The sequence below is a fragment of the Leclercia sp. 29361 genome (assembly GCF_011290365.1).
Taxonomy (GTDB): domain Bacteria; phylum Pseudomonadota; class Gammaproteobacteria; order Enterobacterales; family Enterobacteriaceae; genus Enterobacter; species Enterobacter tamurae.
The window spans coordinates 921,124-978,794 of record NZ_CP049786.1 but is presented as its reverse complement, the minus strand read 5'-3'; the positions used below and the strand labels follow the sequence as shown (position 1 = coordinate 978,794).

Genomic DNA, 57,671 nt, shown 5'->3' with positions numbered 1-57,671 from the left:
AAGCGAAGAAACAGAACGGTGACGGTTTCGGTACGGCGCTGACCTATGATTTCGGCGGCAGCGACTTCGCCATCAGCGGCGCCTACACCAACTCTGACCGCACCAATGCCCAGAACCTGCTGGCACGTGGTGAAGGTGAAAAAGCCGAAGCCTGGGGCACCGGTCTGAAATATGACGCCAACAACATTTACCTGGCGACCATGTATACCGAAACGCGCAATATGACGCCAATCTCCGGTGGCTTCGCCAATAAAGCACAGAACTTCGAAGCGGTTGCACAATATCAATTTGACTTTGGTCTGCGCCCTTCCCTGGGTTATGTCCAGTCTAAAGGCAAGGATATTGAAGGCATCGGTGATGAAGATATCGTGAAATATATCGACGTCGGCGCGACCTACTATTTCAACAAAAATATGTCCGCGTTTGTTGATTATAAAATCAACCAGATTGATGACGACAATAAACTGGGCGTGAGCAGCGATGATATCGTTGCCCTGGGTATGACCTACCAGTTCTGATTTAGCGAAATAAAAAACCCGGCGCTGGATGGCCGGGTTTTTTTATTGTCTGCTTTTTACGTCGGACGTTAAGCGGTCAGCTTCACCGGTTCGTTGGTGAAATCATCCGCAGGCTCGAGTTTCAGATCGAACGTCGCCAGCAGCGCGCGAGCTTTCTCGTGGAATTCACGCAGGGTGTGCTCCAGGCGCTGAACCACTTCAGGATCCTTAATCGCCGTCGCCTGCCAGTGACCGTCTTTATCGAACAGGCCAAACTGGTAGTTATAGGTGAAGCGTGACGCTTCGGCTTCCATTTCCATCCACCATCCCCAGAATTCGCGCTTTTCCGGCGATGGCTTTACGTTAACGCAAACGGCCAGACAGTCGAAAAAAAAGCGAGTCTCTTCGCACTGCTCTTCGCGGATGTAGGGGCCAAGAGCCATAAATTTCTTGATCATTCTACTTTTGGGATGTCCACTCGGTAACGTCATTGCGATCTCCTTTTATGAAGCCACTGTTGTACCAAAACACCAAAAATTAGCAATCTCTTAACTCAATCTCTGATGGATCCAGCGCGCTATCTGTTGCAGTGCCTTGTCAAAATTCTGATACACAGGATTGAACGGCACCTCCAGCAGCTTGCCATCGACAGATGACGAGGTGATTAAGCGGGACTCCTCTTCCGGGCTGAAGGGATCGTTTTTCCAGAAGCCAGAGAGCATCGGCGTCGGGCAACGACGACCCAGTAAGCCCTGGGTTTTCAGGGAGTAGCGATTGAGTTCCACGCGCAGCGCCTCGTCGGAGGCATCGTGCATGCCGAGGCTACTGGCCAGCACGTCGAGGTACATTTCCGGCACGCTGCCCTGCCGCGCAGGTTCGCTTAGCAGCGCATGCACCACCGGCCCCAGACAGGCCACCGCTTTCAGGCGTGAGGATTCCAGATAGGCCAGACGCACGGCGACGTTAGCGCCAAAGCGGAAGCCAAACGCCGCCACCCGGGTATGATCCACCCACGGATTCTGCTCCAGCGCCTTGAGGGCATGCTGGTGGAGCAAACTGGAATCCTGGGTCAGTTTCCACTTGGACGAGAAGCCGATTGACGGCATGTCGAGGGTCAGCATCGCCAGCCCTTTCGGGGCTAAGTAGCGCTCATACAGGCTGTAGTAATCGGTTTGCAGCGAGTCGAGGCCGCCGCACATCATCACCGTCGGGAAGGGGCCGTCGCCTGCGGGCATATGCAGGAAGCCGGTCACCGCCGGGCCGCCAGGGATGGTAAAGGTGAGTTCGCGCATCTGACCCGGCAGATGCTGGGCCGCTTCCTGGTAGGCGCGGTTCGCCAGCGCCTGCGCCTGCTCGGCCAGTTCGTCGCCTTTCAGGTGCGGGTAAGCCGCAATGCTGTAGAGATTACAGGCATGCAGCCAGTGCTTGCCGCTTAACAGGGGGTCCTCTTCCTGGCTCGCCTTTTGCTGCCAGATCATCGCCTGGGTTGCCCATTCGTAAATCCAGTTGCCACCGCGATAGCCCACCACCGTGTCGTACAGATCTTCGTCGGTACGTTCGGCCTGACTCATCACGATACGCGCCTGCACATCCAGAATTTCACGGGGATCGATGCCGCGCCAGATCCACATCAGACGGTTAACCATGCGATACCAGTGCGGGATGTTTTTGCCATCCAGCGCCGATTGCACTGACGGTTGTACGCCACTGTTGAAGCGACGAACCAGCGTCGAGGTTTCCGGATGTTTGAATTTGGGCTTGAAGAGAATTTCGCTGAGATTCGCCTGGGACATTGCGCGCTGCCTCTTAAGATACGTCAGAGGGCATCATTGTAACGCGACAAGGGCGAAAAAAATAACGCCCGGCATCACCGGGCGTTAAAAATGTATGGATTAGCGGCCTGAAATAGGTGGGACGAATACTACGCCCATATCCCATGGCTGTTCGATCCAGGTATCCTGCGGGATATCAATCACATAATCGTCAACCAGCGGCTGACCGGCTGGCTTAGCGAAGATGGTAACGAAATGGGCTTTTGGATACATTTCGCGAATGGCGACTGCTGTACCGCCGGTATCAACCAGATCGTCAATCACGATGAAACCTTCACCATCGCCTTCAGCGCGTTTCAGCACTTTCAGCTCACGCTGGTTGTCGTGGTCGTAGCTGGAGATGCACACGGTATCGACATGGCGAATACCCAGCTCACGTGCCAGCAATGCCCCCGGTACCAGGCCACCGCGGCTAACCGCGATGATGCCTTTCCACTGCTCAGATGGCATCAGGCGTGCAGCCAGTTTACGTGCATGAATCTGCAACATGTCCCAGGTGACGATGTATTTTTCGCTCATGTGAATTGTCCCAGCCTGTTTATATACGGCTTAAAAAGTGTTCGAGGGGGAAAATGGTTGCGCGAGATTATAGAGATCTGAAGCACTAAAAACCAGTGCTAAGCGGCCCGGCCCGGAGTTTTTACTTGCTAACCCCTACCAGCCGACAGAGAAAGTGGTATTCTCGAACCCACCTCGCAAGTCTGACTTGTGGTAACTCTAAACCTGCTAACCCCGTGACCTGCAACATTGTCTGCAGGCCATCGACAAGGAGACTTACTGTGTCTGAACTGTCTCAGTTATCGCCACAACCGCTGTGGGATATTTTTGCCAAAATCTGCTCCATTCCTCACCCGTCTTATCACGAAGAACAGCTTGCCGAACACATCATGGGCTGGGCGAAGGAAAAAGGGCTGCACGCCGAACGCGACCAGGTTGGCAACATTCTGATCCGTAAACCTGCCACCGCCGGGATGGAAAACCGTAAACCGGTTGTGCTCCAGGCGCACCTGGACATGGTTCCACAGAAGAACAACGACACCGTTCACGATTTCACCAAAGATCCGATTCAGCCGTACATCGACGGCGAGTGGATCAAAGCCCGCGGCACCACTCTGGGTGCCGATAACGGTATCGGTATGGCCTCTGCGCTGGCGGTACTGGCAGACGATCGCGTTGAGCATGGTCCGCTGGAAGTGCTGCTGACCATGACCGAAGAAGCCGGGATGGATGGCGCCTTTGGTCTGCAGGCGAACTGGCTGCAGGCGGATATCCTGATCAATACCGATTCCGAAGAGGAAGGCGAAATCTACATGGGTTGCGCGGGCGGTATCGACTTTATCTCCACCCTGCCGCTGACCCGTGAAGCGATCCCGACAGGCTTCCAGACCTTCAAGCTGACGCTGAAAGGGCTGAAAGGCGGCCACTCCGGCGGTGACATTCACTTAGGGTTAGGCAATGCCAACAAGCTGCTGGCCCGCTTCCTGGCCGGTCATGCTGCCGAATTGGATCTGCGTCTGGTGGATTTCAACGGCGGTACGCTGCGTAACGCGATCCCGCGTGAAGCCTTCGCCACCGTGGCCGTTGCCGCAGACAAAGCCGATGCGCTGAAAAAGCTCTCCACCGTCTATCTGGATATCCTGAAAAACGAGCTGGAAGCGAAAGAGAAGAACCTGACGGTGGTGCTGGAAGCAGTTACGACGGATAAAGCTGCGCTGACTGAGCAGTCACGCGACCGCTTTGTTCAGCTGCTGAACGCTACGCCAAACGGCGTGATCCGCAACTCTGACGTGGCGAAAGGCGTGGTAGAAACCTCCCTGAACGTCGGCGTGGTGACCATGGCTGACGACAGCGCAGAGATTATCTGCCTGATCCGCTCCCTGATCGACAGCGGGAAAGAGTACGTGGTGAGCATGCTGGAATCTCTGGGCAAACTGTCTGGCGCGCAAACCGCCGCCAAAGGCAGCTATCCGGGCTGGCAGCCAGATGCGAGTTCACCGGTGATGGCGCTGGTGCGTGAAACCTATCAGCGTCTGTTTAACAGCACGCCGAACATTCAGGTGATCCACGCGGGTCTGGAGTGTGGTCTGTTCAAGAAACCGTACCCGGATATGGATATGGTTTCCATCGGGCCGACCATTACCGGTCCTCACTCTCCGGATGAGCAGGTGCATATCGAAAGCGTGGGCCATTACTGGACCCTGCTGACCGAACTGCTGAAAGCGATCCCGGCGAAGTAATCCCCTCACCCCAGCCCTCTCCCACAGGGAGAGGGAGAAATACCCAGGCCCGGTAAGCGTCAGCGCCACCGGGCTTTTTTACAGCCCCAGCACCAACTGCCGCTCCAGCTGCGGATCCAGCAGCGTGACATGCAACCCCACCAGCCGTACTCCCCGCCCTGCCCGACGCTCTTCCCAGGTTTTCTTCGCGGTGGCAATCAAATCCTCTTTGTTCAGCCGCGGCCAGACGTGCTCCTGGGTGGTTTGCTGAAAATCGTTGAACTTGAGTTTTACCCCCTGGCGGGCAATCAGCAGATCCGGTTTAACCTTCGCCAGCCGCCGCTCCAGCTCAGGATAGAGCTGCCCGACGATAATGGCTTCGCAGTCTGCCCAGTCGTGAATATCCTCCGCCAGGGTGCGTTCCACGCCCACCGATTTACGCAGCCGCTCGCTGTTAACATTGCGCTCATCAATGCCCTGGCTCCGCTCCCACAGCACCCGGCCAAACTTACCGAAGCGCTTTAACAGCATCCCGAGATCGCTGTTCTGCACATCTTCACAGGTGCGCAGCCCCATGTTCTCCAGCTTTGCTGCAGAGACTTTCCCTACGCCGGGGATCTTACCCAGCGGCAGCGTTTTGATAAACGCCGGCACTTCGTCAGGGGTGATCACATACTGGCCGTTGGGCTTATTGAGATCCGAGGCGATTTTGGCGAGGAATTTAACCGGCGCGACGCCCGCCGAGGCGGTGAGCTGCAGTTCATCAAAAATCGTCTGACGGATCTCCTGGGCCATCAACGTGGCGGAGCCGTGACAGTGAAGGCTGTCGGTGACATCCAGATAGGCTTCGTCCAGCGACAGGGGTTCGATCAGGGAGGTGTAGCGGGAGAAGATCTCACGAATATGGTGGGACGCTTCTTTGTAGGCCTCGAAACGGCCAGGTAATAAGGTGAGGTGCGGGCAGAGTTTTAACGCCATCGCGGTCGGCATGGCGCTGCGCACGCCAAACTTACGTGCCGGGTAGTTCGCGGTGCTGATCACTCCGCGCTGCACACGACTACCGCCAATGGCAATGGGGATATCCCGTAGCGCCGGATTATCCCGCATTTCCACCGCAGCAAAAAAACAGTCCATATCGACATGGATTATTTTGCGCATCATCATCACCACACCTGTAATTATGCACAGTATAACAAAGTGCAAAAAATGCGTCAGCAGATTTACCGTCGCACTTCTGTCATTAAATCATGGTACAAGGATAAGCCATTGGGCATTTACAACTCATTGAATTACATGATTTAAAATGGAAAATTATTCATGAAAAAGATGATTATCGCTTCACTTCTGCTAACGACCTCCGCCTGGGCCAGCCCACAAATTATCGCTCACCGCGGGGGAACCGCCGATGCGCCGGAGAATACGCTTCCGGCCATTCAGCTTGCGCTGGAAAACCGCGCTCAGGCGATCTGGGTCACCGTGCAGCTCAGCCGTGACGGCGTGCCCGTTCTCTATCGCCCGAGCGATCTCAGCGCGTTAACCGCAGCAAAGGGCAACGTCTCTCAGTACACCCAGGCCGAGCTGGCGACCTTTGATGCCGGTGCAAAATGGAAAGAAAAGGTCGCCGGAACCACCATTCCGACCCTGAAAGCGGTACTGGAACGCTGGCCTGACGTCCACTTTTACATCGATATTAAATCCCCCGACGCCGATCCGGCTGAGATGGGCAAACAGCTACTTGGCGTGCTGAAAGAGACCAACAGCCTGGCGCGTGTTCGCGTCTATTCCACAGAGGATCGCTATCTGGATGCTCTGCCTGCAGAGGTGCCGCGCTTTGTCACCCGGAGTGAAACCCGCACCCGGCTGGCGAATATCTCCCTGAACCACGTTTGCCAGACCCCGGCAAAGAAAATGGATGCGTACTGGTACGGGCTGGAGCTGAATCGCAAGGTGGAAGTGGTGGAGAAATTCACACTGGGGGATGGTATCTCCCCGGCTACCCTGACGTGGGATAAGGAGGCGATGGACTGTTTCCGCTCACAGGGGAATGCCCATGTGATTCTGCTTGGTGTTAACTCTGCAGAGGATTATCAGAAAGCCCAAACGTTGGGGGCCGACGGGGTGATGGTGGATTCTCCGGCCCAGGCCAGAGCGTGGGTTAAGTAAAAAAAACAGGCCGCTGTTGCGGCCTGTTTCGTTCAGAGGATTCGGTTTTGCTGGCGCTGTGCTTCGCGTTCCATGCGCTTTTTACGCGCGTCGCACGGCTCCGGGCAGTCGCAGACTTTCTCCATCCCCAGCGAAGAGATGCCGCCGCAGCTGCCCTGAATGCTTTTACGCTTAATCAGCCAGCCGAGCGACATGCCAAATATCACCAGCACAAAGATCGCAAAGGTCAGCAGGAAGGTCACCATCATCAGCCTCCAAAATCATCCAGCATGATGTTCTCATCTTCCACGCCGAGATCCTGCAGCATTTTGATCACCGCGGCGTTCATCATTGGCGGCCCGCACATGTAGAACTCGCAGTCTTCCGGAGCAGCGTGGTGTTTGAGGTAGTTTTCATACAGCACGTTATGAATGAACCCGGTGTAGCCGGTCCAGTTATCTTCCGGCAGCGGATCGGACAGCGCAATGTGGAAGCTGAAGTTCGGGTTATCCCGCGCCAGCTGTTCAAACTCCTCCTGATAAAACATCTCCCGCAGCGAGCGGGCGCCGTACCAGAAGCTGATCTTACGTTTGCTACCCAGACGCTTAAGCTGATCAAAGATGTGCGAGCGCATCGGCGCCATCCCGGCCCCCCCGCCGATGAATACCATTTCGGCATCGGTCTCTTTGGCAAAGAACTCACCAAACGGACCGGAGATAGTCACCTTATCGCCCGCTTTCAGCGACCAGATATAGGACGACATGATCCCCGGCGGTGCATCCGGTACGCCTGGCGGCGGCGTGGCGATACGCACGTTGAGCATGATGATGCCCTTCTCATCCGGGTAGTTGGCCATGGAGTAGGCGCGCAGCGTCGGCTCCTTAACCTCAGAGACAAAGCGGAACAGGTTGAATTTATCCCAGTCGCCGCGGTACTTGTCAGGCACGTCAAAGTCCTTGTACGCGACAGTATGCTCCGGGCATTCAATCTGGATGTAGCCACCCGCGCGGAACGGCACATCTTCGCCATCGGGTACGCGTAGCTTCAGCTCTTTAATGAAGGTGGCTTTGTTATCGTTGGAGATAACCTCACACTGCCACTTTTTCACGCCGAAGATCTCCTCCGGCAGCTCAATCTTCATGTTCTGACGCACCGCCACCTGGCAGGCCAGACGACAACCCTCTTTCGCCTCACGCTTGCTGATGTGCGACAGTTCGGTCGGCAGGATATCGCCGCCACCCTCTTTGACCGTGACCCGGCATTGCCCGCAGGAGCCACCGCCGCCGCAGGCAGAAGAGATAAAAATGCCATTGCCGGAGAGCGTGTTCAGCAGCTTGTCACCCGCAGGGGTGCGGATCTGCTTATCCGCCTCATCGTTAATCTCGATGATCACATCGCCGGAGTTCACCAGCTTTGACCGCGCCACCAGGATCAGCCCCGAGAGCACCAGCACGATCAGCGTAAACATCACCACGCCAAGAATAATTTCCATACAGTTTGCCCTTACAGCTGCACACCGGAGAAGGACATAAAGCCCAGCGCCATCAGACCGGTGGTGATAAAGGTGATCCCTAAGCCGCGCAACCCGGCCGGCACGTTGGCATACTTCATTTTTTCACGCAGGCCCGCCATCGTCACGATAGCCAGCATCCAGCCAATGCCGGAGCCGAAGCCGTAGACCACCGACTCGCTAAAGTTGTAATCACGTTGCACCATGAACGACACGCCGCCAAAAATGGCGCAGTTCACGGCAATCAGCGGCAGGAAGATGCCCAGCGCGGTATAGAGTGACGGGAAGTATTTATCGAGGATCATCTCGAGGATCTGCACCAGTGCCGCGATCACCCCAATGAAGGTGATGAAGTTGAGGAAGCTCAGATCAACGCCGTCTACCAGCGCGCCATCGCGCAGCACCAGGTTAAAAACCAGATTGTTGATCGGCACCGACAGCCCCAGCACCACCGTAACGGCAACGCCCAGGCCGAAGGCGGTCGACACCTTTTTGGACACGGCGAGGAACGTACACATGCCGAGGAAAAACGCGAGCGCCATGTTTTCAACAAACACCGCCCGCACAAACAAACTCAGGTAATGAGCCATTGTCGGTTACTCCTTTTCCTGCTGCTCGGGGCGCCAGGTTCTCACCGCCCAGATCAGCAAACCGATAATGAAGAACGCGCTGGGGGCCAGCAGGAACAGGCCGTTCGGCAGATACCAGCCGCCGTTTTGCACGGTATCGAGCACGGTGATGCCAAACAGCTTGCCGCTGCCGATCAGCTCGCGCAGGAAACCTACCGTCAGCAGGATCACGCCGTAGCCGAGACCGTTGCCGATGCCATCCATAAAGCTCGCCAGCGGCGGCATCTTCATGGCGTAGGCTTCTGCCCGCCCCATCACGATGCAGTTGGTGATGATCAGGCCGACAAACACCGACAGCTGTTTTGAGGTTTCGTAGGCAAAGGCCCGCAGCAGCTGATCCACCACGATCACCAGCGAGGCGATGATCGCCATCTGCACGATAATGCGCACGCTGTTGGGGATGTGGTGGCGGATCATCGAGATGAACATGCTGGAAAACGCCGTCACCAGGGTTACCGCCAGGGTCATCACCACCGCGGTTTCTAGCTTGGTGGTCACCGCCAGCGCCGAACAGACACCCAGGACCTGCAGGGTAATCGGGTTGTTGGCGATCAGCGGCCCGATAAGAACCCGTTTAACTTCTTTCAGTTCGCCCGCATCAGCCATTGTTCAGCTCTCCTTCACGTACCTTTTTAAGAAAGGGTCCAAAGCCCAGCTCACCCATCCAGAAATCAAAGCTGTGCTGAACACCGTTTGAAGTCAGCGTGGCACCAGAGAGGCCATCGACAGCGTACTCATCCCCCGGACGTGCGGCCCCTTTCATCACTTTCAGCGCCGGTTGACCGTTATCATCCAGCACCTTTTTGCCGACAAACTGCGCCCGCCAGGCCGGATTCTCTACTTCGCCACCCAGCCCCGGGGTTTCGCCCTGGTCGTAATAAGTGATGCCTTTAACGGTTCGGCCATCGGTATTGAGGGCGACGAAGGCATACATCATCGACCACAATCCGTTGCCGTACACCGGCAGAACCAGCTCCTGGACGCGTTGTTGCTCATCCCGCACCAGGTAGATCTCCGCCGTGTTGCTGCGACGCTTGATGCCAGCCGGATCCTGACTGGCCTCCAGCACGGTGCTGCGCTGTGGATCTTTCAGCGCCTGCGCCTGGTTGTAGCTGGACGGATCGCTCTCCAGCAGCTCGCCGGTATTGAGATCTACCAGACGCGGGGTGATGCGTTCGGCAAAGGTCTGCGCCACATCTTCGGCGCTCATTTCGCCCTGCATCAGGCCGGCCACCGCCAGAATGTTACGTTGCTTATCGAGGGCGCGTTGTTCCTGCTGACGGGACTTAAGCCCTACCGCAGAGCCCGCCACCACGATGGAGCAGACCAGGCACAACACGATGACCACCATCAGCGTCTTGCCGATGCTGTCATTATTTTTTATCTCAGCCACGCGCCTTCCTCCGTTTGATGTTGGCCCGCACTACCAGGTAATCGAACAGCGGCGCGAACAGGTTGGCGAACAGGATCGCCAGCATCATCCCTTCCGGGTAGGCCGGGTTCACGACGCGGATCAGTACACACATCACACCGATCAGCGCCCCGTACCACCATTTGCCTTTATCGGTAAAGGAGGCTGACACCGGGTCGGTGGCCATAAACATCATGCCGAAGGCGAAACCGCCCAGTACCAGATGCCAGTACCACGGCATGGCGAACATCGGGTTAGTCGTCGAGCCGATCAGGTTAAACAGCGTTGCGGTGAGGATCATGCCGAGCATGACGCCAGCCACGATGCGCCAGGAGGCGACGCGGCCAAACAGAATGATGGCACCACCAATCAGGATCATCAGCGTGGAGACTTCGCCTATCGAGCCCGGAATGGTGCCGATAAAGGCATCGAACCAGCTGACCGGCTGCCCGGTGGCGTTGTTGACCAGCGCCTCGCCGCCGTGGGCGGCCCACTGCGATAACGGCGTCGCACCGGAGAAACCATCCGCCGCCGTCCAGACCAGATCGCCGGAGATTTGCGCCGGATAGGCAAAGAACAGGAACGCACGTCCGGCAAGGGCCGGGTTGAGGAAGTTACGCCCGGTACCGCCGAAGATCTCCTTCGCCATCACCACGCCAAAGCTGATGCCCATCGCCGCCTGCCACAGCGGCAGCGTCGGTGGGACAATCAGGGCAAACAGAATGGAGGTGACAAAGAAGCCTTCGTTGATCTCGTGCTTACGGATAATCGCGAACAGCACTTCCCAGAAGCCGCCGACCAGGAAGACCGTCAGGTAGATGGGCAGGAAATAGACCGCCCCCAGGGTCATCATACTGATCCAACCGGCATCAGGGGTAAAGCTGACCCCCAGCATCTGCGCCACCCGGTAGTGCCAGTCCCCCGCGATAATCTGCGGCAGCTGCTGGGCATCATAAAGATGCGTCAGCGCCGGGATAGTCTGCAGGCCGACGTTGTACATGCCCCAGAACATCGCCGGGAACACCGCGAACCAGACGAGGATCATCATGCGCTTGAGGTCGATGGCATCACGCACGTGCGCGGCCCCTTTGGTGACCTGGCCAGGCGTATAGAACAGCGTCGCGGTCGCTTCAAACAGCGGGTAGTACTTTTCCAGCTTGCCGCCGTGGGTAAAGTGCGGCTCCAGCTTCTCAATGAGATGTTTCAGGCCCATCAGTTATCCTTCCTGCTCAATGCGGGTTAATACCTCGCGCAATACGGGTCCGTATTCGTATTTACCGGGGCAAACGTAGGTGCACAGGGCCAGATCTTCTTCATCCAGCTCGAGGCAGCCCAGCGCCTGGGCACTGTCGGTATCCCCCGCCAGCAGATCGCGCAGCAGCAGGGTCGGCAGGATGTCGAGCGGCATTACGCGCTCGTAGTTGCCGATGGGCACCATCGCCCGCTCACCGCCGTTGGTATCGGTGGAGAAGTTGAACAGCTTGTTGCGCAGGAAGTGGCCGAGCGTGGTGCGGGTGACGGAGAACTTCTCTCTGCCGGGCATCACCCAGCCGAACAGCTCTTTCTCGCGCCCCTCTTTCACCACGCTGACCTGTAGATGAAAGCGCCCGAGATACGCGTGGGTGCCTGTGGCATGCCTGCCGCTCAGGACTGAACCCGAAATATGACGGTTTTCGCCGTCCAGGGTTTCGTCCGCCAGCAGGTCATTAAGATCTGCCCCCAGGCAGGTGCGCACCAGACGTGGGTTGCGCATCTGCGGGCCGCCGAGGGCGATAACCCGCTCGGTACAAAGCTCGCCGGTGGTGAACAGCTTGCCGATGGCGATCACCTCCTGGTAGTTGAGATGCCAGACCTGTTTGGTCAGGCTGACGGCTTCCAGGAAATGGATATGCGTCCCTGGCAAGCCTGCCGGATGCGGCCCGGCGAAGGCGTTGAACGTCACCTTCCCTTGCGGGTGCCCGCCCAGCTTGCCGCCGCCCGCCTGGCAGACATGTACTTTGCCGTCCGTCAGGCGCGTCAGGAGGGTCAGTCCGGCATCAAATGCCTGACGCTGGGCCAGGATAATCGGCTGCGGGTCGGCGCTGAGCGGATTGGTGTCGATGGCGGTGACGAAAATGGCGGCAGGCACGGTGCCAGGCACCGGGGTTTTGCTGAATGGACGGGTACGCAGCGCCGTCCACAGCCCTGATTCCAGTAGTTGCGCCTGCACCGACTGGCGTGAAAGCGTGGGCAGGTCAGCAGTATCGTGACGGGTAAACTCGCGCTGCCGATCGCCCTCCAGCCGGATCACCACCGATTGCAGTACCCGACGCTCGCCACGATGAATGGCCACTACCGTTCCGCTGGCGGGTGCGGTGAAGAGGACGCCGGGATTTTTTTTATCCTCGAATAGCGCCTGGCCCTTCATGACGCTGTCGCCCTCCTGCACCAGCATGGTGGGACGCATCCCCAGGTAGTCGTCCCCGAGGATCGCTACATGGCGGGGAGCCGCACAGGGCGAAATCTGCTGTACGGGAATGCCGGAAATCGGCAAATCAAGTCCTTTTCTTATTCTGATCATAGTGTTAGTTGATATCCATGAATAACCGTTCTCCCCAGAGGGGCGGACGAGTCAGAAGTCGTTGCACAGGATAAGGAAGGCGGCGAGAACTCGCCTGTGTGAACATCAGGATCGCGGATGATCCTGAAAAAGCGCCCTTTCTTACCCTTCGGTCATAAGACGGGCGCAGTGTACCATTTTCACCTATCAGGAGGCAGAGATAACGCAGCGGCAGGCGCTAAAATGCGACCGATTACGCAAAGTTCTCAATGCCAGCGCGACCGATCCAGGTTATAAGGGAAAACTATTTTGTAAACCGTCGAGCTGGCGCTTGCGAAAAAATGCAGTGGTGCTAATGTGAGCACGCCCGATACAGACAAATCTGATTTCGGCTCTCTTTTGCCGTCCTGGCAAGTTGGTTATGTTTTATCAAGGAACATGTAGTATGCGTAAAATCGCATTGTTCATTGCGATGCTTCTTATTCCGTGCGTTTCGTTTGCCGGGCTGCTCAGCAGCAACAGCTCCACGACGCCAGTGAGCAAAGAATACAAGCAGCAGTTGATGGGCTCTCCGGTCTATATCCAGATCTTCAAGGAAGAGCGTACGTTAGACCTGTTTGTGAAGATGGGTGAGACGTATCAGCTGCTCGACAGCTATAAAATCTGTAACTACTCCGGCGGCCTTGGCCCGAAACAGCGTCAGGGCGATTTTAAAAGCCCGGAGGGGTTCTACAGCGTTCAGCGTAACCAGCTAAAACCCGACAGCCGCTTCTATAAAGCCATCAACATCGGCTTTCCGAATGCCTATGACCGTGCGCATGGCTATGATGGTAAATACCTGATGATCCACGGGGCATGTGTTTCCGTTGGCTGCTACGCCATGACCGACAGCGGGATTGATGAGATCTTCCAGTTTGTGACCGGTGCGCTGGTGTTTGGCCAGTCTGCCGTGCAGGTGAGCATCTATCCGTTCCGGATGACCGATGCCAATATGGCGCGTCACAAAACGTCCTACTACGCGGAGTTCTGGAAACAGCTGAAACCGGGTTATGACTACTTCCAGCAGACCCGTAAGCCGCCGACAGTTTCGGTGGTGGATGGACGTTACGTGGTCAGCAAGCCGCTGAGCCACGAAGTCGTCCAGCCACAGCTGGCGTCAAACTACACGCTCCCCGAGACAAAATAAGATCCACTCGCCTGGCATAATTTTTTGCCAGGCTTCGTTGCCCGTCAGCGGCTGCGTTGCAATCACAGTGACCACATCGTTCGGTGTGGTCTCTTTCTGAAAGTCAATTTCCACATCCTGATCCAGCAGCTTTGCCACGCCAAACGGCGCCCGGCGGGTGATCCAGAACAGATTCGTGGAGCAGAACGCCATCACGTAGCGCCCGTCAGACAATAGCATGTTAAACACGCCCTTCTCACGTAGCTCGGACGCCAGCGACGCAATGTATTTAAACACTGCGGTCATGTTGCTCGGGGTGCGTGGATAGCGCTCGGTCAGCTTATGCAGCAGCCAGCAGAAGGCTTTTTCACTGTCGGTTTCCCCCACCGGACGGAAGTTGCCGGTCTCCAGTGACTTATAGCCGCTCAGCTGGCCGTTATGGGCGTAGGTCCAGTTGCGACCCCACAGCTCGCGGGTAAACGGATGGGTATTTTCCAGCGCGACTTCGCCGCGGTTGGCCTGGCGAATATGGGCCACCACCGAGCGGGATTTAATCGGATAATCCTGCACCAGTCTGGCAATCGGGGAGTTAAAGCTGGGTTGTGGATCCTTGAACGTGCGACAGCCTTTCCCTTCGTAGAAGGTGATACCCCAGCCGTCTTTATGCGGCCCGGTTCCTCCACCGCGCTGCACCAGCCCGGTAAAACTGAAGCAGATATCGGTCGGCACATTGGCGCTCATCCCGAGCAGTTCGCACATACATCACCTCCACAACTGCGGGGGCGATATGCCCCCAGCGAAGTCTTACTTAACCATCTCTTTTTCGATTAACTGAATCAGGATATGGATCACTTTGATGTGAATTTCCTGAATACGGTCAGCGTAACCGAAGTGAGGCACGCGAATTTCGATATCCGCCGTACCCGCCATTTTTCCGCCGTCTTTACCGGTCAGGGTAATGACTTTCATCCCCTTCTCGCGTGCCGCTTCAATCGCTTTGATCACATTACCGGAGTTGCCGGAGGTGGAAATCCCCAGCAGGACATCTCCTTCACGACCCACCGCTTCAACATAGCGGGAGAAGATGTGATCGTAACCGAAGTCGTTGCCCACGCAGGAGATATGGCTGACGTCAGAGATGGCGATCGCCGGATAGCCCGGACGGTTTTCACGATAACGACCGGTCAGCTCCTCGGCAAAGTGCATGGCATCACAATGTGAACCGCCATTGCCGCAGGAGAGCACTTTACCGCCCTCTTTGAAGCTGTCGGCCAGCAGGACCGCCGCGCGCTGAATAGCGTGAATATTGGCTTCATCTTTCAGAAAGTTAGCCAGCGTTTCCGCCGCTTCGTTCAGTTCGTTACGAATAAGATCCTGGTACATGAGGATAATCCTTCAGTATTGATGAAATAACAGAGCAAGTTTACCGGATAGCGGTAAAAGCGAGAAGCTAAAGCCGCATGAATCGGCGGGCGTTTTGCTTATTTGTGCCGCGTAAAACATGAACAATGTGAACCAGGTTGTAATTATTTTGTGAATGCATTGCTAAAAGAAATAACATCCACTACAACCATATCATCACAAGTGGTCAGACCTCCTACAAGACAGGGAGCATTTCTTTATGATGATTTTAAGTATTCTTTTATCCGTTATGCTGATCGGGGTGTTGTTCTATCACCGGGTCAGCTTGCTTTTGAGCAGCCTCATCTTACTGGCCTGGACCGCTGCGCTCGGCGTCGCTGGCATCTGGAATATCTGGGTGCTGGTGCCGGTGGCGATCATGCTGGTGCCGTTCAACATCCCTTCCATGCGTAAGTCGATGATTTCCGCTCCGGTATTCCGTGGCTTCCGCAAAGTCATGCCGCCGATGTCGCGTACCGAAAAAGAAGCTATCGATGCGGGCACCACCTGGTGGGAAGGCGATCTGTTCCAGGGCAATCCTGACTGGAAAAAGCTGCACAACTACCCGCAGCCGCGCCTTACTGCGGAAGAGCAGGCGTTCATTGATGGTCCGGTTGAAGAAGCCTGCCGGATGGCGAACGACTTCCAGATCACCCATGAGATGGCCGATCTGCCACCGGAACTGTGGGCATTTTTAAAAGAGCATCGCTTCTTCGCGATGATCATCAAGAAAGAGTACGGCGGGCTGGAGTTCTCTGCTTACGCTCAGGCTCGCGTGCTGCAAAAACTGTCCGGCGTCTCCGGGATCCTGGCGATCACCGTCGGCGTGCCTAACTCCTTAGGCCCGGGAGAACTGCTGCAACATTACGGTACTGAAGAGCAGAAAGATCACTACCTGCCGCGTCTGGCACGCGGTCTGGAAATCCCATGCTTCGCACTGACCAGCCCGGAAGCGGGTTCCGATGCCGGTGCCATCCCGGATACCGGTGTGGTCTGCATGGGCGACTGGCAGGGTGAACAGGTGCTGGGTATGCGCCTGACCTGGAACAAACGCTACATTACGCTGGCGCCAATCGCCACCGTGCTGGGGCTGGCCTTTAAACTCTCCGACCCGAATAAGCTGTTAGGCGGTGAAGAGGATCTGGGCATTACCTGTGCGCTGATCCCTACCTCTACCCCAGGCGTGGAAATTGGTCGTCGTCACTTCCCGCTGAACGTGCCGTTCCAGAACGGTCCGACCCGCGGTCAGGATATCTTTGTCCCAATTGATTACATCATCGGCGGCCCGAAAATGGCCGGTCAGGGCTGGCGTATGCTGGTGGAATGTCTGTCAGTTGGCCGCGGCATTACCCTGCCGTCGAACTCAACCGGCGGTCTGAAATCGGTGGCGATGGGGATTGGTGCTTACGCTCACATCCGCCGTCAGTTCAAAGTCTCTATCGGTAAAATGGAAGGGATTGAGGAGCCGCTGGCGCGTATCGCAGGCAACGCCTACGTAATGGATGCAGCCGCCTCCTTAATTACCTACGGCATTATGCTGGGTGAAAAACCGGCCGTGCTGTCCGCCATCGTGAAGTATCACTGTACCCACCGTGCACAGCAGTCGATCATTGACGCGATGGATATCGCTGGCGGGAAAGGCATTATGCTCGGCGAAGGTAACTTCCTGGCACGCGGCTATCAGGGCGCACCTATTGCTATTACCGTGGAAGGGGCCAACATCCTGACCCGCAGCATGATGATCTTCGGTCAGGGCGCAATCCGCTGCCATCCATACGTACTGGAAGAGATGGCGGCCGCACAGAACAATGACGTGGATGCTTTCGACAAGCTGCTGTTTAAACACATCGGCCACGTCGGCAGCAACCAAATGCGCAGCTTCTGGCTGGGTCTGACCCGCGGCCTGACCAGCGCCACGCCAACCGGCGATGCCACCCGTCGTTACTACCAGCATCTGAACCGTCTGAGTGCCAACCTTGCGCTGCTCTCCGACGTGTCGATGGCGGTGCTGGGCGGCAGTCTGAAGCGCCGGGAACGTATCTCCGCCCGTCTGGGTGATGTGCTGAGCCAGATCTTCCTCGCCTCTGCGGTACTGAAACGCTACGACGATGAAGGCCGTCATGAAGCGGATCTGCCGCTGGTGCACTGGGGCGTGCAGGATGCGCTGTATCAGGCTGAACAGGCTATTGACGATCTGCTGGTGAACTTCCCGAACCGCATTGTCGCCGGTGCCCTGCGCGTGGTCATCTTCCCGACCGGTCGTCACTATCTGGCGCCGTCCGATAAGCTGGATCATAAAGTGGCGAAGATCCTGCAGGTGCCGAGCGCAACCCGCTCCCGTATCGGCCGCGGTCAGTATCTGACCCCGAGCGAGCATAACCCGGTGGGTCTGCTGGAAGAGGCGCTGCTGGATGTGATGGCTGCCGATCCGATTCATCAGAAGATCTGCAAACAGCTCGGTAAAAACCTGCCATTCACCCGCCTGGATGAGCTGGCGAAACAGGCCCTCGCCGGGGGCATCATCAGTCAGGACGACGCTGCCCTGCTGATCAAAGCGGAAGAGAGCCGTCTGCGCAGTATTAACGTCGATGATTTCGACGCCGATGAGCTGGCAACACAGCCGGTAAAGCTGACAGAGATCGTGCGTAAACCGGAAGCCGCATAACCCATTGCAGTGCTAAACAACCCCGCCTGGTGCGGGGTTTTTTATTGCCGCCCGTTTCTCTGATTGTCGTGCTACAGTGTCAAAATGTGGTTCTTCGAGGAGTCTTACTGTGCCTGGTTTGAAGATTACGCTTTTGCAACAACCGCTGGTGTGGATGGATGGCCCCGCCAACCTGCGTCATTTTGATCGTCAGCTGGAGGGGATCGCCGGACGCGACATCATTATCCTGCCTGAAATGTTCACCACCGGGTTTGCCATGGAAGCGGCAAAACAGTCCCTGCCGCAAGAGGATGTAGTGGCCTGGATGCAGGCCAGGGCGCAGCAAACTCAGGCATTAATCGCCGGGAGCGCCGCGTTGCAGACCGAACGTGGGCCGGTTAACCGTTTTCTGCTGGTTGAGCCCGAGGGCAAGGTGCATTTCTACGATAAGCGCCACCTGTTCCGCATGGCGGATGAGCACCAGCATTATGAAGCGGGTAATGAGCGGCTGGTGTTTGAGTGGCGCGGCTGGCGCATTCTGCCGTTAGTCTGTTACGACCTGCGCTTCCCGGTATGGTCGCGTAACCGTAACGATTATGACCTGGCGTTGTATGTCGCTAACTGGCCTGCCCCGCGCTCGCTGCACTGGCAGGCGCTGCTGACCGCACGGGCAATCGAGAACCAGGCCTATGTCGCGGGCTGCAACCGGGTGGGTACTGACGGCAATGGGCATCACTATCGCGGCGACAGCCGGGTGATAAACCCGCAGGGGGAGATAATCGCCACCGCAGAGCCGCATCATGCCACACGCATTGACGCCGAGCTGTCCTTGACGGCATTGAGAGACTATCGGGAGAAGTTTCCTGCATGGCAGGATGCGGATCCGTTTAGCATTAACTAAACATCTGCCGGGTAGCATCAAAGCGTGTTGCCCGGCCAAATCTGCAGCGCAATAAAACGAGAAAGGCCTGAATCATTGCTGATTCAGGCCTTCTGAATAGTGGCGGAACGGACGGGACTCGAACCCGCGACCCCCTGCGTGACAGGCAGGTATTCTAACCGACTGAACTACCGCTCCGCTGTGTTCCCTTGGGAACGAGGCAGATATTACGGTTTGCCTCCGATCCCGTCAATGCTTTTTCTCTGCTTTTGAATCGTTTGCTGCAAAAACGATCCAAACGGTTATTTTACCAGCATTTCTGTCGCAATTAACCGCGCCAGAGGCAGCTACCGCCCTTCTTCTGCACCAGATCCAGGCGTGATTCATGTTCCAGTAACTCTTGATCGCTGGCAAGAATGACGCGCAATGCGCTGGCCTGACGAACAATGCGCTGAATTTCGTTCTCTCCGGACTGCTGCTGGGAATCATTTTCGGCGTTGAAGGCCAGCGCTGTCTGGCCCCCCGTCATGATCAGATAGACATCGGCCAGGATTTGGGCATCGAGTAATGCCCCATGCAGCGTTCGTTTGCTGTTATCTATTTCATAGCGCGAGCACAACGCATCGAGGCTATTACGCTTGCCGGGGAACATCCTCCTCGCCATCGCCAGACTGTCGGTGACTTTACAGAAGGTATCGGTCTTCGGCAGGCCGCGGTTGAGCTTGCTGAATTCATAGTCCATAAAGCCGATATCAAACGAGGCGTTATGAATGACCAACTCGCCGCCTTTGATGTAGTCGATGAACTCATCGGCGACGTCGGCAAAGGTGGGTTTATCCAGCAAGAATTCATCTGCAATACCGTGAACGCCAAAGGCTTCCGGGTCCACCAGCCGGTCTGGCTTCAGGTAAACGTGAAAGTTATTGCCGGTAAGACGGCGGTTGATCACCTCTACCGCACCGATCTCGATAATCTTGTGCCCTTCATAGTGAGCACCGATCTGGTTCATACCGGTGGTTTCGGTATCGAGGACGATGATCCTGTCGGCATTATGTGTGTCTGCAATACTCATTCTGAAAACCTGCTCTGTTCAACGGCGACATTGTAAACAACCTGGCAAGGCCTTCAAAGGCTAATTCGCATCGACTCTATTTTGCAGTGCTGATGGCGACCATTTATGTCAGACTTACCGTTTTGATTACAGGATGTCTGCCAGGATGCGTAAACAGGTAGAGATTTACACCGACGGATCGTGCCTCGGCAACCCGGGACCGGGGGGCTACGGTGCAATTTTGCGTTATCGCGAACACGAAAAAACCTTTAATGAAGGCTATCGCCTGACCACCAACAACCGTATGGAGTTGATGGCGGCGATTGTGGCCCTCGAGGCGCTAAAAGAGCACTGCGATATCGTGCTGAGCACCGACAGCCAGTATGTGCGCCAGGGGATCACGCAGTGGATCCATAACTGGAAAAAACGGGGCTGGAAAACGGCCGACAAAAAACCGGTGAAGAATGTTGATCTCTGGCAGCGTCTGGATGCGGCACTCAGCCAGCATAAAATCCAGTGGGAGTGGGTGAAAGGCCACGCCGGGCATCCTGAAAACGAACGCTGTGACGAACTGGCCCGCGCAGCGGCGATGAATCCGCAGCATGACGATGTAGGGTATAAACCGGAAGCCTGATCAGGGCTTACGGTATTGTCGTGTCGCACCCACGGCGGCACGCAGCGGCGTTTTCGCTTTGCTCTGTTTCATGGGGTTAAGCGTCAGAGGGATGGTGCGCTTGCGCGCCACAATCAGCTGCATACAGCCCAGTGCCGGGAAATGGGTGCTGAGCATCTTCCCGCCCTGCCGCGTCCAGGGTAAAACCTGAAAACCGCTATGGTGCATCACCTCAAAGTTGAGCAGCGACAGCCAGTCGAGCTGACGCATCAGGGTGAACATCCGGCTGTTGTACGGCGGGGTGTGGCGCAGAACCGGCACCAGCTTACGCAGTCCCATCAGACTCATCGGGTTAAACCCGCTGATCACCAGCCAGCCATCATCAATCAGCACCCGATCAGCTTCCCGCAGCAAACGGTGTGGATCCTCGCACCAAGGCAACGAATGCGCCAGCAGGCAGGCATCCACAGATTTTTCAGCAAACGGCAAATGTAACGGGTCCGCCTTCACCTGAACGGGCTCGCCCCCCAGCGAAACATTAACCTGATGTGAGATCCCGCAACTTTCGGTGTTGATTTCCGCGCTCAGATTGCCAATCTTAAGCAGGTGAAAACCATACATTTTCGCAAACCAGGGCTTAAGCTGCTGCTCAAGCGCTTCGCGATAATATTCGCCCCAGGGCAATTCCGCCCAATGTGCTGGTGCTGAGACAATCTGAGGTATCCTTGCCGGTTTCATCAAAACACCCGCCACGCTATGAGAGGTAATGTATGAATCTTATCAGTATTCCTGCTTTTCAGGACAATTACATCTGGGTTTTAACCAATGATGAAGGTCGCTGCATCATCGTCGATCCTGGCGAAGCAGAGCCGGTGCTGAAGGCCATTGAGCAAAACCAGTGGCAGCCGGAAGCGATTCTTCTGACCCATCATCACCATGACCACGTGGGCGGCGTGGCAGCAATCTGTGCAAAATTTCCGCATCTTGTGGTCTATGGCCCCGCTGAGACACAAGATAAAGGCGCTACCCGCGTAGTCGAAGATGGAGAAAAGATCCTCATTCTTGCGTCGGAGTTTTCCGTAATTGCCACACCGGGTCACACTTTAGGACATATCTCGTACTTCAGTTTTCCTTATCTTTTTTGTGGCGATACCATGTTTTCCGGCGGCTGCGGAAGACTGTTTGAAGGCACGCCAGCCCAGATGTACCAGTCCTTCCAGAAAATTAACGTCCTTCCCGCCGACACTCTCATTTGTTGCGCGCATGAATACACTTTAGCGAATATGAAGTTTGCAATGCACGTTTTGCCCGAGGATACGGCGATTCAGGATTATTACCGCAAAGTTAATGAGTTACGTGCAAAAAAACAAAAAACACTCCCCGGAATTCTGAAAAATGAACGTAAAATTAATTTATTTCTCAGAACTGATGACGTTGATTTAATTAATAAAATTAATGAAGAAACAAATATGCAACAACCTGAAGAGATTTTCGCATGGTTAAGGGCTAAGAAAGATAACTTCTCATAATTGTGTGTTGCCTTTTCAAATATTCGTCGTTATCATCGCTCGTCTTTTAAGCAACTATTGACACACACATGAAGGCAAAAGCGATATTACTCGCCTCTGTCCTGCTTGTGGGTTGCCAGGCGTCTCAGAACACTGGCAACGTACAACAGCACGCACAGAGCCTTTCTGCAGCTGGTCAAGGGGAAGCAGGGAAGTTTACAAGTCAATCGCGATGGGCAGACGATGGGACGTCTTTCGCACAGGATCAAGACTTGTGGGTCTCTATTGGCGACGAGCTAAAGATGGGAATTCCGGAAAACAGCCGGATTCGCGAACAGAAACAGAAGTATTTAAGCAATAAGAGCTATCTCCACGATGTAACTTTACGGGCAGAGCCGTATATGTACTGGATAGCAGGGCAAGTTAAGAAACGTAACATGCCTATGGAACTGGTACTACTACCCATAGTGGAGAGCGCTTTTGACCCACATGCAACGTCTGGCGCCAAGGCCGCAGGTCTTTGGCAGATCATTCCGAGCACAGGGCGAAATTATGGTTTAAAACAGACCCGCAACTACGATGCGCGTCGTGATGTGGTCGCTTCGACGACTGCAGCACTCGACATGATGCAACGTCTGAACAAGATGTTCGACGGTGACTGGCTGCTGACTGTCGCTGCGTATAACAGCGGTGAGGGTCGTGTACTGAAGGCAATGAAAGCGAATAAAGCACGGGGTAAACCTACCGACTTTTGGTCGCTTCCACTGCCACGGGAAACCAAATTATACGTACCAAAAATGCTGGCTTTGAGTGAAATTTTCAAAAACAGCCAACAGTACGGCGTGAAGCTGCCGACCTCGGACGAGAGTCGCGCGCTGGCGAGAGTGCGTATCAACAATCCTGTTGAACTGAGACAGGTTGCGGATATGGCAGGTATCTCGGTCACCAAACTGAAAGCCTTTAACGCAGGTGTAAAGGGCTCTACGTTGGGTAACAGCGGGCCGAAGTACGTTCTGGTGCCGCAGAAACACGCTGAACAGTTACGGGTATCGCTGGCGGCGGGTGAAATTGCTGCGGTTCAGTCTACGCTGATCGCGGATAATTCACCGGTTAACAGCCGTAGCTATCAGGTACGTACAGGCGATACGCTTTCAGGTATTGCATCACGTCTTGGCGTGAGCACCAACGATCTGCAGCAGTGGAACAAGCTGCGCGGCTCCAGCCTGAAAGTGGGTCAGAACCTGACGATTGGCGCGGGTACCAGCGCGCAGCGTCTCGCCAATAACAGCGATAGCATTACCTATCGCGTGCAAAAAGGCGATTCGCTCTCCAGTATTGCGAAGCGTCACGGCGTGAACATCAAAGATGTGATGCGCTGGAACAGCGATACTGACAATCTGCAGCCTGGCGATCGGATAACGTTGTTTGTGAAAAACAACGCGACACCGGATTCCTGATTTCAGAGACCTGATGTAAAAAAGGCACCGATTCCCCCGGTGCCTTTTTTGTTTTATCCCGCTTTCCGGGCTTCAGCGAAGAGCGTATCGCTGGTGAATGAGCCCTCCTCCTGCAGCTCAAAATAGGCTTTTACCTCCGCGGAAGCGCTATCCTGATAGAGACGAATTGCCTGGCTCAATGCCTCTGGCGTGCGCATACGGGCAATCCATGAAGAGAACTCCAGGGTCAGCCTGTCGGTCTGCAACGCCCGCGTAATCAGCCCGGCGTCAGTGAACATCGATAACCATTCGCCGCTGGAGTAATTACGGACATGGGAGGTATCACGCAGGGCTTCAACCGTCTGCAACCAGATATCCCGAACAGGATGGCCGGGCGACATGATATCCATGATGATGACCACACCGCCCGGTTTCAGCACCCGCTTAACTTCGCGTAACGCCTGGCCGACATCATGCCAGTGGTGCGCCGAGTAGCGGCTGATGACGATATCAAAAGAGTGGTCGGTGAAGGGTAAGGATTCGGCATAACCCTGGCGGGTCGCAATATTCCCCAGCCCCTTCTCACTGGCAGCCGCAGTGACCACCTCCAGCATCTGGCTGGATAAGTCATATGCCGTCACATGAGCGACCTGCTGTGCCGCCACAAAGCTGGCATGGCCCGCTCCGCAGCCTAAATCCAGCACGCTGGCATCGGGAAAGCCAGCCAGACGCTCAGCCAGGCGCTGCAGATCGCGCCCGGACGCGTGAACCGTGCTGGTGAGATAGGCCTTCGCCTGGGAGCCAAACTGTTTTTCTACGTTGTCATGATGGGACTGTGTTGTCATTTTTTGCTGTCCTTTGGTTAATGAAAAATAAAGGGCAGCACCCGCACAGGCCTGCCCCACGGCAGACCTGACATACCTCTATCTCTCAGGCTTGCCGGGACTGAATTCGACGAGTAGCGGATTGTGATCGGATGCGCGCGTCACCAGCACTGAAGCTTCACTGACGTTCAGACCACGATAGAAGACAAAATCGAGCGGGCGACCAAACGCCTTGCGACGTTGGTCATCAGTAAAGCGCACTTCGCGCAGCGACATCTCACGCGCGAAGCGATAAAGCGCATTCATCCGCGGGCGGCTCCAGGCATTGAAATCACCGGCCATTACCACCGGACCGCTGTGATGCGCGATCTGATCCCCGATGGGCAGCAACTGTTTGCTGTAGACATCAACGCCGAGGCTGAAATTGACCGCATGGATATTCACCACCATCAGCAGACGGGTATCCGGCAGTGGGTAGACGGTGACCAGGGCAGATTTTGCCAGGCGCAGGAGCGGTTCTCGTTCCCGCAGCGGGCAGCAATAAACAGGGTGGGCGGCAGAGAGTGTCATCACGCCTGACGGATGCTGAGGCAGGACAAATGCCGGTACCTGGTCAGCCGCAAGATAGTTAGTGGTCGCAAACCTGACCAGCTCTGGTGTGGTTTGCGCCTCCTGCAACAGCACCAGGTGCGCATCTTTACCAAAGTTTTGCAGAACGGATAACCATTCGGCGCGCTGCTGTTTGAAGATATTCCACACCAGCACCCGGATTTTTTCATCACTGCTTAAAGGTGCGCCCGCGGGCAACGCCTGGCCAATGCTCGCAAACGACCCCGGAGGCAAAATTCTCTCCGCAGGTTGTCCGGCAACATAACGCATGGCATAGGTATTTTTTCGCACGATGTGAAACGACCTCTATAGACAGAACCCGTCCAGAAACAGGAGCGGGTTCTAATGTTATAGGGTTTTAAGCTCACACTTTCAACGCAATTACTGATAAACCGCTGTTTGGTTTTGTTAGCAAGTGCTTACACCAACTTATTCCAGCACAACACGAGGGGTCTTATCCAGGCGACCGCTCAGGCCAATCAGCATAAATGCTGCGAGTACAATTACCGCCCCAATCCATGGCGTTTGTGCCAGACCAAAGTGCTCTACGGTCTGCCCGCCAATAATAGACCCCAGCGCAATGCCCACGTTGAAAGCAGCGATGTTCAAACCAGAGGCAACATCTACGGCATTAGGGGTATAGAGCTCGGCTTTCTGTACCACGTAGACCTGCAGGCCCGGTACGTTACCGAAGGCGAAGATCCCCATCACCAGTACCGTCGCCAGCGCGGCATATTGCATCGAGGCGGTAAACTGGAAGACCAGCAGCAAGACAACCAGTGCGGCAAAGATAATTTTCAGTGCCGGAACGGCGCCGTGCTTATCTGCCAGCTTGCCGCCCCAGATGTTGCCGATCGCCACCGACACCCCATAGCCGAGCAGGATCCAACTGACTGCGCTTGGTGAGAATCCGGCCAGATCCTGCATCATGGGTGCCAGGAAGGTAAAGGCGGTAAACACGCCGCCGTAACCCAGCGCCGTAATGGCGTAGATCATCAGCAGGCGAGGATGGGTCAGCACCTTCACCTGATCGCGTAACGTTGCTGCCGCACGACCCGGAATGTTCGACGGGATCAGTATCAGACTGCTGATCAAAGCGATCACCCCCAGCAGCGAGACCGCAAGAAACGTTTCACGCCAGCCAAAATGCTGTCCGATAAAGGTGCCCAACGGGACACCGGTAACCAGCGCCACGGTTAAACCACCAAACATGATGGCAATGGCAGAGGCTGCTTTCTCTTTAGGCACCAGGCTTGTCGCGATGGTCGAGCCGATGGAGAAGAAGACCCCATGGGCAAGGCCGGTCAGCAGACGGGCAATCACCAGGGTGGTGTAATCAGGTGCCTGCCAGGCAAGAATATTGCCGGCGGTGAAAAGCACCATCAACGCCATCAGCAGTTGTTTACGCGGCAGACGGCCTGTAAGGGCAGTCAGCACCGGCGCGCCGATCGCCACGCCCAGGGCATAGATGGAAACCAGCAGACCTGCAGAAGGCAGGGATATGGCAAGCTGGTCAGCAATGGTTGGAACCAGACCTACAATAACAAATTCGGTAGTGCCGATTGCAAAGGCACTGATCGTCAGGGCAAGTAGCGCCAGAGGCATATAAAACTCCGTCTCATCAGGATTAAGATGACACGGAGTATGCGCCAGTGTTTAAATAACAAAAATGCTCAAAGTATCAATACAATTTTGCGGATTAAGCAACAATGAAAGCAACCTCTGAGGAACTGGCGATCTTTGTCGCCGTCGTTGAGAGCGGCAGCTTTAGCCGCGCCGCCGAACAGCTCGGTCAGGCCAATTCAGCCGTCAGCCGATCGGTAAAAAAGCTGGAGATGAAGCTGGGCGTCAGCCTTCTGAACCGGACGACCCGGCAGCTAAGCCTGACAGAAGAAGGCGAACGTTATTTCCGTCGCGTGCAGTCTATCCTGCAGGAGATGGCGGCGGCAGAAACAGAGATTATGGAAACCCGGAGCACGCCGCGCGGCCTGTTGCGTATCGACGCCGCCACCCCCGTGGTGCTCCATTTCCTGATGCCTTTAATTAAACCTTTCCGCGAGCGTTATCCGGAAATGTCGCTGTCTCTGGTCTCGTCAGAAACCTTTATCAACCTGATTGAGCGCAAGGTGGATGTGGCGATCCGCGCCGGGACGCTGACCGACTCCAGTCTGCGGGCACGCCCGCTGTTCACCAGTTATCGCAAAATCATCGCCTCTCCGGACTATATTGCCCGTTTCGGCAAGCCTGAGACAATTGAGGAGCTCAAACAGCATCTGTGCCTTGGCTTTACGGAGCCGGTATCCCTTAATACCTGGCCCCTTGCCTGTCGGGATGGCCAGCTTCATGAAGTGGTGAGCGGGTTATCCTCGAACAGCGGCGAGACGCTCAAGCAGTTATGCCTTGAAGGGAACGGGATTGCCTGTCTTTCGGATTATATGATTGATAAAGAGATTGCCAGGGGGGAGTTGGTGGAGCTGATGGCGGATAAGCGCCTGCCGGTTGAGATGCCCTTCAGCGCGGTCTATTACAGCGACAGAGCGGTGAGCACCCGGATCAGGGCCTTTATCGACTTTCTGAGCGAGCATGTAAAACAGCTCCCGAAGGAGCTGTAAGAGGGTTTTGGGTACAGAGGGAGGGTTAAATTAATCCCAGTTCGGCGCCAGCCCTTCCGGGCTCACCAGGCGATCGTTGCAATCCAGTGCCGCGATCGCTTTTTTATCGTCCTGATCCAGCGTCAGATCCTGTGCCAGCAGGTTGCTCGCCAGGTTTTCACGTTTGGTTGAAGAAGGGATCACCGCATACCCCTCCCCCATCGCCCACGCCAGGATAACCTGCGCGGCAGTGGCGTTATGTTTGGCAGCGATACGCAGAATGGTTTCATCTTTTAGCGCTTTGCCGTAAGCCAGCGTCATATAAGAGGTGATATGAATGTCGTGCTGCTGCGCCCACTCCACTACCTGACGGTTCTGCAGATAAGGGGAAAGTTCGATCTGATTGGTCGCGATATTTTCTGCGCCAACAGCTGTAATCGCCTTTTCCATCAAAGGGATAGTGAAGTTAGAAATCCCAATCTCACGCGTCAGTCCCTGGGATTTAGCTTCCAGCAACGCCTGCATAAACTCTTCAACTGACACGGTGTCGTTTGGCGATGGCCAGTGGATCAAAGTCAGATCGACATAATCGGTGCGCAGCTTTTTCAGGCTCTCTTTCAGGCTTGGAATTAATTTCTCTTTGCTGAGGTTCTCAATCCAGATTTTGGTGGTGATAAAAAGTTCGTCGCGCGGTACGGCGCTCTCTTCGATGGCCTGGCCGACCGCAGCTTCGTTATCATAGATCTGCGCGGTATCAACCGCGCGATAGCCCAGTTCGAGGGCTGTTTTAACGGATGCGATGACAACGTCGTCTTTAAGGCGGAAAGTGCCGAGACCAAATGCAGGGATAGTCATTGAATTCCTCTTTTCTTCATCATGTTTATTAATAAAGAGGATTATTACTGCTGAGGCGATGTGAAAAAAGAGCGTATTAAGCAGAGGATTTTTGCGTTTATAACAATAATCAAACGACAGGTAAGAAAAAAGCCCTGAGCGTTAGCTCAGGGCTTTCAATAGGTGGCGGAACGGACGGGACTCGAACCCGCGACCCCCTGCGTGACAGGCAGGTATTCTAACCGACTGAACTACCGCTCCACCGAATACTTCTGTAACCACCGGATTAACGCCCCGGTTCACTACGTAATTTGATGCCTGGCAGTTCCCTACTCTCGCATGGGGAGACCCCACACTACCATCGGCGCTACGGCGTTTCACTTCTGAGTTCGGCATGGGGTCAGGTGGGACCACCGCGCTACAGCCGCCAGGCAAATTCTGTTGTTCACCCCGCCCTCAGGCGTGATGAGTAATCTGTATCAGCTGAAAATCGTCTTCTCAAGTCCGCCGAAACAGCTTCGGCGTTGTAAGGTTAAGCCTCACGGTTCATTAGTATCGGTTAGCTCAACGCATCGCTGCGCTTACACACCCGACCTATCAACGTCGTCGTCTTCAACGTTCCTTCAGGACCCTTAAAGGGTCAGGGAGAACTCATCTCGGGGCAAGTTTCGTGCTTAGATGCTTTCAGCACTTATCTTTTCCGCATTTAGCTACCGGGCAGTGCCATTGGCATGACAACCCGAACACCAGTGATGCGTCCACTCCGGTCCTCTCGTACTAGGAGCAGCCCCCCTCAATTCTCCAGCGCCCACGGCAGATAGGGACCGAACTGTCTCACGACGTTCTAAACCCAGCTCGCGTACCACTTTAAACGGCGAACAGCCGTACCCTTGGGACCTACTTCAGCCCCAGGATGTGATGAGCCGACATCGAGGTGCCAAACACCGCCGTCGATATGAACTCTTGGGCGGTATCAGCCTGTTATCCCCGGAGTACCTTTTATCCGTTGAGCGATGGCCCTTCCATACAGAACCACCGGATCACTATGACCTGCTTTCGCACCTGCTCGAGCCGTCACTCTCGCAGTCAAGCTAGCTTATGCCATTGCACTAACCTCCTGATGTCCGACCAGGATTAGCTAACCTTCGTGCTCCTCCGTTACTCTTTAGGAGGAGACCGCCCCAGTCAAACTACCCACCAGACACTGTCCGCAACCCGGATTACGGGTCCACGTTAGAACACCAGCCATTAAAGGGTGGTATTTCAAGGTTGGCTCCACGCAGACTGGCGTCCACGCTTCAAAGCCTCCCACCTATCCTACACATCAAGGACCAGTGTTCAGTGTCAAGCTATAGTAAAGGTTCACGGGGTCTTTCCGTCTTGCCGCGGGTACACTGCATCTTCACAGCGATTTCAATTTCACTGAGTCTCGGGTGGAGACAGCCTGGCCATCATTACGCCATTCGTGCAGGTCGGAACTTACCCGACAAGGAATTTCGCTACCTTAGGACCGTTATAGTTACGGCCGCCGTTTACCGGGGCTTCGATCAAGAGCTTCGCGTTGCCGCTAACCCCATCAATTAACCTTCCGGCACCGGGCAGGCGTCACACCGTATACGTCCACTTTCGTGTTTGCACAGTGCTGTGTTTTTAATAAACAGTTGCAGCCAGCTGGTATCTTCGACTGATTTCAGCTCCACGAGCAAGTCGCTTCACTTACCATCAGCGTGCCTTCTCCCGAAGTTACGGCACCATTTTGCCTAGTTCCTTCACCCGAGTTCTCTCAAGCGCCTTGGTATTCTCTACCTGACCACCTGTGTCGGTTTGGGGTACGATTTGATGTTACCTGATGCTTAGAGGCTTTTCCTGGAAGCAGGGCATTTGTTGCTTCAGCACCGTAGTGCCTCGTCATCACACCTCAGCGTTGAATAAGGTTCCGGATTTACCTGGAACCTCCGCCTACATGCTTAAACCGGGACAACCGTCGCCCGGCCAACATAGCCTTCTCCGTCCCCCCTTCGCAGTAACACCGAGTACAGGAATATTAACCTGTTTCCCATCGACTACGCCTTTCGGCCTCGCCTTAGGGGTCGACTCACCCTGCCCCGATTAACGTTGGACAGGAACCCTTGGTCTTCCGGCGAGCGGGTTTTTCACCCGCTTTATCGTTACTTATGTCAGCATTCGCACTTCTGATACCTCCAGCAGACCTCACAGTCCACCTTCGACGGCTTACAGAACGCTCCCCTACCCAACAACACATAGTGTCGCTGCCGCAGCTTCGGTGCATGGTTTAGCCCCGTTACATCTTCCGCGCAGGCCGACTCGACCAGTGAGCTATTACGCTTTCTTTAAATGATGGCTGCTTCTAAGCCAACATCCTGGCTGTCTGTGCCTTCCCACATCGTTTCCCACTTAACCATGACTTTGGGACCTTAGCTGGCGGTCTGGGTTGTTTCCCTCTTCACGACGGACGTTAGCACCCGCCGTGTGTCTCCCGTGATAACATTCTCCGGTATTCGCAGTTTGCATCGGGTTGGTAAGCCGGGATGGCCCCCTAGCCGAAACAGTGCTCTACCCCCGGAGATGAATTCACGAGGCGCTACCTAAATAGCTTTCGGGGAGAACCAGCTATCTCCCGGTTTGATTGGCCTTTCACCCCCAGCCACAAGTCATCCGCTAATTTTTCAACATTAGTCGGTTCGGTCCTCCAGTTAGTGTTACCCAACCTTCAACCTGCCCATGGCTAGATCACCGGGTTTCGGGTCTATACCCTGCAACTTAACGCCCAGTTAAGACTCGGTTTCCCTTCGGCTCCCCTATACGGTTAACCTTGCTACAGAATATAAGTCGCTGACCCATTATACAAAAGGTACGCAGTCACCTAACAAGTAGGCTCCCACTGCTTGTACGTACACGGTTTCAGGTTCTTTTTCACTCCCCTCGCCGGGGTTCTTTTCGCCTTTCCCTCACGGTACTGGTTCACTATCGGTCAGTCAGGAGTATTTAGCCTTGGAGGATGGTCCCCCCATATTCAGACAGGATACCACGTGTCCCGCCCTACTCTTCGAGTTCACAGCACATGCATCTTCGTGTACGGGAGTATCACCCTGTACCCTGCGACTTTCCAGACGCTTCCACTGACACACATGCTGATTCAGACTCTGGGCTGCTCCCCGTTCGCTCGCCGCTACTGGGGGAATCTCGGTTGATTTCTTTTCCTCAGGGTACTTAGATGTTTCAGTTCCCCTGGTTCGCTTCGTTAAGCTATGTATTCACTTAACGATAGTGCAACGGATTGCACTGGGTTTCCCCATTCGGAAATCGTCGGCTATAACGGTTCATATCACCTTACCGACGCTTATCGCAGATTAGCACGTCCTTCATCGCCTCTGACTGCCTAGGCATCCACCGTGTACGCTTAGTCGCTTAACCTCACAACCCGAAGATGTTTCACTTCTGATTGCGAAAATTTGAGAGACTCGAACACACCTTCATCTGCTCTTATTACGGAGAGCAGACACAGTGTGTCGTTTCAATTTTCAGCTTGATCCAGATTTTTAAAGAGCAAAACTTCGCAGCGCACCTTCGCAGGTACACTCTGAAGTTTTTGTGTTGTCGCAGTAAAGGATGGTGGAGCTATGCGGGATCGAACCGCAGACCTCCTGCGTGCAAGGCAGGCGCTCTCCCAGCTGAGCTATAACCCCATCGCAAAATGCTAATCTCTGTACCGCTCATCCTTTATTACAAGGAGTTTGGTAGGCCTGAGTGGACTTGAACCACCGACCTCACCCTTATCAGGGGTGCGCTCTAACCACCTGAGCTACAAGCCTGCAGAGATTTTTACTGCTTACTTTTCATCAGACAATCTGTGTGAGCACTACAAAGGCAGGTTCTTTAAGGTAAGGAGGTGATCCAACCGCAGGTTCCCCTACGGTTACCTTGTTACGACTTCACCCCAGTCATGAATCACAAAGTGGTAAGCGCCCTCCCGAAGGTTAAGCTACCTACTTCTTTTGCAACCCACTCCCATGGTGTGACGGGCGGTGTGTACAAGGCCCGGGAACGTATTCACCGTAGCATTCTGATCTACGATTACTAGCGATTCCGACTTCATGGAGTCGAGTTGCAGACTCCAATCCGGACTACGACGCACTTTATGAGGTCCGCTTGCTCTCGCGAGGTCGCTTCTCTTTGTATGCGCCATTGTAGCACGTGTGTAGCCCTACTCGTAAGGGCCATGATGACTTGACGTCATCCCCACCTTCCTCCAGTTTATCACTGGCAGTCTCCTTTGAGTTCCCGGCCTAACCGCTGGCAACAAAGGATAAGGGTTGCGCTCGTTGCGGGACTTAACCCAACATTTCACAACACGAGCTGACGACAGCCATGCAGCACCTGTCTCAGAGTTCCCGAAGGCACCAATCCATCTCTGGAAAGTTCTCTGGATGTCAAGAGTAGGTAAGGTTCTTCGCGTTGCATCGAATTAAACCACATGCTCCACCGCTTGTGCGGGCCCCCGTCAATTCATTTGAGTTTTAACCTTGCGGCCGTACTCCCCAGGCGGTCGACTTAACGCGTTAGCTCCGGAAGCCACTCCTCAAGGGAACAACCTCCAAGTCGACATCGTTTACGGCGTGGACTACCAGGGTATCTAATCCTGTTTGCTCCCCACGCTTTCGCACCTGAGCGTCAGTCTTTGTCCAGGGGGCCGCCTTCGCCACCGGTATTCCTCCAGATCTCTACGCATTTCACCGCTACACCTGGAATTCTACCCCCCTCTACAAGACTCTAGCCTGCCAGTTTCGAATGCAGTTCCCAGGTTGAGCCCGGGGATTTCACATCCGACTTGACAGACCGCCTGCGTGCGCTTTACGCCCAGTAATTCCGATTAACGCTTGCACCCTCCGTATTACCGCGGCTGCTGGCACGGAGTTAGCCGGTGCTTCTTCTGCGAGTAACGTCAATCGATGAGGTTATTAACCTCACCGCCTTCCTCCTCGCTGAAAGTACTTTACAACCCGAAGGCCTTCTTCATACACGCGGCATGGCTGCATCAGGCTTGCGCCCATTGTGCAATATTCCCCACTGCTGCCTCCCGTAGGAGTCTGGACCGTGTCTCAGTTCCAGTGTGGCTGGTCATCCTCTCAGACCAGCTAGGGATCGTCGCCTAGGTGAGCCATTACCCCACCTACTAGCTAATCCCATCTGGGCACATCTGATGGCAAGAGGCCCGAAGGTCCCCCTCTTTGGTCTTGCGACGTTATGCGGTATTAGCTACCGTTTCCAGTAGTTATCCCCCTCCATCAGGCAGTTTCCCAGACATTACTCACCCGTCCGCCACTCGTCACCCGAGAGCAAGCTCTCTGTGCTACCGTTCGACTTGCATGTGTTAGGCCTGCCGCCAGCGTTCAATCTGAGCCATGATCAAACTCTTCAATTTAAGTTTGATGCTCGTGAATTAAACTTCGTAATGAATTACGTATGTTCACTCAGAGACTTTGGTATTCATTTTTCGTCTTGCGACGTTAAGAATCCATGTCACTTTGAGTGCCCACACAGATTGTCTGATAAATTGTTAAAGAGCAGTGCAACGCGGCTTTCGCTCACCGTTGCGAGGTGGCGTATGTTACGCTTTCCTCTTTCAGAGTCAAGCGTTTATTTTCGCTTTTCTCTTCAACCGACCCGGCTGTTTGTGTGAAGTGATTCACATCTGCCGTGTCGATGGAGGCGCATTATAGGGAGTTCTCTGGCAGTGACAAGCGGAAAACGACAATTTTATTTCAACCGCTCACCTTTTCGCCACAACGTCTATTTTTGCTGCTTTTTGATGGTTTCCGGCAGCGCCGCCAGGCTATTAATCACCCAATCCGCTGCATTTTCTGCTTCTGGCGTGACGGGTTTACCAGTACGCACCAGAATTTTATGGCCTATACCTGCCGCGGCAGCTGCCTGCATATCTTCCAGTTTGTCGCCCACCATATATGAAGCACTCATATCTATATGAAGGAACTCTTGTGCCGAGATGAGCATGCCCGGATGCGGTTTACGGCAATCACAGGTCTGACGATACTCTTCTACGGTTCCCTGCGGGTGATGAGGACAATAATAGATGCCGTCCAGGTCAACGCCACGATCGGCCAGTGACCAGTCCATCCATTCGGTTAATGTCTCAAATTGTGCTTCGGTGAATTTACCGCGCGCGATGCCTGACTGGTTGGTTACTACCACCAGCGCAAAACCCATCTCTTTTAATTCACGCATGGCATCGATAACGCCATCGATGAATTCAAATTCGTCTATCTCATGCACGTAGCCATGATCGACATTAATCGTGCCATCACGATCGAGAAAAATTGCGGGTACTGATTTTGCCACCGGTTTGCTCCTGAAAAGGGATGTCCGGCTAGTATCTCATGAATCACCGCGCAATAAAGTGCTCATCGCGCAGAGTTGGATTGATTTAGACGTCTGGATGCCTTAACATCCGTTTTGTTGACGGTCATCGCCCGTACAAGGCAGCAGAAAATGCCACGGCTAACTTACATACGATAAAAATAATCTAATGATTAAACTTTCGAATATCACCAAAGTGTTCCAGCAAGGGAACCGAACCATTCAGGCGTTGAACAACGTTAGCCTGCATGTTCCGGCTGGACAAATTTATGGCGTCATTGGCGCCTCCGGTGCAGGTAAAAGTACGCTCATCCGTTGCGTTAACCTGCTCGAACGCCCGACTCAAGGTCAGGTACAGGTTGATGGCCAGGAGCTGACAACCCTTTCCGAAACGGATTTAACCAAAGCGCGTCGCCAGATTGGCATGATCTTCCAGCACTTTAACCTGCTCTCTTCACGCACCGTGTTTGGCAACGTCGCCCTGCCGCTGGAGCTGGACAACACGCCAAAAGATGAAATCAAACGTCGCGTCACCGAGTTGCTGGATCTGGTCGGCCTGAGCGATAAGCATGATATCTACCCGGCAAACTTATCCGGCGGCCAAAAACAGCGCGTGGCCATTGCGCGTGCGCTGGCAAGCAACCCAAAAGTGTTGCTCTGTGACGAAGCCACCAGCGCCCTGGATCCTGCAACCACCCGCTCAATTCTGGAACTGCTGAAAGACATTAACCGTCGCCTGGGACTGACCATCCTCCTTATTACGCACGAGATGGACGTTGTTAAACGCATCTGCGATTGCGTCGCGGTGATCAGCAACGGTGAACTGATTGAACAAGACTCCGTCAGCGAAGTGTTCTCGCATCCTAAAACCCCGCTGGCGCAACAGTTTATCCAGGCCACCCTGCATCTGGACATTCCGGAAGATTACCTGGCGCGTCTGAAAACGCAGCCGGAAGCCGACAGCGTTCCGATGCTGCGAATGGAGTTTACCGGCAAATCAGTGGATGCCCCGCTGCTGTCTGAAACCGCTCGTCGTTTCAACGTGAACAACAACATTATTAGTGCGCAGATGGATTACGCCGGTGGCGTGAAGTTCGGCATCATGCTTACCGAAATGCACGGCACGCAGCAGGATACGCAGGCCGCTATCGCCTGGCTGCAAGAGCATCATGTAAAAGTAGAGGTACTGGGTTATGTCTGAGCCAATGATGTGGTTGCTGGTACGCGGCGTATGGGAAACGCTGGCGATGACCTTCGTATCCGGCTTTTTCGGTTTTGTGATTGGTCTGCCGGTGGGCGTCCTGCTGTATGTTACCCGCCCAGGGCAAATTATTGAGAACGCAAAACTGTATCGCACGCTCTCTGCGCTGGTGAACATCTTCCGTTCGATTCCCTTCATTATTCTGCTGGTGTGGATGATTCCCTTCACCCGCGTTATTGTGGGGACCTCCATCGGTCTGCAGGCGGCGATTGTTCCCCTGACCGTAGGCGCTGCCCCGTTTATCGCCCGTATGGTCGAGAACGCGCTGTTAGAGATCCCGTCGGGTCTGATTGAAGCGTCACGCGCCATGGGTGCAACGCCGATGCAGATCGTTCGCAAAATTTTACTGCCAGAAGCCCTGCCGGGTCTGGTCAATGCGGCAACCATCACGCTGATTACTCTGGTGGGTTACTCAGCGATGGGCGGTGCTGTAGGTGCAGGCGGTCTGGGTCAGATCGGTTATCAGTATGGCTACATTGGCTACAATGCTACCGTGATGAATACCGTACTGGTCCTGCTGGTTGTGCTGGTTTATCTCATTCAACTCTCTGGCGATCGCATCGTCCGGGCTGTTACGCACAAATAACGTTACACAATACAAACTCGACGAGTTAAGGATAAGAACATGGCGTTTAAATTGAAGACCTTTGCTGCGGTAGGCGCGCTGATCGGCTCTCTGGCACTGGTAGGCTGCGGCCAGGATGAAAAAGATCCAAACCACATCAAAGTGGGCGTTATCGTCGGTGCGGAACAGCAGGTTGCAGAGACGGCAGCCAAAGTGGCGAAAGAGAAGTATGGCCTCGACGTTGAGCTGGTGACCTTCAACGATTACGTTCTGCCGAACGAAGCGCTGAGCAAAGGCGATATCGATGCTAACGCCTTCCAGCACAAGCCATACCTCGATCAGCAGATCAAAGATCGTGGCTACAAGCTGGTTGCGGCCGGACACACCTTCGTTTACCCAATCGCGGGCTACTCCAAGAAAATTAAATCTTTAGAGGAGCTGCAGGACGGTTCTCAGGTTGCAGTCCCGAACGACCCAACCAACCTTGGCCGTTCTCTGCTGCTGCTGCAGAAAGTGGGTCTGATTAAACTGAAAGACGGTGTTGGCCTGCTGCCGACCGTTCTCGACGTGACTGAAAACCCAAAAAATCTGAAGATTGTTGAGCTGGAAGCCCCACAGCTGCCACGCTCTCTGGATGATGCGCAGATCGCCCTGGCGGTTATCAACACCACTTACGCCAGCCAGATCAACCTGACCCCAGCCAAAGACGGCATCTTCGTTGAAGATAAAGAGTCCCCGTACGTTAACCTGATCGTTACTCGCGAAGACAACAAAGACGCGGAAAACGTGAAGAAATTCGTACAGGCTTACCAGTCTGACGAAGTTTACCAGGAAGCCAACAAAGTCTTTAACGGCGGCGCAGTTAAAGGCTGGTAATCTGACCTTTGTGTAATATCATTCATGACGGGCGAAAGCCCGTCTTGTCATTTATGCAGGCAACTGATTCAATATCTGACGATTTGATTATTCATAGAGGAAATATTATGCGTGCTTTACCGATCTGTCTTTTAGCACTGATGCTGAGCGGCTGTTCTATGCTAAGCAGATCTCCTGTTGAACCTGTTAAAAGCACAGCAACCCCGCCTAAAGTGGAGCCTGAAAAGCCAAAAGCGCCCCGCCCTGCTCCGGTCAGAATCTATACCAGTGCTGAAGCCTTAGTGGGTAAACCGTTCCGCGATCTGGGTGAAGTCTCCGGCGAATCTTGCCAGGCCAGCAATCAGGACTCTCCTCCTAATATCCCAACTGCGCGTAAACGCATGCAGGTCAATGCCTCGAAAATGAAGGCCAATGCGGTTCTGCTGCACAGCTGTGAAGTGACCAGCGGCACGCCAGGCTGCTACCGCCAGGCCGTTTGCGTGGGTTCTGCCCTTAACGTCTCGGCAAAATGAGTGCATTCCAGTTCGAGCAGGTAGGCGTTATCCGCTCGCCCTATAAAGAGAAGTTTGCTGTCCCCCGCCAGCCCGGGCTGGTAAAAAGCGGTGGCGGCGAACTTCACTTGATCGCGCCTTATAACCAGGCCGATGCCGTACGCGGACTGGAGGCCTTTAGCCACCTGTGGGTACTGTTTATCTTTCACCAGACCATGGCAGGCGGCTGGCGACCGACCGTGCGCCCGCCTCGTCTCGGCGGTAACGCCAGGATGGGTGTCTTTGCCACGCGCTCGACCTTCCGTCCGAATCCTGTCGGCATGTCGCTCGTTGAACTGAAAGGCATCCGCTGTCAGAAGGATCAGGTGATCCTCGAACTGGGCAGTCTGGATCTGGTCGACGGCACGCCGGTGGTGGATATCAAACCCTACCTGCCCTTTGCCGAAGCTTTACCGGATGCGCGTGCCAGCTATGCCCAGCAGGCCCCGCAGGCGGATATGCCCGTTTACTTTACCGACGAGTTGACCCCCCGGTTAATCCAGCTGGAAAAGCGCTACCCTCGTCTGCGGGATTTTATCGTCGAAGTGCTGGCACAGGACCCTCGCCCCGCCTATCGCAAAGAAGAAGAGGCCGGGAAAACCTACGCCGTTCTGCTACTGGATTTTAATGTTCGCTGGCGCGTCACGGCGGCAGGCTTCGAAGTGTTTGCCCTCGAGCCGCAGTAATTTTATTCTCTTCTCTTTTGGCATCATTGCCACACTGGTAAACTAAACCACTTTTTTTGTGTCAGGCTGCCGGTCAGCCTGTTCCAATCGTCGAAATGGAACCGTAACAACATGCGTACTAGCCAATACCTGCTCTCCACACTGAAGGAGACACCTGCCGACGCCGAAGTTATCAGCCACCAGCTGATGCTGCGCGCCGGGATGATCCGTAAGCTGGCCTCCGGGTTGTATACCTGGTTGCCGACCGGCCTGCGCGTCCTGAGAAAAGTCGAGAACATCGTGCGTGAAGAGATGGATAACGCCGGTGCCATTGAGGTGTCCATGCCTGTTGTTCAGCCCGCTGACCTGTGGGCGGAGAGCGGCCGTTGGGAGCAGTACGGTCCCGAGCTGCTGCGCTTTGTTGACCGCGGCGAGCGTCCGTTTGTTCTGGGTCCGACGCATGAAGAAGTGATCACCGACCTGATCCGTAATGAGCTGAGCTCTTACAAGCAGCTGCCGCTGAACTTCTATCAGATCCAGACCAAATTCCGTGACGAAGTGCGTCCACGTTTTGGCGTGATGCGCTCCCGCGAGTTCCTGATGAAGGATGCGTACTCCTTCCATACCTCACAGGAATCTCTGCAAGAGACCTATGACAAGATGTACGACGCGTACAGCAAAATCTTCACCCGTATGGGTCTGGATTTCCGTGCTGTGCAGGCCGATACCGGTTCCATCGGCGGTAGCGCATCTCATGAATTCCAGGTACTGGCGCAGAGCGGCGAAGACGATGTGATCTTCTCTGATACCTCTGATTATGCGGCGAACATTGAGTTTGCTGAAGCGCTGGCACCAACAGCGCCACGCGCGGCAGCCACTGAAGCGATGACCCAGGTTGATACGCCGAATGCCAAAACCATCGCCGAGCTGGTTGAGCAGTTCAATCTGCCGGTTGAAAAAACCGTGAAAACCCTGCTGGTGAAAGCGGTTGAAGGCAGCAGCTATCCGCTGGTTGCCCTGCTGGTTCGTGGCGATCACGAGCTGAACGAAGTAAAAGCAGAAAAACTGCCGCAGGTTGCCAGCCCGCTGACCTTCGCGACCGAAGCGGAAATCCGTGCGGTGGTGAATGCAGGTCCAGGTTCCCTCGGCCCGGTCAATATGCCGATCCCGGTGGTGATTGACCGTACCGTTGCGGCGATGAGCGATTTCGCTGCCGGCGCTAACGTGGATGGTAAGCACTTCTTCGGCATCAACTGGGATCGCGATGTTGCAATGCCAGAAGTGGCCGATATCCGTAACGTGGTCGCAGGCGATCCGAGCCCGGATGGCCAGGGCGTGCTGCAGATCAAACGCGGTATCGAAGTGGGTCACATCTTCCAGCTGGGCACCAAGTACTCCCAGGCGCTGAACGCATCAGTACAGGGCGAAGATGGTCGTAATCAGATCCTGACCATGGGTTGCTACGGTATCGGGGTAACACGCGTGGTGGCTGCGGCGATTGAGCAGAACCATGACGAGCGCGGTATCGTCTGGCCGGACAACATTGCGCCGTTCCAGGTGGCGATCCTGCCGATGAATATGCACAAGTCCTACCGCGTGCAGGAGCTGGCCGAGAAGCTCTACAGCGAGCTGCGTGCGCAGGGTATCGAAGTGCTGATGGACGATCGTAAAGAGCGTCCGGGCGTGATGTTTGCCGATATGGAACTGATCGGTATTCCACACACCGTGGTCATTGGCGATCGCAACCTCGACAACGACGAAATCGAATATAAATATCGTCGTAACGGCGAGAAGCAGATGATCAAAACCGGTGACGTGCTTGATTACCTGGTGAAAGCCATCAAGGGCTAAGCCATAAAAAACCCCGCTCCGGCGGGGTTTTTTATTTCAGCTATTTGCTGTCGCAATTCTTACCCGCTTCAAACCTGGCGTTCCGATCCGACACCAGCGTTTTCATTCTCTCCCCACTATCCGGGTTGGCTTCCAGCGTAAAGTGGCCATCAACCGTCAGCAGTACCGGTTTGGTATCATTCCCGCGCGCCGCCGCGTAATCCCGCTCCAGCTGGGCGTTATTCGCCACGCTCACCTTTTTGCCGGTGGCGCAGTCGGTGAAGATCGCTGCATCAGCCATATAGAAATACATGCCGCGCATCGCCATTGGCGTCGCGGGCAGCGCGGCGGTGACCGGCGCCAGCGTGTAGTTAAACTGCGACGCTATAGGGTTGCCCTGCGTATCGAGCATCTCCAGCCCTTCGCCTTTGGCGCGGAAATAGCGCTTTTCACCTGCCGTATCCGTCAACACCAGCTTGTCGGCGGTGCGGGCCCAGGTACCATAGCTGGCAAACGAGGAAGGTGCTTTGGCGCCCTGGTAGTGCTGGTTCATCACCCAGGTACCATCTTTCTCCAGAAACAGCGAGGTTTCGATACCTTCGCAATCGGCGCAGGGTAAGACGCCACGCCAGCTCTGCTGCATCGGTTTTAACGCTTCGGCCTGGGCATGGGTCGGCTCCATGACCTGCATCTCTGCACGGTTATGACATCCCATCAAAACGAACAGCGTGCTTACTGCCACCACTGAAAATATCGCTGTTTTCACTCTCTATTCCTTATCCTATTCCGACTGTCGCCCGTTAATCCTGCGGGCGTCGGACTTTGCCACGCAGCGCCTTAACGGACGATTTCTGTGATTTCGAAGCCAGACGCCGCTCTTTCGAGGCGCGGGTCGGGCGGGTGGCCCGACGGCTTTTTTGTACTACGGTTAACTCCTGGATCAGCGCCACCAGCCGGGCCAGCGCCGCCTCCCGGTTCATCTCCTGGCTGCGGTACTCCTGGGCCTTGATGATAATCACCCCTTCGCTGGTGATCAGATGATGGCTGGCCGCCAGCAGGCGTTCTTTATAGTACTCTGGCAGGCTGGATGCCCGAATGTCAAAGCGCAGATGAATGGCCGTTGAGGTTTTATTCACATGCTGGCCGCCCGCGCCCTGTGCACGGATCGCGGTGATCTCCACTTCATTATCAGGAAGGGTGACAGTTCGGGACAGAACAATCATGAGCGGGACTGCCAGGCTTCAGGATGGATTTCCAGATTATTCTCAGCATCCGATAACCAGATGGCGCCATCCTGAATCGTCGCCTGCAGGATCATGGTCCGCCCGGCAAAAGCACTCAGCGCAGAAAGCTGTTCATCATTCAGATACCAGACCGAGAGGTTATTGAATTGTGAGCATTTATTCTTGTTCTGCTGCCACCAGATCTCTGCGGCGCGGCTGTTATAGGTGAAGAGCGCCACTTCGGCAGACTGGGTGCAGGCTTTCTTAATGCGGCGCTCATCCGGCAGCCCGAGTTCGATCCACAGATCGATGCCCAGATGATCGTTGAGCAGCCAGGCTTCCGGCTCGTCTTCGGCACTTAATCCGCGGGTAAACTGCAGCCGCTCGTTGGCGTACTTAATCCATGCCAGCAGGCGCAGCATCATGCGCTCCTGCGTTTCTGATGGATGACGCGCCAGCGTCAGGGTCGCATCCAGAAACTGATTGCGGTCTAAATCCGCCACATTGACCGCGGCTTTGTAAATTGTCGCTTTAAGCGCCATGAGAGAACTCCTTTCGAATCAGGTGCGCATTGTAGCGAAATCTCCGCCAAAAGGCTGTTACAGGCTCGCGAATCTCTGCGACATCAACCTGCTGATATTGCTTAAATGAGTATGGTATAGTCACCTTGCTAAACCGGGTTTATGCTCGTAGGCTTAATTGTATCTCACAGTAAAGTCAGTGCGCTGGCAGGAGGGGATGTGAATAATTATTGTGAGTTAATTCGCAAACGGTATGCGGAAATTGCCAGCGGCGATCTGGGGTACGTCCCTGATGCGTTGGGCTGTGTATTGAAAGTTCTGAATGAAATGGCGTCGGATGACACGCTTTCAGAATCGGTCAGAGAAAAAGCAGCATATGCTGCTGCGAATTTACTGGTGAGCGATTATGTCAATGAATGAAACGTATCAACCCATCAATTGCGATGACTATGACAACCTCGAACTCGCCTGCCAGCATCATCTGGTTCTGACGCTGGCGTTAAAAGATGGCGAAGTCCTGAAGGCTAAGGCGAACGATCTGGTATCCCGTAAAAATGTGGAGTACCTGGTGGTCGAGGATGGCGGCGCAACGCGTGAACTCCGTCTCGATAAAATTGCCAGCTTCAGTCATCCCGAAATCGGCACCGTCGTGGTGAGCGAGTCCTGATCCGCTGTAACGGGCAGCCCGCTGTCCGTTACGCTTTCCACTCCAGTTGTACGCCCGTCTCCGTATCCGCCGCGCCTTCCAGCGTTACAAATACCCCCGCAGCCGCGACCAGCGTTTCGCCGTAAAACAGCAGCGGAGTGGTATCCCGACGCCAGGGGGCAACGTTAAGCTCCTGCCAGATTTTTTTGATCTTACGTCCACCGTTTCGCCCGACAATGTGCAGCACTCCGCTGGCCTGGAAGCGTACCGTCACCGGCTCATCGCCCCGGGGCAGACGAAGATTGCCGCCAGCACTAAGATGAAGCGTGCCCAATCCTTCCGGTAGTAGCAGGGGCTTTTCTAAGGAGGGCCAGTCGATAATCCGATCGGCCAACGAGGCGTGGCTTTTAACCCACCACAGTTGCCCCTTAAAGCGCCTGATCTCTCCCTCGCCGGAACGCAGTCGCGGTGTCGCATCCTCCCGGGCAAGGGCCACTTCGTCCCAGATCCGGGCGAGCATGGCGCGGGACGGCATTAAGGCTCCGTGCACCGCCAGCCATCTTCGCAGCAGCGCCGCCCGACGCACCGCACTCATCGCCTCCAGCGGCGCGATAGCCAGCGCCCCGTCGTCGGAAACCAGGGCCGACAGCTCATCTGCCAGCAGCTCATCAAGCAGCTGCTCCTGCTCCGCGCACAGCGTGGCGCTGCGTGAGGTGGCCTGGGCAAAATGCGGCCAGCGTTGTGCCAGCAGGGGGACTACGCGCAGACGCAGGAAATTGCGGTCATAGCTGTCGTCCTGGTTACTTTCATCCTCTATCCAGCGCAACCCGTGCTTCTGCGCCCAGCGCAGGAGGGATTCACGCGTCTCGCCGAGCAGGGGACGGATCTGTTCGGTATCAGCAAAACGCCCCCGCACGGGCATGGCCGACAGTCCCGCCGGGCCGCTGCCGCGCTTGAGCGCCAGCAAAAAAGTTTCACACTGATCGTCCAGGTGTTGTGCCGTGACCAGCGCTTCACCGGGTAGAAGCGCCTCCCGAAAGGCAGCATAACGCGCCTTACGCGCCTGCGCTTCCAGCCCCAACCCCTCTTCCGCCAGCGTCACTCGCGCCACGATCAGCGGGATAGCCCATTCGTGACAGAGGCGTTCGCAATGCGCGACCCAGCTGTCAGCGTGCGGGCTCAGACCGTGATGAACATGGATAGCCCGTAGTTCGAGACCGGGCGCCTGTTCACGCAAGTGCATCAACTGATGCAGCAAAACCGTGGAATCCAGGCCCCCGCTAAATCCCACCAGCAGTCGGCGGTACGGGTGAAGGGCTTGCTGAAGATCGGCTGTGGTCATGGTCGTCATCTGTGCAGGAAGATGCCCGGCACGTTACCGGGCAATTCCCAGGGAGGCAAGCGTTACTGCTGGTAGAGCTCCAGCGGCAGGCCATCCGGATCGTTGAAGAAGGTAAAGCGTTTTCCGGTGAAGGGATCGATACGAATAGCTTCACACTTTACGCCATGGGCGTCGAGATGCTGCACGGCCTGGTCGATATCGTCCACGCTAAAGGCGAGGTGACGCAAACCGCAGGCTTCCGGCCGGGACGGACGCGCCGGCGGGAAGGGGAACGAAAACAGCTCAATGACGTAATGGCCGTTCAGCGCCAGGTCGCCCTTCCAGGAGTCGCGCTCTGCGCGGTAAAACTCACTCTGCAGGGTAAATCCCAGCGTATCGCAGTAAAACGCCTTACTCGCGGCGTAGTCGGTGGCAATAATTGCAATATGGTGAACCTGCTTTAAGCCCAGCATAGTCTCTCCTTTTTAATGTGCCTGAACGTTATATCCGAACACCCATGCCGTGCAAGGGGTCACTGCGCTTTTAAGACCCGTACCCGGTAGATGCCGTTTTCATCCCGTTTGGCACCGTGGATATCGGTTTCGAATCCTGGATAGTGACGGCCAATCGAGCAGAGCATAAGCAGGAAATCGAGCACCGCCCTGCTCTGCTCGGTGATCATCTCCCCTGGCATCAATAGCGGTACACCAGGCGGATAAGGCAGGATCATGTTGGCCGAGATCCGTCCGACCAGATCCTCGAGATCGACCGTTTCTACCTCCCCTTTCACCTGCTGCTGCCAGGCATGGTGCGGGGTGAGCTTCATTTCCGGCAGAACGTCAAACGCCTGCAGCATCAGCCGCGGCAGATCGTGCTGGCGGATCAATTTATGGATCCCCTGAGCCAGATCCTGAATGCGCATGTTGCGGTAAAAATCAGGATCCTCAGCATAGAGATCCGGCAGCATGTTTTTGACCCGCAGGTTCAGATCGTAGGCGCGCTTAAACTCCATTAACCCGCGCAGCAGTCCCATCGCCCGGGTTTTGTCGATACCGATACTGAACAGAAACAGCAGGTTATACGGCCCGGTCTTTTCGACCACTACGCCGCGCTCATCAAGGAATTTCGCCACCAGCGCCGCCGGAATACCCTCTTCACCCATGATCCCCTGCTCGTCCATGCCCGGCGTGAGAATGGTGACTTTGACCGGATCGAGGAACATATGATCCGCATCGGCATCGCGGAAGCCGTGCCAGCTCTCGCCAGGCGCTACCGGCCAGCATTCAGCTTCGTCGATATCGTCCGGCTGCCAGATATCAAAGAACCAGCCGTCGGCTTCATCTTTAAGGCGCTGGACCTCCTTGCGAAAATGCAGGGCGCGCTCAACGGAGCGGTTGATCAGACGTTTACCGGGATTCCCGCGCAACATCGCCGCGGCGGTTTCAATCGAGGCCACCAGCGGATAGCTCGGCGAGGTGGTGGTGTGCATCATAAAGGCTTCGTTGAAGGTCTCTTCGTCGTATTCACCTTTAATGTGAATAAGCGACGCCTGGGAGAACGCCGCCAGCATCTTGTGCGTGGACTGGGTTTCAAAGAACACTTTTCCCGGCACCCGATCGCCGCTCATCCCGCTTTTACCGGCATAGATCGGGTGGAAATTAGTGTAGGGCACCCACGCGGAGTCAAAGTGGATCGAGGGCACATCCAGAGCCTGTTTTACCCAGTTGGTGTTGTAGAGCAAACCGTCGTAGGTGGAGTTGGTGATCACCGCGTGAACCGGCCAGCTTGCCCCCGGCACGGCAGCCACTTTGTTTTCAATCGCAGCATGGGAAAACTCCCGACGCGGGATCCCGCCGAGAATGCCCAGCGCATTACGGGTGGGTGACAGCCAGATCGGCACCACGTCACTCATCATCAGCAGATGCGCCAGCGACTTGTGGCAGTTGCGGTCAATCAGTAGCGTACTGCCGTCCGGTGCGGCGTACATGCCGACAATCTTGTTCGAGGTCGAGGTGCCGTTGGTCACCATATAACTCTGCTCAGCACCAAAAGTGCGGGCGATGTACTCTTCAGCTTCGAGATGCGGGCCGGTATGATCCAGCAGCGATCCCAGTTCCGTCACCGAGATCGACACATCCGCCTTCAGCGTGTTCCCGCCAAAGAAGTCATAGAACAGACAGCCCACCGGGCTTTTCTGATACGCCGTTCCCGCCATATGCCCCGGGGTGCAGAAGGTATACTTCCCCTCTTTCACATAGGTGAAAAGCGCGCGGGTAAACGGCGGGGTGATGGTATCCAGGTACTCGCCGGTATATTGCTGAATGCGGGTAGCAATATCCTCAGCCACCCCCAGCGAATATTCAAAGAACCATAGCGCCATGCGCATATCATGGGCGCTGACGTCCATCGTGGAGTGGGTATTGATAAAAGCGTACAGCGGCAGATATTCATTGAGTTGATTGATATCGCTGCACAAATCGAGGTCGTATTCGTCCCAGTCGAAGATGACGCCGCAAATCCGCGGGTTATGTTCGATGAACTTCAGTAGATCGGCGCTGTTCTGCGGCCAGATAAGTTGAAACCCGCGCGACCTTAACGCCTGCTCCAGCTCCTTGATGGGTTCGTCTTTATAAAAGACGCCGTGCGGCCCCATAATGGCAATGATGTTCACGGTATACCTCCTTAAAAAACATTCACTAAGCATAGTTGAGGTAAACCGCAGGCATAAAAAAAGCCGCAACGATGTGCGGCTTTTCAGAGTATGACGTAGCTTAGGCGTAACCGTAGCTCATCAGACGCTGGTAACGACGGTTAAGCAGATCTTCTTTGCTCAGCACGTCGAGGTCTGCGAGGTCAGCCAGCAGCTGAGCTTTCAGAGAGGCGGCCATCACTTCCGGCTTACGGTGCGCGCCACCCAGTGGTTCCGGGATAACGGTATCGATCAGCTTCAGCTCTTTCAGACGCGGGGCGATAATGCCCATCGCTTCGGCAGCCAGCGGCGCTTTGTCGGCGCTTTTCCATAAAATGGATGCACAGCCTTCCGGGGAGATAACGGAATAGGTGCTGTACTGCAGCATATTCACTTTATCGCCCACGCCAATCGCCAGCGCACCACCGGAACCACCTTCACCGATAACGGTGCAGATGACCGGCACGCTCAGGCGTGACATTTCGCGCAGGTTGCGGGCAATCGCTTCAGACTGGCCGCGCTCTTCTGCACCGACGCCAGGGTATGCACCCGGGGTGTCGATGAAGGTGATGATCGGCATGTTGAAACGCTCGGCCATCTCCATCAGACGCAGCGCTTTACGATAACCCTCTGGCGCTGGCATCCCGAAATTGCGGCGAATTTTTTCTTTGGTTTCGCGCCCTTTCTGGTGGCCAATAATCATCACCGGACGACCGTCGAGGCGTGCGATACCGCCAACGATAGCTTTATCGTCGGCATAAGCGCGATCGCCTGCCAGCTCGTCGAATTCATCGAACGCCAGGCGGACATAATCCAGGGTGTACGGACGCTGTGGATGGCGCGCCATCTGGGCAACCTGCCATGCGCCGAGATCGGCAAAGATTTTGCGCGTCAGTTCTACGCTTTTTTCACGCAGACGATGCACTTCTTCGTCGATGTTAATATCCAGTTTTTCATCCTGACGGCCAACGGCGGTCAGAGAATCGATTTTCGCTTCCAGCTCTGCAATCGGCTGTTCGAAATCAAGGAAATTCAGACTCATAGTATTCCTGTATTAGTCAAACTCCAGTTCCACCTGCTCCGAACCAATGAGGCCACGCAGATCGTTAAGTAAACGATCGCTCGGAGAGACACGCCACGACGCACCAAAGCGCAACCGTGCACGCGCATCCGCCCTCTGATAGTAGAGATGTACTGGAATGGTCCCCGAGCGGTGGGGTTCCAGAGACTGACGGAGTCGGTTTAAAAGCTGGTCATCAATTTGCCTGTCCGTCAGCGAGATAGCAAGCCCGCGAGCATATTTTTCCCGGGCTTCGTCAATGTCCATCACTTCGCGGGCGGTCATTTTAAGCCCCCCGCTGAAGTCATCAAAGCTGACCTGTCCGCTGACGATAAGTATGCGGTCTTTTTCCAGCAACTGCTGGTATTTATCCAGTGCGTCAGTGAATAACATCACCTCCAGCCGCCCGGAACGGTCATCCAGCGTACAGATGCCGATACGATTGCCGCGCTTGGTGACCATAACCCTCGCGGCAATGACGAGCCCCGCAGCCGTGGTCATCTTACCACGTTCTGTCGGATGCATGTCTTTCAGCCGGTAGCCTCCGACATAGCGCTCAATTTCTTTAAGATACTGGTTGATCGGGTGCCCGGTCAGGTACAGACCCAGGGTTTCACGCTCGCCGTCCAGCACCGTCTGTTCCGGCCATGGCTGACAGCTGGCGTAGGACTGTTCGATCTGCTCCGGCTCTTCAGCCAGCACGCCGAACATATCCGCCTGACCAATGGCTTCGGCTTTTGAGTGCTGATCGGCGGCCTTCAGGGCGTCGGCCAGCGAGTTCATCAGCGCGGCGCGATGCGGCCCCAGACGGTCAAACGCCCCGGACATGATCAGCTTTTCCAGCACCCGACGGTTCAGTTTTTTGATATCGGTCCGCGCGCACAGGTCAAACAGCTCGCGGAAGTAGCCGCCCTGGTTACGGGCTTCGATGATGGCTTCGATCGGGCCTTCACCCACGCCTTTAATGGCGCCGATACCGTACACAATCTCCCCGTCGTCGTTGACGTGGAAATGGTACAGACCAGAGTTGATGTCCGGCGGCAGGATCTTCAGCCCCATGCGCCAGCACTCGTCCACCAGGCCAACCACTTTCTCGGTGTTGTCCATATCGGCGGTCATTACCGCGGCCATAAACTCTGCCGGGTAGTGGGCTTTCAGCCACAGCGTCTGGTACGAGACTAATGCGTAAGCGGCGGAGTGTGACTTGTTAAAGCCATATCCGGCGAATTTCTCTACCAGATCGAAGATTTTAATTGCCAGTTCGCCATCAACGCCGTTTTTCTTCGCCCCTTCTTCAAAGGTGCCGCGCTGCTTGGCCATCTCTTCCGGCTTTTTCTTACCCATCGCACGACGCAGCATGTCCGCGCCGCCGAGGGTGTAGCCGGAGAGCTCCTGAGCAATCTGCATTACCTGTTCCTGATACAGGATAATGCCGTAAGTGGGTTCCAGAACCGGTTTCAGACACTCGTGCTGCCACTGCACGTCCGGGTAGGAGATCTCTTCCCGGCCATGCTTACGGTCGATAAAGTTATCTACCATCCCCGACTGCAACGGCCCCGGACGGAACAATGCGACCAGAGCGATCATGTCTTCGAAGCAGTCAGGCTGCAGACGTTTGATCAGATCCTTCATGCCGCGGGATTCAAGCTGGAACACCGCGGTGGTTTCCGAGCGCTGCAGCATGTCGAAGCTTTTCTTGTCATCCAGCGGGATCGCCGCGATATCAATCGGCTCCAGGCCCTGCTTGGCCCGGCGCGGGTTGATCATCTTCAGCGCCCAGTCGATGATGGTGAGCGTGCGCAGGCCGAGGAAGTCAAACTTCACCAGGCCGGCGTATTCCACGTCGTTCTTATCAAACTGGGTGACCGGGTGCGAGCCGGTTTCATCGCAGTACAGCGGCGCAAAATCGGTAATTTTGGTCGGGGCAATAACCACCCCACCGGCGTGTTTCCCGGCGTTACGGGTGACGCCTTCCAGCTTGCGCGCCATGTCGATCAGCGCTTTGACCTCTTCGTCGGCCTCGTAGATCTCCGGCAGTTGCGGTTCAGCTTCAAAAGCTTTCGCCAGGGTCATGCCCGGATCGGGCGGCACCAGCTTCGAGATGCGGTCGACAAAGCCATACGGATGCCCCAGCACGCGGCCCACGTCGCGGATAACCGCTTTTGCCGCCATCGTACCGAAGGTAATAATCTGCGATACCGCATCGCGGCCGTACATGTCCGCCACGTGCTCGATAACCTGGTCGCGTTTCTCCATGCAGAAGTCGACGTCGAAGTCGGGCATCGAGACACGTTCCGGGTTAAGGAAACGTTCGAACAGCAGGTCAAACTCCAGCGGATCGAGATCGGTAATTTTCAGCGCATAGGCCACCAGCGATCCGGCACCTGAACCACGGCCCGGCCCTACCGGTACGCCGTTGTCCTTCGACCACTGGATAAACTCCATCACGATCAGGAAGTAGCCGGGGAACCCCATCTGGTTGATAACCTGGAGTTCAATATCCAGACGCTCATCATAGGCCGGGCGCTTTTCGGCGCGCACGGCCGGGTCCGGGAAGAGAAATTCCAGACGCTCTTCCAGACCCTCTTTCGATTTCACGACCAGGAAATCTTCCGTGGTCATGTCGCCAGTCGGGAACTGCGGCAGGAAGTATTCGCCCAGGCGGACGGTGACGTTGCAGCGTTTGGCAATCTCTACGCTGTTTTCCAGCGCTTCCGGGATATCGGAGAACAGCTCGCACATCTCCTCTTCGCTGCGCATGTACTGCTGCGGCGAATAGTTGCGCGGGCGTTTCGGATCGTCGAGGGTGAAGCCATCGTGGATGGCGACGCGAATTTCATGGGCGTCAAAATCGTCGGCGTTGATAAAGCGCACATCGTTGGACGCCACAACCGGCAGCCCATGCTGTTCTGCAAGGGCGACCGCGGCGTGCAGATAGCTCTCTTCATCCGGACGACCGGTGCGGATCAGCTCCAGATAGAAGCGATCCGGGAAATATTCTTTATAAAAATCGACACACTGCTCAACCAGCGCGTCATTGCCACGCAGCAGGCATCGACCTACGTCGCCCATGCGCCCGCCGGAGATCAGCAGCAACCCCTCGTTCAGCTCCGCCAGCCACTGGCGATCGATCCATGGGCCTTGCGCGCCATAGCCGCGCTGATAGGCCCGGGAGATCAACAGCGTCAGGTTCTGATAACCGGTGTTATTCATCGCCAGGACGCTGATCTGCGTCATTTCATCGGCGAGAAGCTCGCTCTGAACGTGAAAATCGGCACCAATCACCGGCTTCATACCGGCACCATGCGCCGTTCCGTAGAACTTCACCAGACCGCACAGGTTAGTGAAGTCGGTGATCGCCAGCGCAGGCATGCCAAGCGCGGCCGCCTTTTTCACCAGCGGCCCGGTCTTCGCCAGCCCATCAATCATGGAATAGTCGCTGTGCACCCGCAGGTGTACGAAACGTGGTTCAGCCATCTTCAGATTCCGCGTTACTTATTGGCGTCTTGATTCAGGACACGAGTCCCAGTGCGCGTTTCACCGGCCCAAAACTGCGGCGGTGATGTTCAGTTGCGCCGTGTTCAGCCAGTCTTTCCAGGTGGAAAGCGGTAGGATACCCCTTATGCTGAGCAAAGCCATACTGGGGAAAAGTGAGATCCAGCGCGGCCATTTCGGCATCGCGGGAGACTTTGGCAATGATCGAGGCGGCGCTGATTTCGGCCACCCGGCTGTCGCCTTTGACGACCGCCAGGGACGGCATGGGCAGCGCCGGACAACGATTTCCGTCGATCAGCACATACTCAGGCACCACGCTCAGCCCGGCCACCGCGCGCTGCATCGCCAGCATGGTGGCATGCAGGATATTCAGTTCGTCGATCTCATGCGGCTCCGCCCGCCCCAGACTCCAGGCCAGCGCTTTCTCTTTAATTTCATCGAACAACGCCAGGCGGCGCTTTTCGGATAATTTCTTTGAGTCATTCAGACCGATAATCGGACGAGCAGGATCGAGGATCACCGCGGCAGTGACAACGGCACCCACCAGCGGCCCACGCCCCACTTCATCCACACCCGCCACCAGATGGGTGTGAGGGTAAACAAATTCCATCATTGTGCTAACTCCAGCACCGCGTCAGCCGCCTGTTCATCGGCATTACAGCGGATCTGCTGATGCAATTCCCGGAAGGTGTCATGCATTTCATGGCTGGTTTTGCCGTCGGCCAGCAGCGGTAGCAGCGCGGCGGCTAACGCCTGCGGCTGACACTCATCCTGCAGCAGCTCTTTGACCAACTCGCGGCGAGCAAGTAGGTTCGGCAGGGAGACGTAATCGGTTTTCACCAGACGTTTCGCCAGCCAGAAGGTGAACGGCTTCATACGATAGCCTACCACCATCGGGCATTTCGCCAGCATGCACTCCAGCGCGGCGGTGCCCGATGCCAGCAGCGCGGCATCGCTGGCGACCATCGCCTCACGGCCTTTGCCATCTAACAGATGAACATGCAGATCCGGGGCGACCTCCGCCTTAATGCGCTCGAACTGCTCCCGGCGTTTGGCATTCACCAGCGGCACGACCACTTCGAGGTCAGGGTAGGTCTGACGCAGGATCTGCGCCGTTTTCAGGAAATCTGCGCTGAGCATTTCCACTTCAGCTCCACGACTGCCCGGCAACAGGGCCAGACAGTGAGCGTCATGCGGAATTCCGAGCACGTCGCGGGCCGCATTTTTATCGGGATCCAGCGGCATGGCATCAGCCATGGTGTGGCCGATAAAGCGGCACGGCACGTTGAATTTATCGTAAAACGCTTTTTCGAAAGGCAGGAAAGCCAGAACGAGATTCGTCGATCTGCCTATTTTGAAAACGCGTTTCTGTCGCCACGCCCAGACGGACGGACTGACGTAATGGATGGTTTTGATCCCCTGCTTTTTCAGATTACCTTCGAGGGTAATGTTGAAATCAGGCGCATCAATGCCGACAAACACATCGGGCTGTAGTTCGGTAAAACGGCGCGTCAAATCGGCACGGATATGCAGCAAACGGCGCAGACGCCCCAGCACCTCGACGATGCCCATCACCGCCAGCTCTTCCATCTCGTACCAGGCTTCACACCCTTCAGCCTGCATCAATGGACCAGCAACGCCGACAAAGCGCGCGTTGGGAACGCGCGCTTTGAGCGCTCGAATAAGACCGGCACCAAGAATATCGCCGGAGGTTTCTCCGGCGACAAGGGCGATCGTCAGCGGGCGGCTATCAACCATTAACGAATCAGACCGCGAGTTGAGCGTGCGAAGAATTCCACGAACGCGTTCACCTCAGGATGCTGTTTCGCCAGTTCAGCGATTTCCGGCTTCGCCTCTTCCAGCGTTTTACCGTTACGGTAAAGCTGTTTGTAGGCGTTACGGATAGCCATAATCGCTTCACGGCTGAAGCCGCGACGCTTCAGGCCTTCGATGTTGACGCCAAACGGCGTCGCATGGTTGCCCTGCGCAATCACATACGGCGGGACGTCCTGCGCCACGCCGGAGCAGCCGCCAACCATCACGTGCGCACCAATGATGCAGAACTGATGGACCGCGGTCATGCCGCCAATGATGGCATGATCGTCAACTGATACGTGTCCCGCCAGCGTTGCGTTGTTGGCGAGAATACAGCGGCTACCGACGGTACAGTCATGCGCGATGTGCGCGTTGACCATAAACAGGTTATCGCTGCCCACCTTCGTCAATTCACCACCCTGTACTGTGCCACGATGAATGGTGACGCTTTCGCGAATGCGGTTACGATCGCCAATTTCCACACGGGTCGGTTCGCCAGCATATTTCAGATCCTGGTTAACTTCACCGATGGAGGCGAACTGATAGATCACGTTATCGCGGCCAATGGTCGTATGACCATTCACCACGACGTGAGATTTCAGTACGGTACCCTCACCAATTTCAACATGGGGTCCAACAATACAAAATGGACCAATGTGAACGTTAGCACCGATAACGGCACCCTCTTCCACAATGGCGGTTGGATGAATAAAGGCGGTTTTATCAATCACGTATCAGGCCTCCCGGCTACGCGCACACATCATGGTAGCTTCGCAAACAACTTTGCCGTCAACCAGAGCTACGCCTTTAAAGCGAGTCAGGCCGCGACGCGTTTTTTCAAAAGTCACTTCCATGATCATCTGATCACCAGGCACGACCGGGCGCTTAAAGCGCGCTTCGTCAATACCTGCGAAGTAATACAGCTCACCCGGCTCCAGTTTACCAACGCTTTTAAACGCCAGGATACCGGTGGCCTGAGCCATCGCTTCCAGGATCAATACGCCCGGGAAGATAGGCTTCCCAGGGAAATGCCCCTGGAAGAATGGCTCGTTTACAGAAACATTTTTCACTGCGCGCAGAAAACGACCTTCTTCAAAATCCAGCACACGGTCTACCAGCAAAAACGGGTAGCGGTGCGGCAGAAGTTCTAAAATCTCTTCAATATGCAGAGTATGAGTGTCAGTAGTCAAAATACTCTTCCTGTCAAAATATCTGAATGGCAATAATAACACGGCCTGCCGGTTTATAAGAAAGCCGACAGGCCGGGAAGTGTGCGTTAAACGGGTGAACGCTTAGTCTTGTTGATCGATTTTGCGCTCAATGGCCTTGAGGCGCTTGCTCATATCATCAATATTCATTACCAGGGCAGCAGTTTTACGCCACGCCTTGTTAGGCTGCAACGGTATACCTGAGGAGTAGACGCCCGGCTCAGTGATAGGACGCATAACCATGCCCATGCCTGTCACCGTGACTTTGTCGCATATTTCCATATGCCCGTTAATGACGCTGGCGCCGCCAATCATACAGTAACGGCCAATCTTCAGGCTGCCTGCCATAATAACGCCACCGGCAACCGCGGTATTGTCGCCAATCACAACGTTATGTGCAATCTGGCACTGGTTATCGATGATAACACCATTACCGATAATCGTGTCATCAAGCGCACCACGGTCAATGGTGGTACATGCGCCGATTTCGACACGATCGCCGATGATCACCCGTCCCAGCTGCGGGATCTTCACCCAGTTACCACGATCGTTGGCATAACCGAAACCATCCGAACCGATAACGGTGCTGGACTGGATCAGGCAATGTTCACCAATTTCGATCTCATGGTAAACGGAGACATTGGCCCACAGACGAGAGCCTGCACCAATTTTTGTTTTTTTACCCACGAAGCAACCGGCGCCAATCACCACGTTATCGCCCAGAACGACGTCTGATTCGATAACGGCATTGGCACCAATTGATACGTTGTTACCCAGCTGCGCCGTCGGATCAATCACCGCACTGGGTGCGATGTTCTGTGCCGGCTGCGGCGTGGTATCGAGAATTTGTGCCATACGGGCATACGTCAGGTAGGGATTCTTCACTACCAGCGCAGCACCTGCGGCAAACGGCAAATCGTCCTGCGTCAGTACGACAGCAGACGCCTGGCAAAGCGCCAGATGTTCACGGTACTTCGGGCTTACCATGAAGGTGATAGTGCCTGCTTTAGCAGACTGCATGGACGCAACAGCGGTGATGACGATATCGCCATCACCGTGTAATTCTGCATCCAACTGCTGAGCTAAATCAGCGAGTCGAATTGAAGGCATTACTTATTTAACCTGTTTCAGGACATCAGCGGTGATGTCTTTAACATCGCTGCTGTTGAATGCAACAGCGTTGGCATCAACAACCAGATCGATGTTCTGATCGGCAGCAACAGCTTTCACAGCAGACTGGATACGGGTAACCAGTTTGCCACGTTCTTCGTTAGAACGACGTTGACGATCCTGCTCAAAAGATTGCGCTTTCTGAGAGAAGGTCTGACGCTGAGCCATTACGTCTTTTTCCACTTTGCTGCGCTCGCTCGCTTTCATGGTAGAACCATCGCGCTGCAGACGCTGCATTTTGGATTGCAGATCTTTTTCCATACCTTGCAGTTCGCTTGCACGGCCTTTGAACTCGTTCTCCAGCGTGGCAGAAACACCTGTTTTCTGCGCAACCTGCTGGAACAAGTTACCCATATTGACGATTGCAATTTTGTCTGCTGCCTGAGCAGAAGTTGCCATCGCTAAACCGAGACCTGCAGCTAATAACCACTTTTTCACAATTAACTCCTTACCATCCCATTGGTACCCGAAGGTACCGTTCTTTGCGTGGCAAGGCGATCCTGCGATCGCCAGTTGTCAGCGCTACACTGCCAACGCATTCCTTTGCGGCGGACAATTACCAGGTTTTACCAATGTTAAACTGGAACTGCTCCGCTTTGTCTCCCTCGTATTTCTTAAACGGCTGGGCGTAGGAGAAGACCAACGGCCCCAGCGGTGACATCCATTGTAGTGCGAGACCCGCAGACATACGAATATTGCTCGGATCGCTGTAGTCCGGAATGCCTGCAGCACGGGTCGCACTGGTATTTTCCCAGTTAGTATCCCATACGGTACCCGCATCCAGGAAGAAGGAGGTACGTACGGAATTGGCATACTTATCGCTGATAAACGGCGTAGGCGTAATAAACTCCAGGCTGGCAACACCCATGGCGTTACCCCCTACTGCATCATCAGAGCTACACACTTCGCTCGATGAAGCCTTATCGCAGTTATCTTCGTCATTGCCACCGTAATACGCTGCTTTCGGACCAATGTTGTTGGACTGGAAGCCACGCACGGTGCTTGAGCCGCCCGCGTAGAAGTTCTCGTAGAATGGCAGTTCTTTGCCACCTAAACCGTCGCCGTAACCCCAGCGCGTACGACCCAGAACCACCCATTTATGGTCTTCGTCGATCGGGAAGTAGGACGCAGTATCGAGGGTGACTTTATAGAACTCATTATCTGAGCCCGGAACCGTGACTTTACCGTTCAGGTTGACGCGCGAACCTTCGGTCGGGAAGAAACCGCGGTCGAGACGGTTGTACGTCCAGCCATAGTTGAAGGTGAAGTCATCGGCGGCAAAGCCGTTATCATCATTCGAGGTGCTGGCAGACTGTCCGATAGAATCCAGATAACGCCACATTGCCACCTGCGGCTGCATGTTGGACAGGTCGTTATGCACATAACCTAAGCCAGCACGCAGGGTGTTGTATTCGTTAATCGGGAAGCCGAGCGTACCATCAACGCCGTAGCTTTTGTTGGTATACGAAGACAGGTCCGCATCATCCGCTTTAAAGTCGTTATAGAAAATACGACCGCCCAGACTCACACCATCAACGGTGAAGTAAGGGTTAGTAACGGAGAGCTCGGAGTAGGTCTGGTAGTCGTTTTTGGTACCGTTGATACCGACGGAATAGCCAGTACCTAACCAGTTATCCTGCTGCACGCCTACCTGGAAGCTGACGCCGCTTTCAGTACCGTAACCGACACCAAAGTTAAAGCTACCGGTATTACGCTCTTTAACCTTGTAGACGACGTCTACCTGGTCCGGTCTACCTGGTACGCGCTGCGTATCAGTATCGACGGTTTCGAAATAACCCAGACGGTTCAGACGCTCTTTACCCTGGTCAACCAGATCGCTGCCCAGCCACGCGCCTTCCATCTGGCGCATTTCGCGGCGCAGAACAGAATCTTTGGAGGTGTCGTTACCTTCAAAGCGGATCTTACGAACGTAGAAACGGTTACCCGCATCAACGTTAACGTGGAGCTTAACGGTTTTATCCGTATCGTTGATTTCAGGCTGAGTCTGTACGCGTGGGTAAGCATAACCATAACGGCCGAGCAGCTTTTTAATGCCGTCTTCCATTTT

At 55.2% G+C, this 57,671-nt stretch carries 52 protein-coding genes, 4 tRNA genes, 3 rRNA genes and 1 pseudogene (2 of these 60 only partly in view); 18 read left to right on the top strand and 42 right to left on the bottom strand.

All coding sequences use genetic code 11. From position 1 onward, the window contains the following. Positions 1 to 518 carry the 3' end of a phosphoporin PhoE gene (gene phoE / locus G7090_RS04615; protein WP_106995992.1) on the top strand. Its footprint begins 535 nt before the window's first position, so 518 of the gene's 1,053 nt are visible here — the last part of the coding sequence; its start codon lies off the left edge, out of view; its stop codon occupies positions 516 to 518. 68 nt (positions 519 to 586) lie between these two features. On the opposite strand, the gene crl is transcribed toward phoE, so the two are convergent. The 3 genes from crl to gpt form a co-directional block, all read right to left on the bottom strand. After that, positions 587 to 988: a sigma factor-binding protein Crl gene (gene crl / locus G7090_RS04610; RefSeq protein WP_166181655.1), complete on the bottom strand. Its 402-nt coding sequence runs from the start codon at positions 986 to 988 to the stop codon at positions 587 to 589. A gap of 57 nt (positions 989 to 1,045) precedes the next feature. Continuing rightward, positions 1,046 to 2,290 carry an esterase FrsA gene (gene frsA, locus G7090_RS04605; protein WP_166181654.1) on the bottom strand — a complete coding sequence of 415 codons (1,245 nt, stop codon included), beginning with the start codon at positions 2,288 to 2,290 and terminating at the stop codon, positions 1,046 to 1,048. 99 nt (positions 2,291 to 2,389) lie between these two features. After that, positions 2,390 to 2,848, bottom strand: coding sequence for a xanthine phosphoribosyltransferase (gpt, locus tag G7090_RS04600; RefSeq protein WP_106995995.1), 459 nt, complete (start codon positions 2,846 to 2,848; stop codon positions 2,390 to 2,392). 260 nt (positions 2,849 to 3,108) lie between these two features. Between gpt and pepD the strand changes: the two genes are divergently transcribed. Further along, entirely contained in the window at positions 3,109 to 4,566 is a 1,458-nt protein-coding gene (gene pepD, locus G7090_RS04595; protein WP_166181653.1) for a cytosol nonspecific dipeptidase, read from the top strand. 78 nt (positions 4,567 to 4,644) lie between these two features. Here the strand turns inward: pepD and dinB are convergent, their stop codons facing one another. Next, positions 4,645 to 5,703 carry a DNA polymerase IV gene (gene dinB / locus G7090_RS04590; protein ID WP_106996018.1) on the bottom strand — a complete coding sequence of 353 codons (1,059 nt, stop codon included), beginning with the start codon at positions 5,701 to 5,703 and terminating at the stop codon, positions 4,645 to 4,647. Positions 5,704 to 5,862: 159 nt separating this feature from the next. On the opposite strand from dinB, the gene G7090_RS04585 reads away from it, so the two are divergent. Next, a complete protein-coding gene (locus G7090_RS04585; RefSeq protein WP_106995997.1) occupies positions 5,863 to 6,708 on the top strand; it encodes a glycerophosphodiester phosphodiesterase family protein in 846 nt (281 codons plus the stop codon). Positions 6,709 to 6,740: 32 nt separating this feature from the next. On the opposite strand, the gene nqrM is transcribed toward G7090_RS04585, so the two are convergent. The 7 genes from nqrM to G7090_RS04550 are packed head-to-tail and all read right to left on the bottom strand — an operon-like array spanning position 6,741 to position 12,797. Next, positions 6,741 to 6,956, bottom strand: a complete 216-nt coding sequence (gene nqrM, locus G7090_RS04580) for a (Na+)-NQR maturation NqrM (RefSeq protein ID WP_166181652.1) — start codon at positions 6,954 to 6,956, stop codon at positions 6,741 to 6,743. Further along, positions 6,956 to 8,179, bottom strand: a complete 1,224-nt coding sequence (gene nqrF, locus G7090_RS04575; protein ID WP_166181651.1) for an NADH:ubiquinone reductase (Na(+)-transporting) subunit F — start codon at positions 8,177 to 8,179, stop codon at positions 6,956 to 6,958. Before nqrF ends, nqrM begins: the two co-directional genes overlap by 1 nt. 11 nt (positions 8,180 to 8,190) lie before the next feature. After that, the gene (gene nqrE / locus G7090_RS04570; protein WP_142488335.1) at positions 8,191 to 8,787 is read right to left on the bottom strand and encodes an NADH:ubiquinone reductase (Na(+)-transporting) subunit E; all 597 of its coding nucleotides are present in this window, start codon (positions 8,785 to 8,787) and stop codon (positions 8,191 to 8,193) included. A 6-nt stretch (positions 8,788 to 8,793) separates the two neighbouring features. Continuing rightward, positions 8,794 to 9,432 carry an NADH:ubiquinone reductase (Na(+)-transporting) subunit D gene (locus tag G7090_RS04565; protein ID WP_032616678.1) on the bottom strand — a complete coding sequence of 213 codons (639 nt, stop codon included), beginning with the start codon at positions 9,430 to 9,432 and terminating at the stop codon, positions 8,794 to 8,796. After that, entirely contained in the window at positions 9,425 to 10,219 is a 795-nt protein-coding gene (locus G7090_RS04560; RefSeq protein ID WP_106996002.1) for a Na(+)-translocating NADH-quinone reductase subunit C, read from the bottom strand. The genes G7090_RS04565 and G7090_RS04560 overlap by 8 nt, the downstream gene beginning before the upstream one ends. Beyond that, entirely contained in the window at positions 10,212 to 11,450 is a 1,239-nt protein-coding gene (locus tag G7090_RS04555; RefSeq protein WP_106996003.1) for an NADH:ubiquinone reductase (Na(+)-transporting) subunit B, read from the bottom strand. The genes G7090_RS04560 and G7090_RS04555 overlap by 8 nt, the downstream gene beginning before the upstream one ends. 3 nt (positions 11,451 to 11,453) lie before the next feature. Beyond that, the gene (locus tag G7090_RS04550; RefSeq protein ID WP_166181650.1) at positions 11,454 to 12,797 is read right to left on the bottom strand and encodes a Na(+)-translocating NADH-quinone reductase subunit A; all 1,344 of its coding nucleotides are present in this window, start codon (positions 12,795 to 12,797) and stop codon (positions 11,454 to 11,456) included. Positions 12,798 to 13,221: 424 nt separating this feature from the next. Here G7090_RS04550 and dpaA point away from each other — a divergent pair, with 424 nt between their 5' ends. Then, positions 13,222 to 13,962 carry a peptidoglycan meso-diaminopimelic acid protein amidase gene (gene dpaA, locus G7090_RS04545; RefSeq protein WP_166181649.1) on the top strand — a complete coding sequence of 247 codons (741 nt, stop codon included), beginning with the start codon at positions 13,222 to 13,224 and terminating at the stop codon, positions 13,960 to 13,962. On the opposite strand, the gene G7090_RS04540 is transcribed toward dpaA, so the two are convergent. After that, a complete protein-coding gene (locus tag G7090_RS04540) occupies positions 13,933 to 14,700 on the bottom strand; it encodes a class II glutamine amidotransferase (RefSeq protein ID WP_166181648.1) in 768 nt (255 codons plus the stop codon). The genes dpaA and G7090_RS04540 overlap by 30 nt on opposite strands. Before the next feature lie 45 nt (positions 14,701 to 14,745). Then, on the bottom strand, positions 14,746 to 15,324 hold the full coding sequence (gene lpcA, locus G7090_RS04535) for a D-sedoheptulose 7-phosphate isomerase (protein ID WP_059308682.1): 579 nt from the start codon (positions 15,322 to 15,324) through the stop codon (positions 14,746 to 14,748). Positions 15,325 to 15,562: 238 nt separating this feature from the next. Here lpcA and fadE point away from each other — a divergent pair, with 238 nt between their 5' ends. Together fadE and G7090_RS04525 are read left to right on the top strand one after the other, a co-directional pair. Next, positions 15,563 to 18,007 carry an acyl-CoA dehydrogenase FadE gene (gene fadE, locus G7090_RS04530; protein WP_166181647.1) on the top strand — a complete coding sequence of 815 codons (2,445 nt, stop codon included), beginning with the start codon at positions 15,563 to 15,565 and terminating at the stop codon, positions 18,005 to 18,007. A gap of 109 nt (positions 18,008 to 18,116) precedes the next feature. Next, complete coding sequence (locus G7090_RS04525) at positions 18,117 to 18,887, top strand: amidohydrolase (protein WP_106996008.1); 771 nt, start codon at positions 18,117 to 18,119, stop codon at positions 18,885 to 18,887. Between the two features lie 100 nt (positions 18,888 to 18,987). On the opposite strand, the gene G7090_RS04520 is transcribed toward G7090_RS04525, so the two are convergent. Then, positions 18,988 to 19,064: transfer RNA gene (locus tag G7090_RS04520), tRNA-Asp, on the bottom strand. Positions 19,065 to 19,194: 130 nt separating this feature from the next. Further along, positions 19,195 to 19,938: a DNA polymerase III subunit epsilon gene (dnaQ, locus tag G7090_RS04515; RefSeq protein ID WP_166181646.1), complete on the bottom strand. Its 744-nt coding sequence runs from the start codon at positions 19,936 to 19,938 to the stop codon at positions 19,195 to 19,197. 145 nt (positions 19,939 to 20,083) lie between these two features. Between dnaQ and rnhA the strand changes: the two genes are divergently transcribed. After that, entirely contained in the window at positions 20,084 to 20,551 is a 468-nt protein-coding gene (rnhA, locus tag G7090_RS04510) for a ribonuclease HI (RefSeq protein ID WP_032616665.1), read from the top strand. Here rnhA and G7090_RS04505 read toward each other — a convergent pair whose 3' ends face one another. Next, positions 20,552 to 21,268, bottom strand: a complete 717-nt coding sequence (locus G7090_RS04505; RefSeq protein WP_106996010.1) for a class I SAM-dependent methyltransferase — start codon at positions 21,266 to 21,268, stop codon at positions 20,552 to 20,554. A 32-nt stretch (positions 21,269 to 21,300) separates the two neighbouring features. Between G7090_RS04505 and gloB the strand changes: the two genes are divergently transcribed. Beyond that, positions 21,301 to 22,059: a hydroxyacylglutathione hydrolase gene (gloB, locus tag G7090_RS04500; RefSeq protein WP_166181645.1), complete on the top strand. Its 759-nt coding sequence runs from the start codon at positions 21,301 to 21,303 to the stop codon at positions 22,057 to 22,059. A gap of 68 nt (positions 22,060 to 22,127) precedes the next feature. Further along, complete coding sequence (gene mltD, locus G7090_RS04495) at positions 22,128 to 23,495, top strand: murein transglycosylase D (protein ID WP_106996012.1); 1,368 nt, start codon at positions 22,128 to 22,130, stop codon at positions 23,493 to 23,495. A 53-nt stretch (positions 23,496 to 23,548) separates the two neighbouring features. On the opposite strand, the gene G7090_RS04490 is transcribed toward mltD, so the two are convergent. The 3 genes from G7090_RS04490 to G7090_RS04480 form a co-directional block, all read right to left on the bottom strand. Continuing rightward, complete coding sequence (locus G7090_RS04490) at positions 23,549 to 24,319, bottom strand: class I SAM-dependent methyltransferase (protein ID WP_166181644.1); 771 nt, start codon at positions 24,317 to 24,319, stop codon at positions 23,549 to 23,551. Positions 24,320 to 24,397: 78 nt separating this feature from the next. Then, positions 24,398 to 25,198 carry an endonuclease/exonuclease/phosphatase family protein gene (locus tag G7090_RS04485; RefSeq protein ID WP_039032074.1) on the bottom strand — a complete coding sequence of 267 codons (801 nt, stop codon included), beginning with the start codon at positions 25,196 to 25,198 and terminating at the stop codon, positions 24,398 to 24,400. A gap of 138 nt (positions 25,199 to 25,336) precedes the next feature. Beyond that, positions 25,337 to 26,512, bottom strand: a complete 1,176-nt coding sequence (locus G7090_RS04480) for an MFS transporter (RefSeq protein WP_166181643.1) — start codon at positions 26,510 to 26,512, stop codon at positions 25,337 to 25,339. 104 nt (positions 26,513 to 26,616) lie between these two features. Between G7090_RS04480 and yafC the strand changes: the two are divergent. Then, positions 26,617 to 27,548: pseudogene (gene yafC, locus G7090_RS04475) on the top strand (DNA-binding transcriptional regulator YafC). 1 nt (position 27,549) lies between these two features. On the opposite strand, the gene dkgB reads toward yafC, so the two are convergent. The 8 genes from dkgB to gmhB all read right to left on the bottom strand — a co-directional run bounded on the left by dkgB (position 27,550) and on the right by gmhB (position 34,710). Further along, complete coding sequence (dkgB, locus tag G7090_RS04470) at positions 27,550 to 28,353, bottom strand: 2,5-didehydrogluconate reductase DkgB (RefSeq protein WP_166181642.1); 804 nt, start codon at positions 28,351 to 28,353, stop codon at positions 27,550 to 27,552. Between the two features lie 163 nt (positions 28,354 to 28,516). Next, positions 28,517 to 28,593, bottom strand: a tRNA-Asp gene (locus G7090_RS04465). A 55-nt stretch (positions 28,594 to 28,648) separates the two neighbouring features. Further along, positions 28,649 to 28,764, bottom strand: a 5S ribosomal RNA gene (gene rrf, locus G7090_RS04460). Positions 28,765 to 28,860: 96 nt separating this feature from the next. Continuing rightward, positions 28,861 to 31,767: ribosomal RNA gene (locus tag G7090_RS04455) — 23S ribosomal RNA — on the bottom strand. 196 nt (positions 31,768 to 31,963) lie between these two features. Then, positions 31,964 to 32,039: transfer RNA gene (locus G7090_RS04450), tRNA-Ala, on the bottom strand. 49 nt (positions 32,040 to 32,088) lie between these two features. Then, positions 32,089 to 32,165: transfer RNA gene (locus G7090_RS04445), tRNA-Ile, on the bottom strand. A 70-nt stretch (positions 32,166 to 32,235) separates the two neighbouring features. After that, a 16S ribosomal RNA gene (locus G7090_RS04440) occupies positions 32,236 to 33,775 on the bottom strand. Together the 16S, 23S and 5S rRNA genes with 3 tRNA genes alongside form the textbook arrangement of a ribosomal RNA operon. Before the next feature lie 368 nt (positions 33,776 to 34,143). Then, positions 34,144 to 34,710 (bottom strand): D-glycero-beta-D-manno-heptose 1,7-bisphosphate 7-phosphatase, encoded by a 567-nt coding sequence (gene gmhB / locus G7090_RS04435; protein WP_166181641.1) that lies wholly within the window; start codon positions 34,708 to 34,710, stop codon positions 34,144 to 34,146. Positions 34,711 to 34,897: 187 nt separating this feature from the next. Here gmhB and metN point away from each other — a divergent pair, with 187 nt between their 5' ends. The 6 genes from metN to proS all read left to right on the top strand — a co-directional run bounded on the left by metN (position 34,898) and on the right by proS (position 40,476). Continuing rightward, positions 34,898 to 35,929 carry a methionine ABC transporter ATP-binding protein MetN gene (metN, locus tag G7090_RS04430; protein ID WP_106994322.1) on the top strand — a complete coding sequence of 344 codons (1,032 nt, stop codon included), beginning with the start codon at positions 34,898 to 34,900 and terminating at the stop codon, positions 35,927 to 35,929. Beyond that, complete coding sequence (locus tag G7090_RS04425; protein ID WP_106994321.1) at positions 35,922 to 36,575, top strand: methionine ABC transporter permease MetI; 654 nt, start codon at positions 35,922 to 35,924, stop codon at positions 36,573 to 36,575. The genes metN and G7090_RS04425 overlap by 8 nt, the downstream gene beginning before the upstream one ends. A 39-nt stretch (positions 36,576 to 36,614) precedes the next feature. Further along, positions 36,615 to 37,430 carry a methionine ABC transporter substrate-binding lipoprotein MetQ gene (gene metQ / locus G7090_RS04420; protein WP_106994320.1) on the top strand — a complete coding sequence of 272 codons (816 nt, stop codon included), beginning with the start codon at positions 36,615 to 36,617 and terminating at the stop codon, positions 37,428 to 37,430. Between the two features lie 107 nt (positions 37,431 to 37,537). Continuing rightward, on the top strand, positions 37,538 to 37,942 hold the full coding sequence (rcsF, locus tag G7090_RS04415) for an Rcs stress response system protein RcsF (RefSeq protein ID WP_106994319.1): 405 nt from the start codon (positions 37,538 to 37,540) through the stop codon (positions 37,940 to 37,942). Further along, on the top strand, positions 37,939 to 38,646 hold the full coding sequence (gene tsaA, locus G7090_RS04410) for a tRNA (N6-threonylcarbamoyladenosine(37)-N6)-methyltransferase TrmO (RefSeq protein WP_166181640.1): 708 nt from the start codon (positions 37,939 to 37,941) through the stop codon (positions 38,644 to 38,646). The genes rcsF and tsaA overlap by 4 nt, the downstream gene beginning before the upstream one ends. Before the next feature lie 111 nt (positions 38,647 to 38,757). Then, positions 38,758 to 40,476 (top strand): proline--tRNA ligase, encoded by a 1,719-nt coding sequence (proS, locus tag G7090_RS04405; RefSeq protein ID WP_166181639.1) that lies wholly within the window; start codon positions 38,758 to 38,760, stop codon positions 40,474 to 40,476. A 40-nt stretch (positions 40,477 to 40,516) separates the two neighbouring features. Here proS and nlpE read toward each other — a convergent pair whose 3' ends face one another. The 3 genes from nlpE to G7090_RS04390 are packed head-to-tail and all read right to left on the bottom strand — an operon-like array spanning position 40,517 to position 42,220. Next, positions 40,517 to 41,221 (bottom strand): envelope stress response activation lipoprotein NlpE, encoded by a 705-nt coding sequence (gene nlpE / locus G7090_RS04400; protein ID WP_166181638.1) that lies wholly within the window; start codon positions 41,219 to 41,221, stop codon positions 40,517 to 40,519. A 34-nt stretch (positions 41,222 to 41,255) separates the two neighbouring features. Next, positions 41,256 to 41,678, bottom strand: a complete 423-nt coding sequence (arfB, locus tag G7090_RS04395) for an alternative ribosome rescue aminoacyl-tRNA hydrolase ArfB (RefSeq protein WP_106994315.1) — start codon at positions 41,676 to 41,678, stop codon at positions 41,256 to 41,258. Beyond that, positions 41,675 to 42,220: a YaeQ family protein gene (locus G7090_RS04390; RefSeq protein WP_106994314.1), complete on the bottom strand. Its 546-nt coding sequence runs from the start codon at positions 42,218 to 42,220 to the stop codon at positions 41,675 to 41,677. Before G7090_RS04390 ends, arfB begins: the two co-directional genes overlap by 4 nt. Positions 42,221 to 42,418: 198 nt before the next feature. Between G7090_RS04390 and G7090_RS04385 the strand changes: the two genes are divergently transcribed. After that, positions 42,419 to 42,619, top strand: coding sequence for a YaeP family protein (locus tag G7090_RS04385; RefSeq protein ID WP_039030293.1), 201 nt, complete (start codon positions 42,419 to 42,421; stop codon positions 42,617 to 42,619). After that, entirely contained in the window at positions 42,606 to 42,866 is a 261-nt protein-coding gene (gene rof / locus G7090_RS04380; RefSeq protein WP_059308693.1) for a Rho-binding antiterminator, read from the top strand. Before G7090_RS04385 ends, rof begins: the two co-directional genes overlap by 14 nt. 28 nt (positions 42,867 to 42,894) lie before the next feature. On the opposite strand, the gene tilS is transcribed toward rof, so the two are convergent. The 12 genes from tilS to bamA form a co-directional block, all read right to left on the bottom strand. Beyond that, positions 42,895 to 44,187 (bottom strand): tRNA lysidine(34) synthetase TilS, encoded by a 1,293-nt coding sequence (gene tilS / locus G7090_RS04375; protein WP_166181637.1) that lies wholly within the window; start codon positions 44,185 to 44,187, stop codon positions 42,895 to 42,897. Between the two features lie 62 nt (positions 44,188 to 44,249). After that, positions 44,250 to 44,639, bottom strand: coding sequence for a VOC family protein (locus G7090_RS04370; RefSeq protein ID WP_166181636.1), 390 nt, complete (start codon positions 44,637 to 44,639; stop codon positions 44,250 to 44,252). A 59-nt stretch (positions 44,640 to 44,698) separates the two neighbouring features. Next, positions 44,699 to 46,837 (bottom strand): lysine decarboxylase LdcC, encoded by a 2,139-nt coding sequence (locus G7090_RS04365; RefSeq protein WP_166181635.1) that lies wholly within the window; start codon positions 46,835 to 46,837, stop codon positions 44,699 to 44,701. A 100-nt stretch (positions 46,838 to 46,937) separates the two neighbouring features. Further along, complete coding sequence (accA, locus tag G7090_RS04360) at positions 46,938 to 47,897, bottom strand: acetyl-CoA carboxylase carboxyl transferase subunit alpha (protein WP_106994311.1); 960 nt, start codon at positions 47,895 to 47,897, stop codon at positions 46,938 to 46,940. A 12-nt stretch (positions 47,898 to 47,909) separates the two neighbouring features. Then, a complete protein-coding gene (gene dnaE, locus G7090_RS04355; RefSeq protein ID WP_106994310.1) occupies positions 47,910 to 51,392 on the bottom strand; it encodes a DNA polymerase III subunit alpha in 3,483 nt (1,160 codons plus the stop codon). Positions 51,393 to 51,426: 34 nt separating this feature from the next. Then, positions 51,427 to 52,023: a ribonuclease HII gene (gene rnhB / locus G7090_RS04350; RefSeq protein WP_166181634.1), complete on the bottom strand. Its 597-nt coding sequence runs from the start codon at positions 52,021 to 52,023 to the stop codon at positions 51,427 to 51,429. Continuing rightward, the gene (gene lpxB, locus G7090_RS04345) at positions 52,020 to 53,168 is read right to left on the bottom strand and encodes a lipid-A-disaccharide synthase (RefSeq protein WP_106994308.1); all 1,149 of its coding nucleotides are present in this window, start codon (positions 53,166 to 53,168) and stop codon (positions 52,020 to 52,022) included. Before lpxB ends, rnhB begins: the two co-directional genes overlap by 4 nt. Next, the gene (lpxA, locus tag G7090_RS04340) at positions 53,168 to 53,956 is read right to left on the bottom strand and encodes an acyl-ACP--UDP-N-acetylglucosamine O-acyltransferase (RefSeq protein WP_166181633.1); all 789 of its coding nucleotides are present in this window, start codon (positions 53,954 to 53,956) and stop codon (positions 53,168 to 53,170) included. The genes lpxB and lpxA overlap by 1 nt, the downstream gene beginning before the upstream one ends. A 3-nt stretch (positions 53,957 to 53,959) precedes the next feature. Beyond that, a complete protein-coding gene (fabZ, locus tag G7090_RS04335; protein WP_007373234.1) occupies positions 53,960 to 54,415 on the bottom strand; it encodes a 3-hydroxyacyl-ACP dehydratase FabZ in 456 nt (151 codons plus the stop codon). A gap of 102 nt (positions 54,416 to 54,517) precedes the next feature. Further along, positions 54,518 to 55,543: a UDP-3-O-(3-hydroxymyristoyl)glucosamine N-acyltransferase gene (gene lpxD, locus G7090_RS04330; protein WP_166181632.1), complete on the bottom strand. Its 1,026-nt coding sequence runs from the start codon at positions 55,541 to 55,543 to the stop codon at positions 54,518 to 54,520. Positions 55,544 to 55,546: 3 nt separating this feature from the next. Next, entirely contained in the window at positions 55,547 to 56,041 is a 495-nt protein-coding gene (gene skp, locus G7090_RS04325; RefSeq protein ID WP_106994306.1) for a molecular chaperone Skp, read from the bottom strand. Between the two features lie 118 nt (positions 56,042 to 56,159). Further along, a protein-coding gene (gene bamA, locus G7090_RS04320) for an outer membrane protein assembly factor BamA (protein WP_106994305.1) crosses the window boundary here: on the bottom strand, positions 56,160 to 57,671 show its 3' portion. The gene runs 906 nt beyond the window's last position; the window shows 1,512 of its 2,418 coding nt (coding positions 907-2,418); the start codon falls outside the window, past its right edge; the stop codon is at positions 56,160 to 56,162.

Bases quoted from the DNA above. Each gene is read 5' to 3' on its own strand.
- crl (WP_166181655.1), bottom strand. From the start codon at position 988: ATGACGTTACCGAGTGGACATCCCAAAAGTAGAATGATCAAGAAATTT.
- accA (WP_106994311.1), bottom strand. From the start codon at position 47,897: ATGAGTCTGAATTTCCTTGATTTCGAACAGCCGATTGCAGAGCTGGAA.
- lpcA (WP_059308682.1), bottom strand. From the start codon at position 15,324: ATGTACCAGGATCTTATTCGTAACGAACTGAACGAAGCGGCGGAAACG.
- frsA (WP_166181654.1), bottom strand. From the start codon at position 2,290: ATGTCCCAGGCGAATCTCAGCGAAATTCTCTTCAAGCCCAAATTCAAA.
- G7090_RS04540 (WP_166181648.1), bottom strand. From the start codon at position 14,700: ATGTGCGAACTGCTCGGGATGAGCGCCAATGTGCCGACCGATATCTGC.
- nqrF (WP_166181651.1), bottom strand. From the start codon at position 8,179: ATGGAAATTATTCTTGGCGTGGTGATGTTTACGCTGATCGTGCTGGTG.
- dkgB (WP_166181642.1), bottom strand. From the start codon at position 28,353: ATGACTATCCCTGCATTTGGTCTCGGCACTTTCCGCCTTAAAGACGAC.
- G7090_RS04480 (WP_166181643.1), bottom strand. From the start codon at position 26,512: ATGCCTCTGGCGCTACTTGCCCTGACGATCAGTGCCTTTGCAATCGGC.
- G7090_RS04390 (WP_106994314.1), bottom strand. From the start codon at position 42,220: ATGGCGCTTAAAGCGACAATTTACAAAGCCGCGGTCAATGTGGCGGAT.
- lpxD (WP_166181632.1), bottom strand. From the start codon at position 55,543: ATGCCTTCAATTCGACTCGCTGATTTAGCTCAGCAGTTGGATGCAGAA.
- dinB (WP_106996018.1), bottom strand. From the start codon at position 5,703: ATGCGCAAAATAATCCATGTCGATATGGACTGTTTTTTTGCTGCGGTG.
- dnaQ (WP_166181646.1), bottom strand. From the start codon at position 19,938: ATGAGTATTGCAGACACACATAATGCCGACAGGATCATCGTCCTCGAT.
- dnaE (WP_106994310.1), bottom strand. From the start codon at position 51,392: ATGGCTGAACCACGTTTCGTACACCTGCGGGTGCACAGCGACTATTCC.
- rcsF (WP_106994319.1), top strand. From the start codon at position 37,538: ATGCGTGCTTTACCGATCTGTCTTTTAGCACTGATGCTGAGCGGCTGT.
- G7090_RS04555 (WP_106996003.1), bottom strand. From the start codon at position 11,450: ATGGGCCTGAAACATCTCATTGAGAAGCTGGAGCCGCACTTTACCCAC.
- tsaA (WP_166181640.1), top strand. From the start codon at position 37,939: ATGAGTGCATTCCAGTTCGAGCAGGTAGGCGTTATCCGCTCGCCCTAT.
- G7090_RS04565 (WP_032616678.1), bottom strand. From the start codon at position 9,432: ATGGCTGATGCGGGCGAACTGAAAGAAGTTAAACGGGTTCTTATCGGG.
- rnhA (WP_032616665.1), top strand. From the start codon at position 20,084: ATGCGTAAACAGGTAGAGATTTACACCGACGGATCGTGCCTCGGCAAC.
- rnhB (WP_166181634.1), bottom strand. From the start codon at position 52,023: ATGATGGAATTTGTTTACCCTCACACCCATCTGGTGGCGGGTGTGGAT.
- mltD (WP_106996012.1), top strand. From the start codon at position 22,128: ATGAAGGCAAAAGCGATATTACTCGCCTCTGTCCTGCTTGTGGGTTGC.
- dpaA (WP_166181649.1), top strand. From the start codon at position 13,222: ATGCGTAAAATCGCATTGTTCATTGCGATGCTTCTTATTCCGTGCGTT.
- nqrM (WP_166181652.1), bottom strand. From the start codon at position 6,956: ATGATGGTGACCTTCCTGCTGACCTTTGCGATCTTTGTGCTGGTGATA.
- metN (WP_106994322.1), top strand. From the start codon at position 34,898: ATGATTAAACTTTCGAATATCACCAAAGTGTTCCAGCAAGGGAACCGA.
- tilS (WP_166181637.1), bottom strand. From the start codon at position 44,187: ATGACCACAGCCGATCTTCAGCAAGCCCTTCACCCGTACCGCCGACTG.
- gpt (WP_106995995.1), bottom strand. From the start codon at position 2,848: ATGAGCGAAAAATACATCGTCACCTGGGACATGTTGCAGATTCATGCA.
- fadE (WP_166181647.1), top strand. From the start codon at position 15,563: ATGATGATTTTAAGTATTCTTTTATCCGTTATGCTGATCGGGGTGTTG.
- G7090_RS04425 (WP_106994321.1), top strand. From the start codon at position 35,922: ATGTCTGAGCCAATGATGTGGTTGCTGGTACGCGGCGTATGGGAAACG.
- metQ (WP_106994320.1), top strand. From the start codon at position 36,615: ATGGCGTTTAAATTGAAGACCTTTGCTGCGGTAGGCGCGCTGATCGGC.
- G7090_RS04370 (WP_166181636.1), bottom strand. From the start codon at position 44,639: ATGCTGGGCTTAAAGCAGGTTCACCATATTGCAATTATTGCCACCGAC.
- lpxB (WP_106994308.1), bottom strand. From the start codon at position 53,168: ATGGTTGATAGCCGCCCGCTGACGATCGCCCTTGTCGCCGGAGAAACC.
- arfB (WP_106994315.1), bottom strand. From the start codon at position 41,678: ATGATTGTTCTGTCCCGAACTGTCACCCTTCCTGATAATGAAGTGGAG.
- G7090_RS04585 (WP_106995997.1), top strand. From the start codon at position 5,863: ATGAAAAAGATGATTATCGCTTCACTTCTGCTAACGACCTCCGCCTGG.
- rof (WP_059308693.1), top strand. From the start codon at position 42,606: ATGTCAATGAATGAAACGTATCAACCCATCAATTGCGATGACTATGAC.
- G7090_RS04490 (WP_166181644.1), bottom strand. From the start codon at position 24,319: ATGACAACACAGTCCCATCATGACAACGTAGAAAAACAGTTTGGCTCC.
- G7090_RS04505 (WP_106996010.1), bottom strand. From the start codon at position 21,268: ATGAAACCGGCAAGGATACCTCAGATTGTCTCAGCACCAGCACATTGG.
- gloB (WP_166181645.1), top strand. From the start codon at position 21,301: ATGAATCTTATCAGTATTCCTGCTTTTCAGGACAATTACATCTGGGTT.
- proS (WP_166181639.1), top strand. From the start codon at position 38,758: ATGCGTACTAGCCAATACCTGCTCTCCACACTGAAGGAGACACCTGCC.
- G7090_RS04550 (WP_166181650.1), bottom strand. From the start codon at position 12,797: ATGATCAGAATAAGAAAAGGACTTGATTTGCCGATTTCCGGCATTCCC.
- nqrE (WP_142488335.1), bottom strand. From the start codon at position 8,787: ATGGCTCATTACCTGAGTTTGTTTGTGCGGGCGGTGTTTGTTGAAAAC.